Below are 57,671 nucleotides of genomic sequence, written 5' to 3' on the forward strand. Positions count from 1 at the left end.
CTTCCTGGGGCGAAGCCGCCGGCGACATGCTGGTCAATGTCGAGCGCATGATCGGCGGCACCTACAACGACCAGATCCAGGGCGGCAGCGGCAACGACTTCCTGGATGGCGGTGCCAGCAACGACCGGATGGAGGGCTTCAACGGCGACGACACCTATGTCGTCGACAATGTGAACGACTTCATCAACGAATATGCCAATTACGGCACCGACACGGTGCAGGCATCGGTCAGCTGGACGCTGATCGCCAACCTGGAGAACCTGACGCTGACGGGGACGTCGGCGATCAACGGGACCGGCAACTCGGTCGATAACGTGATCACCGGCAACAGCGCGGCGAACACGCTGACCGGAGCGGCCGGCAACGATACGCTGGACGGCGGCGCCGGGAACGACACGCTGGTCGGCGGGACCGGCGACGACACCTACGTGGTGGACAATGCCGGCGACGTGGTGACGGAGAACGCCAGCGAGGGCACCGACCTGGTGAAAAGCTCGGTCACCTGGACCCTGAGCGCGAATCTGGAAAACCTCACGCTGACCGGGTCAAACGCGATCGACGGGACCGGCAACGGCGGTTCGAACACCCTGACCGGGAACGCGGCTGCCAATACCCTGGATGGCGGCGCCGGCAGCGACATCCTCGATGGGGGTGCGGGTGCCGACAAACTGATCGGCGGCGACGGCAGCGACACCTACTACGTCGACGATGCGGGAGACGTCGTGGTTGAGACAGGCGCTGCCTCGACGCCCTATACGCCCCCCTCGGGCTTTACGGTGGTGGGGACGGCAGATCTCAACGGTGACGGTCAGACCGATGTCCTGCTCTGGAACGCGACCACCAACGTGACCCAGCTGCAGGTCGTCAAGGATGGCGTCGGCGAGACGCCGATCGCGGTTCCCTACTGGGCCAACTGGACGGTCATGGGCCTGGCCGATCTCGACGCCGATGGCGACAAGGACATCCTCTACAAATACAACACCTCGAACGAGCAAGAAGCCGTCTACCTGAACGGCACGACCGTCGGGTCGCAAGCTTATCTCGGCGTCGCCGGCAAGACCGTCGATTCGATCGTCCCGGTCAACGGGATCGGCAAGGACCCGGTGGTCGCTTCGATCGACTATACGCTCGGAGCCAATCTCGAGAACCTGACCTTGACCGGGACCGGGTCGATCAACGGCACCGGCAACACCCTGGACAATGTCCTGACCGGGAACAGCGCCTCGAACACGTTGTCCGGCGGTGCCGGCAACGACACGCTGGACGGCGGGCTCGGCGCCGACACGCTGGCCGGTGGGGCGGACAACGACACCTATCTCGTGGACCGCACCGACGATGTCATCGTCGAGAATGTCGGCGAAGGCACGGACCTGGTGCAGAGCGCCGCGAGCTACGCGCTCTCCGCCAATATCGAGAACCTGACCTTGACCGGAACGGCCGCGATCAACGGCACCGGCAACGCATCGGACAACACCATCACCGGCAACAGCGCGGATAACGTCCTCGATGGCGGTGCGGGTAACGATAAGCTGATCGGCGGTGGCGGCAACGACACCGCTTCCTACGCGACCTCGACATTGGGTGTAGTGGCCAGTCTATCGACGCCGGCATCGAACACCGGTGACGCGGCGGGCGACACATATTCTTCGATCGAGAATCTGACGGGCTCTGCCGCCAAGGATACGCTGACCGGCGACGGCAGCGCCAACATCCTGATCGGCGGCGGCGGTGCGGATGTGCTGGACGGCGGCGCCGGCACGGACACGGCCTCATATGCGACGGCCGGTGCCGGCGTGACGGCGTTCCTCGGGGCGCCGGGTTCCAACACCGGGGATGCGTCGGGCGACACCTATACGTCGATTGAGAACCTGACGGGCTCGGCGTTCAACGACGTGCTCTACGGCAACAACGTCGCGAACGTGCTCAATGGCGGCGACGGCATCGATACCGCGGACTATTCCGCGGCGACCGCAGCGGTCTGGCTGCGGCCCATCGAGGATGCCGCCTGTTCGGGTGCTGAGGCTGCGGGTGACTCGTTGATCAGCATCGAGCGGCTGATCGGCAGCGCCTTCAACGACACGCTGTATGGTTCCTACAAGGGTGGGATGAGCGATCCCACCGACAACTACATCGACGGCGGTGCTGGCGCCGACTACATGGCGGCGTGGAACGGAAACGACACCTATATCGTCGATAACACGGGCGACGTCGTCAACGAGTACAGCGGCGGGGGCATCGACACGGTCTATGCGTCGGTGACCTACAGCATCACGATATACACCGACAACCTGACGCTCACCGGTGCCGCCGCGATCAACGCGACCGGGAACTCCGGCGATAACGTGCTGATCGGCAACAGCGCGGCGAACACGCTGACCGGAGCGGCCGGGAACGACACGCTGGACGGCGGCGCCGGAAACGACGCGCTGGTCGGCGGTGCCGGCGACGATATCTACGTGGTGGACAACGCCGGCGATGTGGTGACGGAGAGCACGAGCGAGGGCACGGACCTGGTACGGGCTTCGGTGAGCTATACCCTCGGATCGAACGTCGAGAACCTGACTCTGACCGGCACCGCGGCGATCAACGGAACCGGCAATACGCTGGACAACGTACTCACCGGCAACGATGCGGCGAACACGCTGACCGGCGGCGCCGGAAATGACACCCTGAACGGCGGCACTGGGAACGATACGCTGGTCGGGGGCGCGGGCAATGACACCTACGTGGTGGACAGCGCCGGGGATGTGATCACCGAGGGCGCCGGCGACGTCGCCGACCTGGTCCAGAGTTCGGCGAGCAACTACACGCTCGGGGCCAATGTCGAGAACCTGACCTTGACCGGGACCGGGTCGATCAGCGGCACCGGCAACACCCTGGACAACGTGCTGACCGGGAACAGCGCCTCGAACACGCTGAGCGGCGGCGGGGGCAACGACACACTGGACGGGGGGCTTGGCGCCGACACGCTGGCGGGCGGCACGGGGAACGACACCTATCTCGTGGACCGGAATGACGATCTCATCATCGAGAATGCCGGCGAGGGCACGGACCTGGTGCAGAGCGCTGCGAACTATGCACTCTCCGCCAATATCGAGAGCCTGACCCTGACCGGAACGGCCGCGATCAACGGCACCGGCAACGCATCGGACAACACCATCACCGGGAACAGCGCGGATAACGTCCTGGATGGCGGTGCGGGCAACGATACGCTGATCGGCGGCGGCGGCAATGATACCTACCTGGTGGATAACGCAAGCGATGTCGTGACGGAAGGCGCCGGCGCCGGCACGGACTTGGTGCGAAGCAGTGCCAGCCATACGCTCGGCGTCAATGTTGAGAATCTCGAACTCTTGGGCACGGCGGCTTCTGGTACGGGAAACGCACTGGCCAATACCATCACCGGCAATGTTTCGGCCAACACGCTCGCGGGCGGCGACGGAAACGACATCCTGATCGGCGGCGGCGGTGCGGATGTGCTGGATGGTGGCGCCGGCACGGACACGGCCTCGTATGCGACGGCGGGCGCTGGAGTGACGGCGCTTCTCGGGGCGCCGGGTTCCAATACCGGTGACGCGGCGGGCGACACCTATACGTCGATTGAGAACCTGACGGGCTCGGCGTTCAACGACGTGCTCTACGGCAACAACGTCGCGAACGTGCTCAATGGCGGCGACGGCATCGATACCGCGGACTATTCCGCGGCGACCGCAGCGGTCTGGCTGCGGCCCATCGAGGATGCCGCCTGTTCGGGTGCTGAGGCTGCGGGTGACTCGTTGATCAGCATCGAGCGGCTGATCGGCAGCGCCTTCAACGACACGCTGTATGGTTCCTACAAGGGTGGGATGAGCGATCCCACCGACAACTACATCGACGGCGGTGCTGGCGCCGACTACATGGCGGCGTGGAACGGAAACGACACCTATATCGTCGATAACACGGGCGACGTCGTCAACGAGTACAGCGGCGGGGGCATCGACACGGTCTATGCGTCGGTGACCTACAGCATCACGATATACACCGACAACCTGACGCTCACCGGTGCCGCCGCGATCAACGCGACCGGGAACTCCGGCGATAACGTGCTGATCGGCAACAGCGCGGCGAACACGCTGACCGGAGCGGCCGGGAACGACACGCTGGACGGCGGCGCCGGAAACGACGCGCTGGTCGGCGGTGCCGGCGACGATATCTACGTGGTGGACAACGCCGGCGATGTGGTGACGGAGAGCACGAGCGAGGGCACGGACCTGGTACGGGCTTCGGTGAGCTATACCCTCGGATCGAACGTCGAGAACCTGACTCTGACCGGCACCGCGGCGATCAACGGAACCGGCAATACGCTGGACAACGTACTCACCGGCAACGATGCGGCGAACACGCTGACCGGCGGCGCCGGAAATGACACCCTGAACGGCGGCACTGGGAACGACCTCATCCAGGGCGGCGATGGCGTCGACATCTATCGCTTCGATCGGGGCGGAGAAACCGACACACTCACCGTCTATGACACCGACGGCAGCGCCGACAAGCTGGTGTTCGGTGCCAACATTGCGACGGACCAGCTCTGGTTCAGGAATGCCGACCAAGATGGCGATGGGACGTTCGACGACCTGGAGATCGACGTTATCGGCACCACGGACAAGGTCTATATCGACGGCTGGAACAGCAGCTCGGCCCATAAGCTCGATCGGGTGACCGTATCCAACGGCACCTATGCGGCTGTCGGCGACATCGCCAATCTGGTCTCTGCGATGGCGAGCTTCAGCCCGCCGCCCCTTGGTCAGACGCAGCTTGATCCAACCGTCGCCCAGGCTCTGGCGCCGACTCTTGCTGCGAGTTGGCACGCCTGAGGCAGCCAGCGTGAGGAAGGCTCCCTCCGCCGGTTGAGGCGGAGGGAGCAAGTCTAGCGCAATTGGCAGCAACGGGATCATTGCGGAGATGCCGCTTCGGGGCGGCGCGCAGGTGGCGCGCCAAATCTCTAAACCTCTGATTTTACGAAGATAACCAAGGGGATCATAATCCCTTGGTCGGCGGTTCAAATCCGTCCGGTGCTACCAATTTTCTCCGCGAAAATTATTGGCGATAGAGATCCCGGTTGATCGAGAAGACCAGGATCTTGTTGACCGTCCGGTCGTCGTCGGAGAGCGGCAGGAACAGGTTGGCTTCGGAGACGTAGCGATCCAGCACCTGGAAATTGTCCTCGTCGTAGTAGGGCGCCCGGGTGTCGCAGACCGTCACGTAGCGAAATTCGGCCGCCTCGGGGGTCGCCGCGAAATAGCCGTCCCGCACCGACTTGCCGGTGGGATCATGGCCGCGCAGCTGGACCTCGCCGGTTCCCACCAGGCGATAGACGAAGCGCCGCTCGTCATCGACCACGTCGACGATCATGACGTTGGGCAGCAACCCGACCATCTCGGCCGGATCGATGTCGCTGCGCGGCGGCATGGTTCGGCCATTCCGCTTGCTCTCCCAGTAGGTGAGCATCTTCAGAATGTCCGGATGACATTTCGCCTTCCAGTCCTGCATACACCCGTACTCAAGCCGCCAGAAGGGACATGCCGAAACGATCGGCAACATATTCCTATGTCGCGCCGACATACTACAGTACTCGCGTGGAAATATCAAAACGCCGCTCACAGACGATAGAAGGCCGCGGCGTTGTCGTGGAAGAGATCGCGCTGCAGTGTATTCGGAAGCGCGGCGACGATTGTCCGGAAGGCATTGAAATGTGCCGCGAAATCGCCGTGCAGGCCGGCCACCGGGAAGTCGCTGCCGAACATGCAGCGCTTGGCGCCGAACGCCTCGATCACCGCCGTCACGATCGGCCGATAGCTCTCGACCGTCCAGTCGTGATCATAGGCGGCGAGATCGGAGATCTTGATCCAGACATTCGGCGCCGCCGCGGCGCGCGCGAGGCCGTCGCGCCATTTCCGGAGACCGGCCGGATCACGATCGACCGGGCTGCCGGCGTGATTGACGACGATGCGCAAGGCCGGATGGTCCGAGGCCAGCCGCGCTACATCACCGAGCTGCGGCGCATTGACCATGAGGTCGAGCGAGAGGTCGCGCTCGGCCAGCAGGGCGAGGCCGCGCCGCCAGGGGGGATCGTCCATCAGGTCCGGCCGCGCCGCGAAGCGCAGCTGCGGCTTCTCGTGCCAGCTGGCGATGGCGCGGATGCCGCGCAGGTTCGGCGCGCGCGCGTGGCGCTTGAGGATGGCGGCAAGATCGGGATCGGCCAATGGCGCCGCGGCGACGATGCCTTGCGGAAAGCCGTGCCGGTCGGCGATCGCTTGCACCCAGGCGGTCTCTTCCCAGGGCGCGCCGCCGAAGCCCGCCTCGATATGCACCGACTTGACGACATTCTCGCCGGCGATGTCGCGGAGGTAATCTTCGATCAGGTAGTTGTGGGCGAGCTTTTCGCTCGGCCCGAACACCATCTCCGACCGGCGCGCCGATCCCAGCCAGGGATAGCGGTCGTCGGCGAGGTCCCAGAGATGGTGATGCGCATCGATGATCGGGCCGCGATAGAGCCCCATCGTCAGCGCCGCAGCATGGCGAGCGCGATGTCGCGGTAGAGTTCCGTCGCCTGGACCAGCTCGGCCTTCGGCACGAACTCATCCGGCTTGTGCGCCTGGTCGAGCGAGCCCGGGCCGAGGATGATGCCGTCGCTGCCGATCGCGCGGAAATGCACCAAGTCGCAGCCGCCGGTGAAGCCCTCGGGGGCCGCCTGCGCATTGGCCGCGAGACTGAAGCGCACGATCGGCGAGGAGGCCGCGGTCTCCGCCGCCCCGGCAACCGTGCGCACATCCACGACCTCGGCGGAGATGTCGTGCTCCTCCCTGGCATGGACCAGCAGCTCCTGCAGCTCAGCGAGCGCCGCATCGGAGTCTTCACCGGGCAGCAGGCGGCGGTCGACCACGATCTCGCAGGAACCCGGGACCACGTTGTCGGCGATGCCGCCGAAGATCCGGGTCACCGTGAGGGTGGCCGGTCCGACCAGGTCATGGTGGCGGTGGCGCAGCCGCTTGTCCTCGGCGTCGAGCAGCGAGAGCAGCAGGCCCGCCTTCTGGATCGCATTGATGCCGAGCTCCGGCCGGCTGGAATGCGCGGTCTGGCCGTTGACGCGCAACAGCGGCCGCAGCACGCCCTTATGCGCGGAATGCACCTGGTTGCTGGTCGGCTCGCCGATGATGACGGCGTCGATCGGCGCCTGCTTGGCCTTGGCTTCGGTGGTGACCTGCTTCGAGCCGGTGCCGTCGATCTCCTCGTCGGCCACGAAGGTCAGCAGCAATGTGCCACTCCACTCGTCCTTGCGCGCCGCGAGCAGGCGCGCCGCTTCCGTCATGCTGGCGATCGAGCCCTTGGCGTCGCAGGAGCCGCGGCCATAGAGGCGGCCATCGCGTTCGACCAGGCGCAGCGGGTCGCTGCTCCAGCCGGTGCCGACCGGCACGGTGTCGATATGCGAATTGAAGGCGAGGGTGGAGCCCGGCCCGTTATCGAGCCGCGCCACCAGGTTCGCCCGTCCTTCGGCGACTTCCTGCAGCGTGGCGTTGAAGCCGAAGCCGGCGACGACCGTCGCCAGGAAGCGCGCGGCTTCCGTCTCCTGGCCTGGTGGATTTTGAGTGTCGAAGGCGACCAGGCGGTCGAGCAGGGCGAGGATTTTTGCCGCATCAGCCATGGCGCATCACCGCATCGCTGGCCGCGCGCACCCAATCGAGGCGCGCGGCGGGCACCAGTCCATAGTTGTAGTAGTCGATTTCCGTGGCGCCCGCGCGCATCGCGGCCAGCGACCGCGCGGCGATATCGTCGGCCGACCGCATCTCCGGATGGAACAGCCGCATGCCGACCCCGAGCTTCACGCCGTCACCAAGCTGCGCGCGCACTTTGGCCGTATCCGCTTCGAGCGCTTCCGGCTGCCGGTCATAGGCGCAGAACACCACACCCTCGCAGATCTTGCCCAGCGCGGCGAGATCGCTGCCCGAGCGCCAGCCATCGTTGATGTCGATGACATCGATCCGCACCCGGGGGTCGGCCGCGTCGCGGATCGCGGCGACGAGGCTGGTGACCGGCTCGAACCGCCAGCGCACCAAGGCCTCGATCTCCGGGTGCTCGCGGAACACGTCCGGCCCGCGGGTGATGAAATCCGGCCAGCGGGGCGCCGGCACCGCGCGTTCGGCGGCCTCGACGATCAAGCGCCGCACGGTCTTGCGCGCGGCTTCCACATCGACGCCGGATTTTCCGGCGCGTGCGATGCAGGCGTCGCAGAAGCAGAGCGACATCAGGAAATCGTCTTCCGCGGCCAGGCCGACGCCGTCCTTCTCGTGGTGGAACTCATGCGCATAGCCCATGAAGCCCGGCGTCTCGAGCTGCACGATGTCCGGCCGGTAGCCGGTGGTGAGATTCTTGATCAGCGTGGTGATATAGCCGCGCACATCCGGGTGGCTGGGGCAGAGGCTGTAATAGTTGGGGTCGCCGAAGGCGTTGCGGGTGCAGGCCTCAGGATGCAGCAGACCGAGGCGCATGTTGTGCAGGCAGACCGTCCAGCAGGCGACCGAGAGCCCGCCGCGATCCCGCGCCGCGGTCAGGTCCTTCAGCACGTCCTGCTCGGCCACGACGTCCGCGACCTTCGGCTGGATGCGCTGTCCCGCCCAGAGCTTGGGATCGGGCTGGAAGTAGATCGTGCCGTCCTCGGGGAAGTAGGCTTTGCGCTTTGGGCTGCGCGGCTGGAAGAAGCGGCCGGCGTGATAGGCGGTCGCAATGTTGATGCCGTTCACCCCGGCGCGGTCCTGGAGATCGCGCGACACCGTCTCCAGCCCCAGGTCGATCACGTCCCAGGGATAGGTCCACATCGCCAGACGTGGATTGCCGGTGTCGCCCGCCATCTTACTTGAACTCGACGATGGCTTCGATCTCGACCGTGATGTCGTCGGGGAGGCTGCCCATGCCGACGGCGGAGCGGGCATGTTTACCTTTGGCCTCGAACACCTCGACCAGGAGATCGGAGCAGCCGTTGATCACCTTCGGGTGCTGCTTGAAATCCGGCACGCCGTTGACCATGCCGAGCAGCTTCACGATCCTTGTCACGCGATCGAGATCGCCGACCGCGTCGCGCAGCGCCGAGAGCAGCTGGATGCCGACGATCCGCGCATGCTGGTAGGCCTCATCGACGGTGACGCCGCCGCCGACCTTGCCGCTATGCATGCCGCCTTCGGCCTTGCGCGGGCCCTGGCCGGAGAGGAAGACCAGCGAGCCGGTGATGACGAACGGCACATAATTGGCGACGGGGGTCGGCACCGGCGGCAGCACGATGCCCAGGGACTTCAACCGCGCTTCGATCGCGCCACTCATTCGGTTCTCCTTTTCAGCGAGTCTGGTCGCGCCCGGACAAAGGCAGCATTCCGAGGATTAGGCAACCCAAAATGATGCTGCGCCATCCCGCCGAGGCGTTCACCACGGTGATCAGCGCCGTCATGGTCACCAGCAGGATGGCGCCGGCGATCGTACCGGCATAGGTGCCGCGCCCGCCGAGGATCGAGGTCCCGCCCAAGACCACGGCGGCGATCGAGGACAGGAGATAGGGATCGCCGATCCCGACATAGCCCTGGCCATTCATCGCCAGCAGCAGCAGGCCGGCGCAGCCTGCGGTCGATCCGGACACGGTGTAGAGCAGCAGGGTGACGCGGCGCTCGGCGACGCCGGAGAGCCGGCTGGCCAGCGGATTGGTGCCGAGCGCGAAGACCGTGGCCCCGGTCCGCGTCCCATGCAGCCAGGCGAGGCAGAGTGCGGCGATCGCCGCCCAGACCAGGATATCGACCGGGATGCCGGCGATCCGCGTCGCGCCGAGCCAGACCAGCAGCGGATTGTTGACCGTGACCGCGCTGCCGCCGGCGATGATCACCAGCAGGCCTTGCAGGGTCGTCGCCGTCGCCAGGGTCATGATCAGCGGCGGCAGGCCGAGATAGCCGATGCCGATCCCGTTGATCGCGCCGATCCCGCCCGCCACGGCGAGGGTGAGCAGGATCGCGCCGAAGCCGGTGGTGTCCGGGGCGAAGGAGACCAGCGGCATCACGATCGCCGCGACCGTGATCGTGGCCGCAACCGAAAGATCGATGCCGCCGCCGATGACGACCAGGGTCTGGCCGATGCCGACCAGGCCGATCACCGCGGCCAGCTCGACCATGTAGCGGATATGTCCCGGCTTGGCGAAGCCCGGCAGAATCGCCCCGGCGACCAGCCAAAGCAGGACGATCAGCGCATAGGGCAGGGCGGCCCGCGTCGCGTCGTTCATGACGAAGCGGAAGCCGGTCACGCGATCCTCCGCACCAATTGCTTGAGCCGCGGCAGGGCGACGGTGATGACGATGATCAGCCCCTGCACGACATATTGCGCGACCGGCGGCAGGTTCATGAAGAACATCACGTTGATGAGCACGCTCATCAGCAGGCTGCCGGCGAGCGCGCCGCGCATCGTGCCCTGGCCGCCGAGGAAGCCGACGCCGCCCAGCACCGCCGCCGCGATCGCCGCCAGGGTGAAGGGCCCGCCGATCACCGGGTCGCCGGATCCCGTCTGCGCCGCCACGTAGAGTCCGGCGCCCGCGGTCAGCAAGCCGCTCAGCGCATAGGCGAAGATGCGGGCCGTGCGGGTCGGGACACCCGAGCGATAGGCGCCGATCGGATTGTCGCCGCCCGCCACCAGGCCCATGCCCAGCGGCGTCGCCTGGTATAGCTTCCAGCCGAGGATCAGCAGGATCAGCAGCAGCACGGCGGTCGGATGATCGCCGGCCAGGAACTCGGAGAGCTCCGCCGGAATCGCGCCGCCCGGCCGCGGCAGGATCAGCAGCGCCGCGCCGCCGATGATGAAGGAGGTGGCAAGCGTCACGATGATCGCCGGATAGCGCCCGACCGAGACGATGACACCGACCAGGGTGCCGATCGCCGCACCCATGCCGAGCGTCGCCGCGGTACCGCCCGCAATACCGAAGGCGCCGCCCATGCTGGTCGCGGCGACCACGGAGCCCAGGCCCACCATGGCTCCGATCGAGAGATCGATGCCGCCGGCCAGCATGATCATCGCTTGCGCCACGGCCACCAGCGCCATCGGGAACCAGTTCTGCACGAAACGTCCCGCGCCGCCGATGCTCAGGATTCCCGGGAAGAGGATGGCGTAGAGAATGAGGAATCCGGCCAGCACCAGGAACAGGGCGCCGAGCCCTTCATTGCGGCGCCACTGGATCGCCCAATAGAGGCTCATGCCGCCACCCCAAGCGCGGCACCGACGATCGCTTCTTCGCTGGCGTCCGCATGGTCGAGCATCGCGGCGATGCGGCCTTTGTGGAAGACCGCGACCCGATCGCAGAGATGCACCAGCTCCGGCGTGTCGGAGCTGAGGAGAACCACCGCCTTGCCTTCGGCCGCCATCGCCTGCAGCGCCAGATAGATCTCGCGCTTGGTGGCGACATCGACGCCGCGGGTCGGGTCGTTGAGCAGCAGGATCGACGGACTCAGCGGCAGCCATTTCGCCAAGGCCACCTTCTGCTGGTTGCCGCCGGAAAGGGCCTGCACCGGCCGCTTGCGGTCGCCGCGGATAGAAAGCCGCGCCGCGAGGCTCTCGGTCAGCGTCCTTTCCTCGCCGCGATTCCGGAACAGACGCGCAGCGGACCGCGCCAGGCTCGGCAGCAGCAGGTTGAGATCGATGCTGTGCGGCAGCAGCAGGCCTTCCTTCTTGCGATCGGCCGGGACATAGGCGAGGCCGGCGCGGTTCGCCGCCATCACGTTCCGGAACGGCGCCTGGGCGTCGCCGGCCTGGAACCGGTCCGCCGCCGCTTCCGCGGCGCCGTAGAGGCCGAGCAGGAAATCCTCCTGCCCCTGGCCGACCAGCCCGCCGAGGCCGAGGATCTCGCCGCGCCGCAGCTCGAGGTCGATGCCGGAAACCGCGGCCGTGCGGAAATTCCTGAGCGCCAGCACGGTCTCGACGCCGGCGCTCGACCGGAACGGCGGGAAGAGATCGTTGGGATCGCGGCCGACCATCAGCCGCACCAGGCCTTGCGCATCCATGCCGGCCAAGGGCCGGTCGGCGGTGAGCGCGCCGTCCTTCAGCACGGTGACATGGTCGCAGAAATCGAGGATCTCGTTGAGGCGATGCGAGATGTAAAGGATCGCGAGGCCCTGGGCCTTGAGCTTGCGGATCAGGCCGACCAGGATGCCGACGTCGTGGGCTGAGAGCGAAGAAGTCGGCTCGTCGAGGATCAGCAGCTTGGGCTTGCGGAACAGGGCCTTGGCGATCTCCACCATCTGCCGCCGGCCGAGCGCCAGCTTGTTCACCGGGAGATCGAGCGGCTCGTGGATGCCGGTCTCGCGGGCGATCGCGGCGGCCCGTTCCTTGATCGCGCCGTAGTCGATCAGGCCGAAGCGCCTGGGTGCCGCGCCCAACGCGATATTCTCCGCGATCGAGAGATGCGGCATCAGGCTCAATTCCTGCTGCACCACGGCGATGCCGAGGCCGCGCGCGCTGCGCGGCGTCAATGCGGAGAGCGTCTGCCCGGCGATCGTGATGGTTCCCGCATTCGGCGGCAGCGCGCCGGAGAGAATGTTGATCAGCGTGCTCTTGCCGGCGCCGTTTTCGCCCAGCAAGGCATGGATGCGCCCCGGCAGGAGCGCGATCGAGACGTCGCGCAGCACCGTGTTGCCGAAGAAGGATTTGGAAACACCTGCTGCGGCGAGCAGGACCTGATCTTCTGCCATCACACCAAAGCCGACCCAAAAGATCCGAGGTTCCGCCGCGAGGGAGGCAGCGGCGGAACCCCAGGATAGTCCAGTTGTCGGTTACTTGCTGCCGGCAATCAGCTGGTCGAACAGCTTGGTGTCATAGGGCGAGTAGATATAGCCGTCGGCCGGGAACTCGTCCTTGCGGGCGAGATAGGAGTCGAGGTTCTCATTGGTGATGATCGGCAGCGGCACCTTGATATAGGCAGGGATGTCCTCGCCCTGCTTGGCCTTGACGCCGGCATAAGTGGCGAGTGCGGCCAGCCAGTTGGGTTGCTGGGCCGCCCAGGCGTTGAGCTTCTTCTCCTTCCACATCTCCAGGAACTGGCGATAGTTCTCGCCGGTGATGGGGACGAGGTCGCGGCCCTGCTTGTCGAAGGCCATGATCGCACCGGCCGAGAGCGCGCCGCCCAGCGACAGCACGCCGTCGATCTCCGGATGGCTGAACAGCAGGTTGGTCACCGCCTCTTGCGCCGGGGCCGCGTTATAGTCGGTGTTGGTCTCGGCCAGGATCTCGATCCCCGGATTCTCCTTCAGCACCGGCTCCGCACCCTGGCGCCGGGCGTCGGAGACGGAGATGCCCGCGGGGCCGTTCAGCACCAGGATCTTGCCCTTGCCGCCGAGCTGCTTCACCAGCCAGGTCGCGGCCTCCTTGCCCCATTCGAGCTGGTCGGTGTTGACCTTGGCGGTCAGCTCGTTGGTATCGACCATGGAGTCGAAGTTCATGACCGCGATGCCCTTGGCGCAGGCATCGGCGATCACCCGGTCGAGCGCGGTCGCGGAGCCGGCGATCACCACGATCACGTCGAGCTTGGCGTCGATCATCGACTGGATCTGCTGGATCTGCGTGTTCGCATTGCCCTGGGCGTCGGTGATCATCAGCTTGCTCACCAGACCCTGCCTCTTGAGGTCCTCGGACATCGCCTCGATCGTGCCGGTGGTCTCCTTCATCCAGGTCGGCACCGAGTAGATGTTGGCCCAGCCGATCGAATAGGGCGGCTTCTGCTCGGCGGTGATGCATTTTGAAGCCGCAAAGGCCGAGGACGCACCCGCGGCGGCGAGCCCAAGGGCCAGCACCGCGGCGGAAAGGTGACGCAAGGTATGCCGTTTCATGTCTCAGAGCCTCCTGTCGGGTTGCGATCGCCGGGGCTCTGCTCTTCTGGGCAGACGCTTCCCCAAACGTCGTGTGAAATTCTCTTACAAGATTTTTGTCTTCGCAAGTCGATTCTGGGAGATGGTCGGCGTGTCTTTGGTAGAATATTCCCGAGAACCGCGAAAATCCTGCCTGGATGATCTGTAAATAAGTTACAAGACCAGGGTGATAGAAATTAAGTTACAAAGCGATATTCTGCCGCTGCGCCTGAAGGGATCGTCGCGCAAGGCCGATTTGAGAAAGACGGGGATGAGCACGGTCGTCGATATCATTTCCAGGCTGCGCGCCATGGAGGGGCAGTTCCGCCCGGCCGAGGCCGAGGTGGCGAAGGTGGTGCTCGAGGATCCGTTCTTCGCCGGCCGCGCCAGCATCGCCGAACTGGCCGATCGCGCCGGCGTCAGCCAGCCCAGCGTCACCCGCTTCTGCCGCGCGCTCGGCTGCGAGAGCCTGCGCGACTTCAAGTTCAAGCTGGCGCAGAATCTTGCGGTCGGCACCAATTACCTGAAGCAGCCGGAGCGGCTGGACGACGACGTCGCGCATCTGGCGCAACGGGTGATGAACGTGATCCTGGACGGAATCGCGCTGGCCCGCGACCAGCTCGACCACCAGGCGGTGCGCCAGGCGATCGAGATCATCGCCGAGACCCGGCGGCTCGACATCTACGGCGTCGGCGGCGCCAGCCACGGCGTCGCCATGGATGCCTATTACCGCTTCTTCCGCCTGGACATTCCCTGCGCCTGCTACGGCGACAACCATCTGCAGCGGATGTCGGCCTCCACCCTCGGACCCGGCGACACGGTGCTCGCGATCTGCAACAGCGGTCACATCCGCGAAGTGCTGGAGAGCGCCGAGATCGCGCAGCAATACGGCGCCAGGCTGATCGCGGTCACCAAGCCGGAGACGCCGCTGGCCCGTCTCGCCGATGTCAAGGTGCTGGTCGATGTCCCGGAGGATCCGGACATCTTCAAGCCGACCGCCTCCAGGCTGGCGCAGATCGCCGTCATCGACGTGCTGGCGACCGGCGTCGCGGTGCGGCGCGGCGCCGTCGTGCATGAAAAGCTGCGGCGGATCCGGCATAATCTCATCCCCGTCCACGCGATCACGCCGCAGCCGCGATCGACGGAGCCGGGCCCATCCAGCAAATCCCAGCGTCGGAAACGATCCCGCCCATGAATGCCCCCGACTTGAACGCAGAGAACCAGGCGCCGCTTTACGACCTCCTCTTCAAGGGGGCGCGGCTGATCGACGGCAGCGGCGGGCCTTCGCGCAAGGGCGATCTTGCGGTCAGCGGCGATCGCATCGCGCGGATCGACGACACCGGTTCGATTGATCCGATTGCCGCCCGCCAGGTGATCGACGCCACCGGCCTGGTGCTGGCGCCCGGCTTCGTCGACAGCCATACCCATGACGATTTCGCCGTGATCGGCGAGCCGGCGATGCGGCCGAAGGTGACCCAGGGCGTCACCACCGTCGTGGTCGGCAACTGCGGGATCAGCGGCGCGCCGATCCGGATCCAAGGCGACCTGCCGCCGCCGCCGCTCAACCTGCTCGGCGAATCCAAGACCTTCGCCTATCCGAGCTTCGCCGAGTATGCCGCCAAGGTCGATGCGACCAGGCCCGCGGTCAATGTCGCGGCGCTGATCGGCCATGGCACCCTGCGCGTCGCCACCATGGCGGACATCTCCGGTCGCGCCACGCCCGGCGAGATCGAGCGGATGCGCAAGCTCCTGGCCGACAGCCTCGATGCCGGTGCCGCGGGCTTCTCGACCGGTCTTTTCTATCCGATCAACAGCGGCGCCGATGCCGACGAGGTGGTGGCGCTGGCGGAGATCGTCTCGGAGAAGGGCGGCGTCTACACCACCCATATGCGCGACGAATACGACCGGGTGATGGAATCCCTCGAGGAAACCTTCGACACCGCTGAGCGCGCCAAGGTGCCGGTGGTGATCTCGCATCACAAATGCGCGCTTCCCGAGAATTACGGCCGCAGCCGTCAGACCTTGCGCCGCATCACCGAGGCCGCGCAGCGCCAGACCGTCGGGCTGGACGCCTATCCCTATGACGCCGGCTCGACCGTGCTCTATCCCGAGGAAGCGCGCGACGACGTGCGCATCATGGTCACCTGGTCGACGCCGCATCCGGAGATGTCCGGCCGCGACCTCTCCGCTATCGCGAAGGAATGGGGCTGCTCGCAGCGCGAGGCGGGCGAGCGCCTGCTGCCGGCCGGCGCCATCTATTTCCAGATGGACGAGGCCGACGTGCGCGCGATCCTCGCCTTTCCGCTGACCATGATCGGCTCGGATGGCCTGCCGCACGACAAGCATCCGCACCCGCGGCTCTGGGGCACTTTCCCGCGCATCCTCGGCCATTATGTGCGCGAGGTCCGGCTGTTCAGTTTGGAGAACGCGATCCACAAGATGACCGGGATGACCGCCGCGCGCTTCGGTCTCAAGGATCGCGGCCTGCTGCGCGAAGGCTATGCCGCCGACCTGGTGCTGTTCGACGCGGCCAAGGTGAAGGATACCGCCACCTACGAGATCCCAATCCGCGCCGCGGAAGGAATCAACGCGGTCTATGTGAACGGCCAGCCGGCGCTGGAAGGTGCGCGCGCCGGTCGCCTCCTGCGCAAGGCCCACTAAAGGCCTGACCGGGCTCGCTACGAACGGCTGAAAAGCTCCCCTGATTCGCCGGCAAGCAGCGTCTGCCCTTAGCTTGATATAAATCAAGCTGCTACAGAAAGATGTTGAACTTGCCAAATTGGTGTTGGATGCGCCGTCCTACCCGCGGCGCGGCGCAAGCCTTGTTTGTGCAAAGATAATTGCACCGATACAATCGCTTGGCTGGTCATGGCCGGACGTGATGCCCGTCACTCACTTTTTTGTGACTTTATGCAGAAACTGAGGTAAGTCACACATCCTCAGTTGTCGCGACAGACACAACCAAGGCGATAGACCATGCACCATCCCCCGAGCCGACCGCATCGTGCCTCCCGGCGCCTGCCGCCGCAGGCCCTGCTCGCCATAGTGCCGCCGGCGCCGGTCCTGCCGGCGCCCGTCGCCTTGCCCGCGGGTGCGGCGGACATGGTCGAGGCTTCGCCGCGGCTGGTGCACTGGCTGCGCGCCCGCAAGCTCTGCCTTGCGCTCTCGACCGGCGAGAGCGGCAAGCTCCTCACCCTCGGCGCCGGCCCGGCGGGCCTCACTGTGTTCGACGTGAGCTGCGAGATACCGGGTGCTCTCTTGCTGACCGAGAAGGGGCTGCATGTCGCCGCGCATCGCCGGCTCTGGCGCTTCGACGATGCCTTGGGCGACGGCGAACGCTATCGCGGCACCGATCGCTTGTGCCTGCCGAGCCAATGCCGGCCGACCGGCGCCATCGGCATCCAGGATCTTGCGGTCCTGGAATCGGGGAAGCTGCTGGCGGCGGCTTCCGCTTTCAACAGCGTCGTTCGGATCAACAGCCGCGGCGACTTGAAGCCGGTCTGGCGCCCGGCCTTCATCGACAAGGTGGTGCGCGAGGACCGCTGCCACCTGACCGGCTTCTGCCTGCGCGACGACGCGGTTGCCTATGTCACCGTCACCGCGGCGAGCAATGTGAAGGACGGCTGGCAGCAGGCGCAGAACGGCGGCCAGGTGATCGACGCGGTCACGCAGCGCGCCGTGGCCGAGGGCCTCGACCGGCCGACCGCGCCGCGCCTCACCCGCAACCGGCTCTGGGTGCTGGAGAGCGGCAGCGGCTGGCTCGGCCGGGTCGACCTGGAGAAGCGCGCTTTCGAGCGTTTCGTGCAATTGCCCGGCACGCCGCGCGGTCTGCGCTTCGTCGGCAACCATGCCCTGGTGATGACCTCGGGCGAGGGCGCCGGCATCCACTGGGTCAACCTGAAGACCGGCAAGACCGACCACCGGCTTTCGCTGCGCGGTTCGATCGCCGACGCGATCGATGTCGCGTTCATCCCCGGCGAGACGGTGCCGCGGCTGGCGGGGTTGAGCTTCGCCGATTCAGGGCTGGAGGAGCCGCAGCGGATCGCGGGCTAACGCGATCTCACTGGCGGTGGCTGTCGACCAGCGTCTCGATCAGCCGCACCAGGCGCGAGGCGGGGCCTTCGACGCCGAGGCTCTGGATGTTGATCCGGGCGCCCTCGATCAGCAGGAAGACCTCGTCGGCGAGGCCTTCGGGATCGCGCAGCTTCGCGTCGCCGAACAGCTTCACCAGCCGCAGGCGGTGGCCCTTCTTGAATTCCTCGATGACGGCGCGGGCGGGGTGGTCCTTCTCCGGCAGCTCGACCGCGGCATTGGCCAGCGCGCAGCCGCGCTCGCCGTCGTGCGTGACGCATTCCGATACCTGGGCGAGCCAGGTGCGGATCTCCGTCTGTGGATCGCCGGCGCATTGCTTGGCGATCTCGTCCCAGTGGGCATCCGCCTCCTGGGCGAGCTTGCGCAGGTACTCGGCCACCAGAACGTCCTTGGAGGGGAAGTGGCGGTAGACGGTCATCTTGTTGGTGGCGGCCGCCTCGGCAATGGCGTCCATGCTCACCGAATGAATGCCGTGGTGATAGAAGAGGTCGCAGGCCGCGCTCAGTATCCGAATCCGCGGCGGGACGGCACGCGGTCCCGGGGTCTGCGGCACGTCCCCATGAGACCCGTGAGTTTCATTTTCGACCGGCTGTTTGAGTGCTATTTCAAGCTCCGTCTTCGCAACTGCACGCAATTCACTTGACGCGGTACTTACTGATCAGTACCGTCGCTTGGTACTGAGTAGTACCACCGTTCATACTCCTTGTCACGCAAGATGTGACGGTCATCACACTTCAAGCGGAACAAGGGATTAGCCTACTGACATCTTTGGGTCGTCGTTTCGGCCATAGTCGCCGGCCCGGTTTGGCCCTTCGTCCTAGCCTCCAGCATATAGAGTCCTAAGTGGTTGGTTTTTTCATTAATCGCCCCGTCTTCGCATCTGCAATAGCCGGCATCATGGTGCTGGCCGGTCTCATTTGTTACCAGCTGCTGCCGGTGGCCCAGTTCCCCGACATCACGCCGCCGCAGGTGGTGGTGACCGCCGCCTATCCGGGCGCCAGTTCCAAAGTCGTCGCCGACACCGTGACCACGCCGCTGGAGCAGCAGATCAACGGCGTGCCGGGCATGGCCTATATGTCGTCGATCAGCGCCAATGACGGCACCTCCACCATCACCGTGACCTTCGACGTTGGCTATCCGATCGACGTCGCCGCGGTCGACGTGCAGAACCGCATCACCGCCGCCAGCGGCCAGCTGCCGGCGATCGTGAACCAGGGCGGCGTCACCATCGCCAAGCAGAACCCGAACTTCGCGCTGGCGGTGAACCTTTCCTCGCCGGACGGCTCGGTCGATCTCACCACCCTGAGCAACTTCGCCTATCTGCAGCTCGCCGATCCCCTGAAGCGGGTGCAGGGTGTTGGCAACGTCATCATCTTCGGTGAGCGCCGCTATTCGATGCGGGTCTGGCTCGATCCCGACAAGCTCGCCAATCTTGGACTGACCGCGCTCGACATCCGCGACGCGATCGCCAATCAGAACATCCAGGTCGCTGCCGGCAAGCTCGGCCAGTCGCCGGCGCCCGACGGCACCGCCTTCGAAGTCCAGGTGAACGCGCTGGGGCGCTTGAGCGATCCGGCGCAATTCGGCGAGATCATCGTCCGCGCCGGCACCGGCAGCGAGGCGACCCTGAAGCTGAAGGACGTGGCGCGGATCGAGCTCGGCGCCCAGACCTATTCCTCCAGCGCGCATCTCAACGAGAAGCCCTCGGTCTTCCTCGGCATCTTCCAGGCGCCGAACTCGAACGCCCTCGCCATGTCCGCCGGCATCCGCAAGACCATGGACGAGCTGAAGGCACGATTCCCGAAGGGCGTCGAATACGGCATCGTCTACGACACCACGATGTTCGTCTCGGCCTCGATGGAGGACGTGATGAAGACCCTGGGCGAGGCGATGATCCTCGTGATCCTGGTGGTCTTCGTCTTCCTGCAGAGCTGGCGCGCGACCCTCATTCCCGCGATTGCGATCCCGGTCTCGCTGATCGGCACGCTCTGCATCATGTATGCCTTCGGCTTCTCGCTGAACACGGTCTCGATGCTCGGCATGGTGCTGGCGATCGGCCTGGTGGTCGATGACGCGATCGTCGTCGTCGAGAACGTCGAGCGGCAGCTGCATCTCGGGCTGAAGCCGATCGACGCCGCCAAGGCCGCCATGGCCGAGGTGACCGGGCCGATCATCGCCACCACCGCCGTGCTGATGGCGGTGTTCGTGCCGGTCGCCTTCCTGCCCGGCGTCACCGGCCAGCTCTATAACCAGTTCGCGCTCACCATCGCCATCTCGGTGGCGATCTCGGCCTTCAACTCGCTGACCCTGAGCCCGGCCTTGAGCGCCGTGTTCCTGCGCAACCAGCCGCCGTCGAAGTTCCTGCCGTTCCGCCTGTTCAACGCCGGCTTCACCCGCTCGGCCAACGGCTATGCCTGGTCGATCCGGCATCTGATCGGCATGCGCTGGATCGTGATGGCCTTCTTCGCCTTCGGCCTGCTGCTGACCTATGGGATCTACAGCCGGCTCTCGACCACCTTCCTGCCGGTCGAGGACCAGGGCTATTTCTTCGCGGTCATCCAGCTGCCCGACGGCGCTTCGGTCGAACGCACCGAGGAAGTGGCGACCCAGGTCCGCGAGATCCTGAAGGCGACCCCCGGCGTCTCCGACGTGGTCTCGGTCGCCGGCTTCAACTTCCTGACCGGTGCGGCGCAGTCCAACACCGGCGTCGAGTTCGCGGTGCTGAAGCCCTGGGCCGAGCGCGGGCCCGGCGAGAAGGCTTCCGACATCGTCAACCAGGTCCGCGGCAAGCTGCTGAGCCTGCCGGCCGGCATCGCCTTGAGCTTCGACCCGCCCTCGATCCCGGGCGTCGGCGCCACCGGCGGCTTCGAGTTCCAGCTCGAGGATCTGACCGGCCGCACCAGCGCCGAGCTCGACCAGGTGACCCAGGCGGTGCTGGGCGAGGCGCGCAAGCAGCCGGAGCTCAACCCGCACGCCTTGTTCTCGACCTTCTCGACCGCGACGCCGCAATACGACTACGAGCTCGACCGCACCAAGGCGAAACTCCTGGGGCTCGACCTGCCGGACGTGTTCAGCACCCTGCAGATCTTCTTCGGCTCGCTCTATGTGAACGACTTCAACCAGTTCGGCCGCACCTTCCGTGTCACCATGCAGGCCGAGCAGAGCGCGCGCGCCCAGGCCGGCGACATCTCGCGGCTCTACGTGCGGAACAACGAGGGCCGGATGGTGCCGCTGAGCACGCTCGGCGAGCTGAAGCCCACCGTCGGGCCGGAATTCATCTCGCATTACAACGCCTATTCTTCGGCGCTGATCAACGGCGGCCCGGCCCCGGGCTACAGCTCCAGCCAGGCGATCGCGGCGATGGAGCGGGTGGCGAAGTCGGTGCTGCCGGGGGACTACAGCTTCGAATGGACCGGCATCACCTATCAGGAGCTCAAAGCGGGCGACATCGCGATCCTGGTCTTCGCGGGTGCCTTGATCTTCGTCTTCCTGTTCCTGGCGGCGCAGTATGAGAGCTTCTCCATGCCCTTCATGGTGATCCTCGCCGTGCCGCTGGCGCTGTTCGGCGCGGTGCTGGCGCTCTGGGCGGCCGGGATGCAGATCGACGTCTATTCCCAGGTCGGCTTCGTCATGCTGATCGGCCTGTCGGCGAAGAACGCGATTCTGATCGTGGAATTCGCCAAGCGCCGGCGCTTGGAAGGCCACACCATCGTCGATTCCGCCATGGAAGCCGGCCGCCTGCGCCTGCGCCCGATCCTGATGACCGCCTTCGCCTTCATCCTCGGCGTGGTGCCGCTGATGACCGCGAACGGCGCGGGTGCGGCCAGCCGCCAGTCGATCGGCACCACGGTGTTCGGCGGCATGCTGGCGGCGACGCTGCTGAGCCTGGCCTTCGTGCCGGTGTTCTATGCGCTGATCGAGCGCTGGCGCGAGGGTCGTGCCGGGGCTGAGGAAGAGCAACACAAGACCCCGGCACCCGTTGCGGGCGAGTGATTGGTCGCGGGCGAATGAGATTGGAACCGGGCCGATCTGACCCATCGGCCCGATCGAGGACATTGGAGGACTAGGTCATGCGTATTTGGACCGCTGCTCTCGGACTGGCCGTCGTCGCCGCTGCCGGCTACGGCACCGTGACGTTCGTCTTTCCCGAGTATTTCCGTGACGTCGTCGCCGCCGATGCGGCGCAGCAGGAGCAGGCACCGGAAGGTGGCGCGCCGCAGGCTTTCCCGGTTCCGGTCGCGGTCGTCTCCAAGACCACGGTCCCGGTCTACCTGGAATATGTCGGCAGCACCGAGGCGATCCGCGAGGTGACCCTGCAGGCCAAGGTCGGCGGCTATCTGCAGGAGACCGGCGTCACCGATGGCGCCGACGTGAACGAGGGCGATCTCCTCTATCGGATCGATCCCGACGATTACCAGGCGGTGCTGGACCAGGCCAAGGCGCGGCTGCAGAGCAACCAGGCCGCGCTCGAATACGCGACCTCGAGCCAGAAGCGTAACGCCGCGCTCACTGCGACCGGTGCCGTGGCCAAGGATACCAACGAGGAGAAGACCAGCCTGATGCACCAGGCGCAGGCCGCGATCATGGCGGACAAGGCCGCGATCCGCACCGCGCAGCTGAACCTCGGTTACACCCAGATCAGCGCTCCCTTCAGCGGCCGGCTCGGCAAGAGTCTGGTGCATGAAGGTGCGCTGGTGACGCCGCAGCAGACCAACATCAACACCCTGGTCCAGCTCTCGCCGATCTACGCGACCTTCAACCCGAGCGAAAGCGATCTCGCGCTGATCCAGAAGTATCGCGCCGCGGGCGAGCTCATGGTGGACATCACCCTGGCCGGCGAGGACACGCCGCGGGTTTCCGGCAAGCTCACCTTCCTGGACAACACGGTCGATCGCAGCACCGGCACGATCACCGCGCGCGCGACCCTGGAGAATGCCGACAAGGCGCTGCTGCCGGGCCAGTATGTGAAGGTGCGCCTGCACCTGACCGACAAGCCGGACGCGCTGCTGGTGCCGCAGATCGCGCTGGGTTCGAGCCAGATGGGCCGCTTCGTCTACGTGATCGGCGCCCAGGGCACGGTGGAGCAGCGCTTCATCGAGACCGGCGCGCTGATGGGCGATAAGGTGGTGATCAACAAGGGCTTGCAGCCCGGCGACAAGGTGATCACCGGCAACCTGCAGAAGATCGGCCCCGGCATGCCGGTGCAGCCGCTGCCGGAGCAGGCCAGCGCCTCCTAAAGATGGCTCTCGACGATCTGAAGGCGTGAGCGGAGGCGCTCGTCCTCGATGCCGGCGGCGAGGCGCTTCTGCAGCAGGTCCTTGATCTCGCCGCGCACCTTGACGAAGCCCGGCGTCCACCGCATGGCTTCGACGTAATCCGCCAGCAACAGGTCGGGGACGTCCGGCGCGCGCCGGGCAAGCTCCGCGATCTGGGTCTCGGACCAGAAGTTGATCAGCGGCGGCTCGATCACGACCTGGTTCCGATCGTGATCGCCCATCGAGGCCACGGCCCGTTGGAAGTCCTCCTGGGGTAGACCGAGAATCAGAGCGGCGGTTTCGCTGCGCTCAGCCGCCCCGCCATGCCCGAGCACGCCCAGCAGGGCCAGCAGTTCGTCGGCATGCTTCACACCCGGCCGAAGCAGTGCCGCGCGCGCGGCTTGGCGCTGCGGCTCCGGGAACGCGCCCCGCACCTCCTGCAGCAGCGACGGCAGGTTGCTGGGCTTCTCGGTGAGGCCATGCAATCGGTCGCTGGTCACCAGCGAAGCCAGCGCCTGCTTGACGAAGGCGGGATCGCCGGCGCGGAACGAGAATAGAGATTGTAGCCCGAACCGCGTGCGCGCGGGATTCTCGGAGAGCAGCTGATCGAGGATCGTCGCCTTGACCGCTTCGGTCGCCGCGGGCTCTTTGGCGGCGGCGAGGAAGCCGACCCAGGAATTGTGGAAACCGCCATCGAGCTTTTCGGTCCACAATTCGAGATAGACCGCGATTGCCGCCTGGGCCTGCGCCACGGTGATCGGCGGCGGGGTCGGCCCCGGCAGGTTCAGGGCCGCGGCATAGAAGCCCTTCTCATCCAGCGCGTAGGACAACCGCTCGCCCTTCTGGTCGGAGAAGAGCGGCGGCTGGACGCCGCCCCAGACGATGCGGCCAAGCAACTCGTCCTTGCCGTCGATCCGTTCCAGGAACTCGAAGGCCGAGCCGCGGAAGCCCTTAGGGAAGAGGCGCGTGACCGCCGCGTCGGACGATTGATTCTCCCGGATGATCAGCGCATCGGCTCGCGGCGGCTCCTCGCTCGGGACCACGCAGGCATCGGCTTCGCCGGCAGCGAGGAAATCCAGCATGCTCGCCCGGTTCGCCTCGGCGCGGCAGGTCGCCCGGTCGTGCACCAGGCGCAGCACCGACCAGACCTGCTTCTCCTTGCGCTCGACGGCGACGGCGTAGGGAGAGCCGAGCAGCACCAGCCGGCAGCGTTCGGAACACCCGGCATGATCCATCTGGCCGAGATAGGTATCGACCAGCGCGACGATGTCATGTGTCTGTCGGGCGGGCTTGAAGGGATAGATGTTCAGCGTCTCGGCTTGCGCGACCGCGACCTTGGCGCGTTGCGAGGCCTGATGGAGGTTGTAGGAGCGATAGCCGGAGAGACCGAGCGCCAGGATGACGGCGCCCAGCGAATAGCCGATCCGGCCGCGCAGGATTCCATAAATGAAGACCAGAATCGGTCCGCCGAAGAGGAGCAACATCACCAGCGGCAAGAGGAACGCGGCGGTAAGCAGGGGGATCTTGTTGACCAGCAGGTAGCCCACGCCCATGAGTGCGAGGCTCACGGCCAGCCCGATCGGCGTTTGGACCAGCAGATGCTTACGCCAGGCACCGTCGCGCGGCGGAACGGGTATCGCATCGGCGCGCTGATCGGCGACGGCGAGCCGCGCCGAGTGCAGCGATGCCAGGAACGTCAATCCGAGATAGGCCAAGGCGGCCGCGCCGTAGCCGAGCGCCGTCGGCCCCATGTCGCCGACGATCCGCCAGATCCCGAACACGCGCGTGAATCCGAGAAAGAACAGCAGCCCCGCGCTGCAAAGATAGACCGCCTCCGGTGCCGCGACCGGCTGCGCCTGCAGCGTGCCGCGCCGACGCGCAATGAACAAACCGGTCCAGGCGGCGGCGCAGGCGAAGGCGATGCCGAAGCTCTCGCTCCCCAGCCGCGACAGTATCGAACTGTCCCGATTGCGTTCCGCCAGCACCAGTACGGCGAAGTCCAGATCCAGCACGCGCAGCAGGGACCAGGCCAGGTCATAGAGCGACAAGGCCGCGAAGATGTATCCGAGCCACCGCTCATAGGGTCGTCGCTCCCGGGCGAAGAGCAGCCGGGCGCAGATGAGCGCGCCGCAGATGACCCGGATCACGTTCGACCCGTAGGCCACCCATTGCCAAAGCCCGCCGCGCCGCTCGAGCCCGGAAGGCGCGACCAGGTCCAGCAGGATGAAAACCAGGCCGATCCCGGTGCTTCCGAGCAAGACAGCCCAGATCCAGGTCCGCCAATAGACGCGGATCGACGCCGCCGACCGGATCGAGGCCGCCCAGGCACCGCGCGGCACGGCCGCAACGCCGAGGCAGACGAGGCCCGCCGCAGCCATGCCGAACTTGATCAGTTCAGCGAGCAGCCATTGCCCGGGCGCGTTCTTGTACCCGGGGCTGAAGAAGACCGAGATCGCTGCGGCCCATTCGCTGCGCGACGGGCTGAAGCGATACATGACGTGAGAGATGACAAGATAGGCCAGCAGCAGGGTCAGGCCCGCCGCCAGAAAGAACAGGGAAGCTCCGCGCTTCTCGATCATGCCATCCACCCACCGGCACATTGCGCCGGCCATTCACCCTCGCCGGATCAAGCCCGCTTTCGCGGTATCTGTCCACGAAAATCGCGTCTTGCGTGCAGCGACGAATCGCGGCATGGCGGCGGAAAAGGGTGAAGCGGCGGGGCCGCATCTGCTAGAACGATTCTCCGGCCCACCGAAGCGGAGCTCTGGCAACGATGGACCATCATACTCCCCTGATCGCGGCGATCGTCGGCGCCATCGTGCTCGCCTTCATCCTGGGCGCGCTGGCGCAGCGGCTCAGGATCTCGCCGCTGGTCGGCTATCTGCTGGCCGGCGTCTGCGTCGGCCCGTTCACGCCGGGCTTTGTCGCCGACCAGGGCCTGATCACCGAGCTGGCCGAGATCGGCGTCATTCTGCTGATGTTCGGGGTCGGGCTGCATTTCTCGCTCAAGGACCTGCTGGCGGTGAAGTCGATCGCCGTGCCGGGCGCCATCGGCCAGATCGCGGTCGCGACCCTGCTCGGCTGGGGCCTGGCCTGGATCATGGGCTGGCCGACCTCGAACGGCATCGTCTTCGGCCTGGCGCTCTCGGTCGCCAGCACCGTGGTGCTGCTGCGCGCCCTTCAGGAGCGGCGCCTGATCGAGAGCACCGAAGGCCGCATCGCCGTCGGCTGGCTGATCGTCGAGGACCTGTTCATGGTCCTCACCCTGGTCCTCTTGCCGCCCTTGGCCGGCATCGCCGCCAGCCTCGACACCGCAGGCGCCGGTCCCAGCCTCGGTGATGTGGGCATGACCCTCGGCATCACCTTGGGCAAGGTCGCGGCTTTCGTCGCGGTGATGCTGCTGCTGGGGCGCAAGGCCGTGCCCTGGGTGCTGCATTACATCGCCCATACCGGCTCGCGCGAGCTGTTCCGCCTCGCGGTGCTGGCGATCGCGCTCGGTATCGCCTTCGGCGCCGCGGCCCTGTTCGGCGTCTCCTTTGCCTTGGGTGCCTTCTTCGCCGGCATGGTGTTGAGCGAATCCGAATTGAGCCACCGCGCCGCCGAGGAGACCCTGCCGCTGCGCGATGCCTTCGCCGTCCTGTTCTTCGTCTCGGTCGGCATGCTGCTCAACCCGGCCGTGCTGTTGGACAGCCTCTGGCCGCTGCTCGGCGCGCTGGCGATCGTGCTGATCGGCAAGTCGCTGGCCGCCTTCTTCATCGTGCGCGCCTTCGGCCATCCGCCGCAGGTCGCCCTGGTGATCTCGGCCAGCCTGGCGCAGATCGGCGAGTTCTCCTTCATCCTGGCCAGCCTCGGCGTGGCGCTCGGCGTGCTCACCGAAGCGGCGCAGGACCTCGTGCTCGCGGCGGCGATCATCTCGATCCTGTTCAACCCGACCGCCTTCGTGCTGCTGGATCGCTTTCGCGCCAAACGCGGCGCCGCCGCGCCGGGCGAGGAGAAAGCCGCGCGCGAGATTGCGCCGACCCAGCTCAGCGATCACATCATCCTGGTCGGTTACGGCCGGGTCGGCTCGGTGATCGGCGAGGCCTTGCGCAAGGCAGCCTCGCCCTTCCTGGTGATCGACACCCGCAACAAGGCGCTGGAGGCGCTCAGCGCTTCAGGGATCGCGACCATCGACGGCAACGCCGCCGACCACGCGGTCTTCGCCGCCGCCAGGCCCGAGGTCGCGCGCTGCCTGTTCGTCGCCGTGCCGGATGCCTTCGAGGCGGGTGCCATCGTCGAGCAGGCGCGTGCCGCCAATCCGACCTTGCCGATCATCGCCCGGGCCCATTCCGATGCCGAGGCCCAGCATCTGATGAGCCATGGCGCAACCGCGACCGTGATCGGCGAGACCGAGCTCGCTTTGGAAATGCTGCGCCGCGCGCCGTCGCAGACTTAGTCGGCGGCGGAGACGAGCGGGGCGCCGCTGTCTTCGAGGATGCGCAAAGCGGTGGCCGGCAGGTGCACCGCGACCTCGGTGCCTTCGCGGTAGGGGATCTCCTCGCCGTTGTTCTGCATCAGCGCCTGGATCTTGGCGCCGGTCGCGAGCCCGACGATGAGCTGCACCGAGTTTCCCAGATAGACCCAGCGCTGCACGGTGCCCGGGATGCGGTTCTCGCCGCCCGAGCCTTTCGCCTCTAGCCGCACGCGTTCGGGGCGGATCGTCACCTTGGTGGCGCCGGTCGCATGGGCGCTGCCGCGGCCGGCATAGCAGTCGAAGCCGCCGACCTTCACCTTGCAGCGCCCGGTCGCATCCGCGCCCGATGCCGTCGCGTCCATCAGGTTGGAGACGCCGAGGAAGTCGGCGACGAAGACCGTGGCCGGCGATTCGTAGATCTCGGTCGGCGGCGCCACCTGCTCGATCCGGCCGTTGGACATGACCGCGATCCGGTCGCTCATGGTGAGCGCCTCCTCCTGGTCATGGGTCACGTAGACGAAGGTGATGCCGACCTGCTGCTGCAGGCTTTTGAGCTCGACCTGCAGCTGCTTCCTGAGCCGCGCATCGAGCGCCCCCAAGGGCTCGTCCAGCAGCAGCACCGCGGGTTTGAGCACCAGCGCCCGCGCCAGGGCGACGCGCTGCTGCTGGCCGCCCGACATCTGCGCCGGCTTCCGCTTCTCGAAGCTGGTGAGCTGCACCAGCTCCAGCGCCTCGCCGACCCGGCGTTTCACCTGCGTCTCCTCGACCTTCTGCCGCCGCAGGCCGAAGGCCACGTTGTCGAACACGTTGAGATGCGGGAACAGCGCGTAGCTCTGGAACACCGTGTTGACGTGCCGTTTGTGCGGCGGCGTCTCGGTCATGTCGAGGCCGTCGAGCACGATCTGGCCGCTGGTCGGCCGCTCGAAGCCGGCGATCATCCGCAAGGTCGTGGTCTTGCCGCAGCCCGAGGATCCCAGCAGCGAGAAGAACTCGCCGCCCGGGATCTTCAGGTTGATGTTGTCCACGGCCCGGTGCGGACCGAAATGCTTGTTGAGGTTGATGATCTCGATTTCGCCGCCGCTCACCGTGTCCTCACTTCATCAAAGATCAAAACCGCCGCCCATGGCCTTGCCCATGCCGCCGCCGGCCCCCGAACGTCCATTGGTGCGCTCGCCCCGCGTCAGATACCGATGCACGACCCAGGCGATGCCGATGGCGGTCAAGGTCATCGCCACCATGACCGTGGCCAGCGCGTTGATCGACGGCAAGGGCGCGCCGCGGGTCGAGCTGTAGACCCGGATCGGCACGGTGTCGCAGCTGGAGCCGCAGGAGAGCCAGGCGCTGATCACGAAATCGTCGATCGAGATCGCGAACACCATCATCAGGCTGGAGAAGATCGCCGGGAGCAGCAGCGGCAGCACCACCAGCCGCAGGGTCTCCCAGGGTGTGGCGCCGAGATCCGCCGCCGCCTCCTCGTATTGCCGGCCGATCGAGAACAGCCGGCCGCGCACGATCACCACCACATAGGAGAGCGAGAAGGTGACATGGCCCAGCACCTGCGCCGTGGTCCCCAGCGGTATGAAGTCGAAGAGCTTGGTGAAGACCAGGAACAGCGAGACGCCCATCACCAGCTCCGGCGTCACCAGCGGGAACAGCATGATGAAGTTCGAGGCCGAGGCGAGGCGGCCGCGCCAGCGCGCGAGGCCGAGCGCCAGCATCACGCCCAAGGGGGTCGCGATCAGCATGGTGAGGCCGGCCAGCTTCAGGCTTTGCAGCAAGGCATGCTGCAGCCGCGGATCGCCGATCACCGAGGACCGGGGGTCGTCGAGATACCAGCGGGTGAGGGAGAAGCCCTGCCAGGTCGTCACCGACCGCCCGGCATTGAACGAGAACAGGATCGCGACGATCACCGGCACGATCGAGACGGCCACGTAGATCCAGGTGACCACCACCATGCCGCGGGGCTCGCCCCAGGGATTGAGGATCCAGCTGCGGATCCGCTTCGCAACGGTGGGCTCAGCGATCGGGCGAGACTCGGTGACGGCGGTCATGCGGCCACCTCCTTCTGCGCTTTGGCAATCGTGATCATGTAGTAGGCCATGAGCACCGCCAGGAAGGCCGAAAGGATCATGGTGAGCGAGGCGCCGACCGAGGGCTGCGGCCCGCCGTGGAAATAGATGTCGATCTGGTTGCCGAGCATGGTCGTGCGCGGCGAGCCGGAGACAATGGTCGGCGTGTAATAGTCGCCGAACATCGGCAGGGCGATGATGACGCTGGCGCCCAGAATGCCGGGCTTGGAGAGCGGCAGGGTCACATGAAAGAAAGCGGAGGCAGGGCTGGCGCCGAGATCCCGCGCCGCTTCCAGCACGCTGCGGTCGATGCGATCCAGCGCGGCCAGCAGCGGCAGGATGAGATAGGGGATGTAACCGTAGATGAGGCCGAGGATCACCGAGGCATGGTTGCCGCCGAGCCAGTCCGGCGGGGTCTGCACCAGGTTGGTCCAGAGCAGGAACTTGTTCACGAAGCCGTTCGGCGAGAACAGGTTCACCCAGGCCAGCATGCGCATCATGTAAGAGACCCAGAAGGGCAGCACGATCAGCGCGATCAGCAGCATCTTGGTGCGCTTGGCATGCCGCGAGATGTAGTAGGCGACCGGATAGCCGAGCAGCAGCGATCCGGTCAGCGCCAAGGCGACATAGACCACGGTCCGGAGGAAGACACCCCAATACTGATTGCCGGGCAGAAAACCGGCCAGCGTCTTCAGCAGCGCGTCAAAATTCCAGTCCAGCGGATTCCAGGTCGGCACGGCATTCAGGAAGATGGGATCGACGCCGCCGAAGGCGACGCCGATCACCGCATAGAACGGAACCAGGAACAGCAGGATCAACCAGACCACGCCGGGAACGGCGAAGACCGGCCAGAGCCATTTCGGATACACGACTGGAAGATTCCCGGACTGGCCGCTTATTCCGAACCGGAGTTGAACTGCGCGTAAGCGTCCTGCCACTTCTTCTGGCCTTCCGAGGTCAGGGCGCAGTATTGCAGCGAGCCGGCGCCGACGTCCTCTTCGGTCAGGATGATGTTTTTCAGCTGCTCGGGCAGGATCTCCGCCTTGATCAGCTCGTCGGCGTTGAACGACTTCTGCGCCGGCTGGTAGCCGGTGTAGTTGACGGTGTTGTTGTAGGCGACCTCGGCATCGCAGATGTGGTTGAGCCAGAGGTGTGCCAGCACCGGGTTCTTCGCCTTGGCGAGCACCGCCCAGCAATCGTTCTGGGTGACGCCCTTGCCCTTGCCCGGCCACCAGTACTTGATGATCGACTTGTCCTGGCCCTCGGGCCAGTAGCTGATGACGGCGCCGAGCATGTCGCCCGACCAGGCCTGATGGATCCAGGAGCTGCCGTCGGCCAGCGTCTGGTACTGCGTGATGTTGACCTTGGGGTTGGAGATCGGCACCGTCGCCTTCAAGTCAGCCAGGGCCTTCTCGAGCTCGGCCGCGTCTTCGGTATTCACGTCGTACTGGCCGCGATAGAGCATCGCCATGCCGAGCGATTCACGCGCATCGTCCATGATGCCGGTATAGCCGCTGTACTCGCTGGATTTTGCATCCCAGAAGATCGACCACGGATTGTCGAGCGCGCCGATATCGGTCTTCACCTTGTCGGTGCGCCAGCCGATGCCGGTCGAGTAGAGGTTGTACGGCACCGCATATTGCGAACCCTGGTCGTAGAACGGATTGGTCAGCGACTTGAAGATGTTCTTCTCCAGGTTCGGCACGTAGCTGTGGTTGATCGGCTGCAGCAGCTTGCCGGCGACGCCCTGCGCCAGGCGGTCCGGCGTGATGTTGGTGGCATCGCACTCGACCGTGCCGCTGGCCAGCCGCGTGATCGCCTGGTCCATGCTGTCGAAGGTGGTCAGCACCACCTCGACGCCGTATTTCTTCGAGAAGGTGTCGATCACCGAAACCTGGTCGATATAGTCCTGGTAGTTGAAGATGTGGAACGGGCCCTTCTCCGGCTCTAGCCCGCTCTTGATCGGGTCCTGGGTCAGCGGCAGCGTCACCGGCTTGTCGGGGCGGGAGAGGGCGATGCCGCCCGGTCCCGCCTGCTTGCCGGCTTCATCGGCGAGCGCGGCGAAGTCGAGCAGCGGCGCGGCGCCGGCAGCCAGGCCGACGGCGCCCAGCGCGCGCAAAGCTTCGCGGCGCGAAAGGAAACCGCGCCGATAGCCGGTCATGATGGTTTGGATCTTGGAATCCCGGTCCTTCATCGTCTTCTCCCTGTTTCTTCATTCGCGTCGGTGCCGGTGGATACCTGCGCCGCGCTGGATTTATTCCGTCCAGTATCGGAGATTCTGAATGTTCATTCAACTTCCGAACATGCTCGCTCTTTCGGGAGCGTCGATAGATGACGCTTGGCGACAGGTTATGCCGGCTGGCGACACGGCCAGCCGATTGCCGGCCGTCTCGAAAAGCCTAGCCAGGGGCGGAATCGAGGACAAGGCCCAATCCGCGACAAGACAAATGACTTCAGCGACTTAACCCGTGTCGGCTAAGTCGCCCAAGCGGCAGGACAATTGTGGAAACCGCTGCGGCCGGGCCGGCCGCAGCGGTGCGGCGGCGTTGCGGTCAGGCCGCCTTCAGCAGCGCGAGGGCGATATAGCCATCGACCTTTCCGCTCTTCACATGCGCCCATTTGCCGTCCGGGGTCTTGGCGATGACGTCGACTTTCGCGCCCTTCTTCAAGGTGGCCAGCACCGGGCTCTTGGTGTTGGGGTCCTTCCGGACATGGGCGCTGCTGTGCGAGACCACCATGGCGACCTCGGCGGTATCGACGGCGACGGCGTTGCTGCCGGTTGCATCCGGTGCCTGCGGCGAGGCGGCCTGCGCCGCGGAGGTCAGCAATGCCGCAAGGATCGCGGCGGCGGAGAGCGAGATGATCTTCTTCATGGGCGTGTTCTCCTCGGTTGAACCCGATTCAAACACTCCGCCCGTGCCGCGATTCCGTCCAGCATGCCGGCGCTTGCTTAGCTGACTTTCGTGTAACCGACGGTGACACGCATGACCCGCGCAACGCGCCGTTACAAACGCGTCAGGTAGCGAACGGCCGTTAGGTTGCTGCGCGCCGCCATTCCGACCTTGTCACCCCTCCAGCAGCTTCTTGATCTTCGCGACGAAGCGCTCATGCTCCTCGGTGTAGGAGATCACGTCGGCGAACTTGCCGTCGCGATCCATCAGGTAGAGCACGGCGGTGTGGTCCATGGTGTAGCCGCCGTCGGAGGTCGGCACCTTCTTGTAGTAGACGCGAAAGGCCTTGGCGACCTCGGCCACCTGTTCCGGCGTGCCGGACAGCGCCACCGTGTTGCCGTTGAAGTTGGAGATGTATTCCTTCAGCGCCGCCGGCGTGTCGCGCTCCGGATCGACGGTGATGAACAGGGTGGTCAGCTCCTTGGCCGGCGCGCCGACCTCATCCTCGGTCCTGGCGATCTCCGACAAGGTGGTCGGGCATGCATCGGGGCAGTGGGTGAAGCCGAAGAACACCGCATAGGGCTTGCCGGCGAGGCTCGCGGAATCGAACGGCTTGCCGTCCTGGTCGGTCAGGCGGATCGGCCCGCCGATCGGCACCGCCGCCGGCCCGCCGGCGCCCAGGTTGAAGCCCTGGTTGATGTAGAGATAGCCGAGCGCCGCAGCCGAAATCGCGACGACGACGATCAGGATCGGGATGATGCGGCGCGTCATCGCTGGGCCTCCCGCTCACATATTGTCCATGGAATGGCCGGTGCCGGCCGGCTCGATCATGAACTCGATCTTCACCTTGCCGGCCTTCTCGAAGGTGAGCTCGCCGTCCATCATCGTATCGGGCAGCAGCTCCTGGTTCACGCCGACGAACATCAGATGCAGCGACTTCGGCTTCAGCTCGACGGTGGCGCCGGCGGGAATCTCCAGGCCCTCGGTCAGTTCCTGCATCTTCATCACGTCGCCGTCCATCTTCATGGTGTGGATCTGGCCGGCCTTGGCGAACTCGACGCTGACCGCTATCAGTTTATCCGGCGTGCTGCCGTGGTTGATGATCTTCACGAAGCCGTCGGCGACGTCGCTGCCCTTCAGGGTCGCGCGCGCCCAGGGATGGACGATCTCGAGATCGCCGGCCTTGAACTCATGGGCCCAGGCGGAAACCGCGCCGAAGCCGATGCAGGAGAGAATGAGGAGATTGCGCAAGACACGCATGTTCATGACTTTCAATGATGGGCGCCGAGCCGGATTCGTGCGCCGGTGAACCGGAAAACGCGAATGAAGGACGCTCAGCCGATCGCCGGCGGCGCCTGAGCATCGGTGTCGGAGAGATAGATGCTCGGCGGATTGAGGCCCGTGCTGCGGTGCGCGCCGATCCGCAGGATGAAAGCGGCGAGCGGGGCGGTGGCGTCGACAACATCGTCGCCGAGCGCCTGCACCATGCCGCCCATCGGGCAGGCGGAACTGCAGAGCGTGCAGTCGGGCTGATGCTGGCTCTGATGCCGGACCGGACCGCCGGAAGGCTCCGAGCCGGAGGTATCGCAGGTGGCGGCGACCGTCAGCGGATCGAGCGCCGCTGCCACCGCCTGGACATTGAAGGCGGCCGCGGCGAAGGCATTGAGCAATAAGGCATAAGCGAGAACGGCGCCAAGCACCGCCCCGCGCCGCCTCAATCCCTGAAAGCAGCCGCGCCGGACCATGCCAACTCTATGACATGCAAAGAAAAGCGCGGCAAGCTGACGCTTTGCCGCGCTTTATCAAGCGTTTGAGAGCGGTGTCCAGGCGATCAGAACGCCTTGCACTTGCCGCTGCCGTGCTTGTAGGTGCCGATCAGCGCGTCGCCGAAGTAATCCTTCTTGGCGGCGCAGGTGCTGCGGCAGACCGTCAGCCCGCAGACGCTGAATTGGTCGCCCGTGGTCTTGCCGGGCGAGCCGTCGGTGTTGGTGATGTGGCACTGGCATTCGCCGTTGCGGTCGCCCGCCTGGTTGTCCTCCGAGCCCCAGACCAGCGCCTGGTTGGGATCGGAGCGGCTGGAGCCGCTGTAGAGCTCGACCCGGCCCTTCTTGCCAAGCGTCAGGAAGTAGCTGCCGACACCTTTGCCTTTCGCCGGAGCACGCCACATCTCGGTGCCGCTGGGGCTCAGCACGACGAAGCTGCCGTCGTTCTTCAGGACCGCCGTGCTGCCCGGCTGCGGCTGCGGGATATTCGCCTCCCAGAGCACCGGCTTGCCGGGATAGCGCTCGTCCCGGAGGTCGAGCGTGCCGTCCTTATGCATGAACAGGATGTATCGCGTGTCGGTCGTCCAAAGGCAGTCTTCAGCCTTGAAGACGTGTTCAGCTCGGCTGGACGTCACGAACTCCGAACTGGTGCAGGCGGCCGAAGCCATGCCGGCAAAGCCGAAGACGAAGAAAGCTGCGATCGCGAACAGGAATGCGCGCATGGGATCCCCTGCAAGTTACGCCATTAGCGGCAAGAGCGATTGCCCAGCCCTTAATGCGTCACTAGGGGCCTGCCAAATCACTGCGGAAACGGCATAGCGTCCCAAGGGGTCGGAGTCCACGCATTTGGCGGGCCTCACCCGCTTTTGAGCGCGTCCGGGGCCCGAGTTATCCACAGCACCGCACCCTTGATTTGACATCCTCCCTTCGACAGACTCGGGAGCCAAGGACCTGCCCCAGCCTTAGAAAAACGGTTTCTGGAAAAGTCACCGGACGGCAGGCCGCGACGGGACGGGAATGCTGTTTTCTTATGATCCGATGATGGTGGTGGCCTCGGTCTTGGTTGCCATCATGGCGTCCTTCACCGGCCTGCGCCTCGCCGGCGACTTGAGCGCGCTGCCGGTGCCGGCCCGCCGCCTGCGAATCGCGGAAGCCGCCTGCGCGCTCGGCGGCGGCATCTGGTCGATGCATTTCGTCGGCATGCTGGCGCTGCGCTTGCCGGTCTCGATCAGCTACGACGCGCTCAATACCTTGAGCTCGGTCCTGGTCTCCATCCTGATCACCGGCCTCGGTCTCTCCTTCGTGCATATGGGCCAGTCTGATTCAAAGGCTGGCAAACTCTGGCGCACCGCCGTCTCCGGCACGCTGATCGGGTTGGGCATCGTCACCATGCATTACATCGGCATGCGGGCGATCGCCGGAAACTGTCTGGTCGAATACGGACCGACGGGAATCCTGCTCTCCTCCGGCATCGCGATCCTCTCCTCGATCGCCGTGGTGCAGATCGCCTATCGCCGCCGCACGCTGCTGCAGCTCAGCCTGGCGGCGGTGCTGCTCGGGATTACGATCTCCAGCATGCATTACACCGCGATGGCCTTCACCCGCATCGTGCCGGTCAGCGAATTGATCGCGCTGGCGCAGCCGATGATCCAGGACAGCTACCTCGCCCTCATCGTGGCGCTGGCCGCTTTCGTGGTCTGCGGCCTGTTCCTGCTGACCGCCTTGCCGCTGCCCGCCACCGGCTGGATCGCGGCGCCGGCCGGCGCGCCGATCGCTGCCGCCTTTGCGGCGCCGGAACCGCAGGCGCTGCCGCAGGTCGCGTCGCCACGCGCCGCATCCGAGACGACGGAGCGGCTGCGCCTGCCCTACGAACAGGGTGGCCTTACCTTCTTCGTCGACGCCACCCGCGTCACCGCGATCCAGGCCGAGGGCCATTACACGCGGCTCTATGAAGGGCAGGAGAGTCACTTCTGTCCCTGGTCGATCTCCCGGGTCGAGGAAGCCGTCGCCGGCCGGAACTTCCTGCGCACCCACCGCAGCTTCCTGGTGAACCTGGAACACGCGCGGGCTTTCCAGCGCAAGCACGACAAGGTGTTCCTGATGGTGCCCGGCCCCGAGGACAATCTCGTCCCGGTGAGCCGCGGCCACGTCCCCGAAGTGCGGAAGGCGCTGGGGATCTAGCGCGCTGCATCCATCCGCAACATCGCGGCTGCATCAACCCCCTTCCTAGCCTTCCCCCATCTTGGGGGAAGGAACTCTATGAAGGCGCTGTGGCAAGTGACGGCTCTATCCTTCTTCCCGCCCCCAAGATGGGGGCGGGTGCGGGTGGGGGTTGATGCAGCCGTGTCAGCTCTCTTGCGTCCTCGCTTGCAGATCCAGCGCGCCGAACCACGCCGTCACCGGAAATAGGCATCCCGATCGATGTCCGCGATCAGTCCCGGCCCGGTCGGCGCCCAGCCGGTGATCGCCCGCGTCTTCGCGCTGGAGGCGAGATTGTCCATCGCCGCGAAATGCGCGAACCAGGTGAAATGCGCCGGCGCTTCCTCTGGCGACTTGGAAACCACCGGCAGCCCGAGCCGGCGGCCGATCACCGCCGCGATCTCCTTGAACGGGACACCTTCCTCGGCGGTCGCGTGATAGCGCGCCGGGCCGCTGCGTCGCTCCAGCGCCAGGCGATAGAGCCGCGCGGCGTCCAGCCGGTGCACGGCGCCCCAGTGGTTGTTTCCCGCGCCGATGTAAGCGGAGACGCCCTTCTCGCGTGCCATCCCGATCAGCATCGGCACGAAGCCATGGTCGCCGTCGCCATGCACCGAAGGCGGCAGGCGCATCACCGACACGTTGACGCCGCGGACCCGAACTTCCGAGGCCGCTTCCTCGGTGGCGACGCGCGGCAGGCTTCCGCCCGGTGCATCATCCTCGGTCGAGCGCCGGCCCGCGGGCAGCAATCCCGTCCCGCTGGTGACGATCAGCGGCTTCGAAGAACCGGCGAGCGCCTCGCCCATGGCGATGATCGCACGCCGGTCGATCTCGCAGCTCTCCTTGAACTTCGAGAAGTCGTGGATGAAGGCGGTATGGATCACCGCATCGCAAGCGGCGGCGCCGCTCTGCAAACTGTCGCGATCCTGCACGTCGCCGCGATGCACCGCGGCGCCGGTCGTCGCGAGGGCCTTGGCGCCCGCATCCGACCGCACCAGGCCAAGCACCGGGTGCCCATGATCGAGCAGCTCCCGGACCACGGCCGAGCCGACGAAGCCGGTCGCGCCGGTGACAAAGACACGCATGGGGAAATCTCCGGTCAGAGGATGATGCCTGAGTGATATGGCGTTGCCTCCGGACGGTCCATGCGGTTAAGTCCGCAATATCTTCGCGATCGTCCGGAATGCCATGGATCCGCTGTCCGACGTCCTTTCCCTCCTGAAGCCGCAGAGCCACGTCTCGGCGGGCTTCGACGCCGGCGGCGACTGGGCCATCGCCTTTCCCGGCAACATCGGCATCAAGTGCTACGCGGTCGTTTCCGGCGCTTGCACTCTCGTCGTCGAAGGCGTCGCAGATCCGGTGCGCCTGGAAGGGGGTGATTGCTTCCTGCTGCCGAGCGGGCGCGCTTTCCGTCTCTGCAGCGATCCCGCCGTGGCGCCGGTGGAGGCGAGCACTGTCTTTCCGCCGCCGCGCGCCGGCGGCGTCGTCACCTATAACGGCGGCGGCGACGTCTTCCTGGTCGGCAGCCGCTTCACCTTGGGCGGTGCCCATGCCGAGATCCTGATGGGCATGATGCCGCCGATCGTCCACATCAAGAAGGAGTCCGACCAGGCGGCGCTGCGCTGGTCGGTCGAGCATATGATGCAGGAGCTGCGCGAGCCCAGGCCCGGCCACTATCTGGTGGCGCAGCACCTCGCGCACCTGATGCTGATTCAGGCGCTGCGCATGCATATGGCCGAAGGCCCGCGCGGCGGGGTGGGCTGGCTCTTCGCGCTGGCCGACCGGCAGATGGGCGCGGCGGTCGGCGCGATCCACGCCGATCCGTCACGCAAGTGGACCCTGGCGGAACTGGCATCGCAGGCCGGCATGTCGCGTTCGAGCTTCGCGCTCAAATTCAAGCTGACGGTGGGCGCCGCGCCGATGGATTATCTCACCCGCTGGCGGATGCTGCTGGCGGGCGACCGGCTGGCTCACAGCAACGAGGCCATTTCGCGAATTGCCCTGTCCCTCGGCTATGAATCGGAGAGCGCCTTCAGCACGGCCTTCAAGCGGGTGATGGGCTGCGCGCCGCGGCAGTATGGCCGCGCCGAGGTCCAAGCAGCCGAATAGACGGTCGCGGGCGGATTCCCCGGCGCTGCTCCTGAGGTCGTCAAGACCGTACACCCCGGTGTGCGTTTCGTCAAGGCCCAAGGCAACCTGATGTGCCGCCACGATTCTTGTCGATGCCCGGATGCAAGATTGTTACGCACTCGACAGGTTGGAGGCGGCGGCTGGCTTCCGGGCGCCGTCATTCGTGCAGCCCCAGCGCATTTCGTGCAGGCCCGGCGACCCTGGTCACTTCGGGCTCACGCCGTTTCTCCCCGGAGATCAAGGTCTTGGACAAAGACCAAGAAACATTATGGGAGGGAGACCCATGATACCTGCCAACTTCGACTATCACCGTCCGGCCAGCCTCGATGACGCCCTGAAGCTCCTCGCCCAGCATGGCGACGAGGCCCGGGTCGTCGCCGGCGGCCACAGCCTCATTCCGATGATGAAGCTGCGCCTGGCGCAACCCGGCCACTTGGTCGATCTCCAGGACATCGCCGCCCTGAAGGGCATCAAGGACAGCGGCGCCGCAATCGAGATCGGCGCCATGACCACCCAGCGCGAGGTCATCCAGTCCGCTGCGCTGGCGGCGGCGATCCCGCTCCTCAAGGAGACCGCCGAGCAGATCGCCGACCCGCAGGTCCGCTATTGCGGCACCTTGGGCGGCAATGTCGCCAACGGCGATCCCGGCAACGACATGCCGGCGGTCATGATCGCGCTCGACGCTGTCTACCTGGTGAAACGCCCCGGCGGCGCCCGCGAGATCAAGGCCCGCGCCTTCTACCACGGCGCCTACGCGACCGAGCTCAAGGACGGCGACATCCTGACCGCCATCCGCATCCCGAAGCCGCCGGTCGGGCACGGCAGCGCGTATATCAAACAGAAGCGCAAGATCGGCGACTACGCGACCGCCGCGGCGGCGGCGGTGCTCACCATTTCGGGCGGCAAATGCGCCAGTGCCGCCATCGCCCTCACCAATGTCGGCGACACCGCGCTCTTCGCAGAAGCCGCCGGCGCCGCCTTGGTCGGCTCGAGCCTCGACGCCGCCGCGATCGACAAGGCAGTCGCTGCCGCCGTCGGCATCGCGCAGCCCTCCAAGGATGCGCGCGGTCCGGTCGATTTCCGCAAATCCGTGGCCGGCGTGATGGTGCGGCGCGCGATCGAAGCCGCCGCCAAGCGCGCGCGCTAGAGGAGGGGATGATGGGAAAGATGCATGTGAAGATGACGGTCAACGGCGGCGAGGTCGAAGCCCTCGCCGAGCCGCGGACCCTGCTGATCCATTTCCTGCGCGAGCAGCTGTCGCTCACCGGCCCGCATGTCGGCTGCGACACCAGCCATTGCGGCGCCTGCACCGTCGATCTCAACGGCAGATCGGTGAAGTCCTGCACCGTCTTCGTGGCGCAGGCCAACGGCGCGAACGTGACCACGATCGAAGGCATCGCCAATGCCGACGGCACGCTGCATGTGCTGCAGGAGATGTTCCGCGAGCATCACGGTCTGCAATGCGGCTTCTGCACGCCGGGCATGATCACCCGCGCCTATCGGCTGCTGCAGGAAAATCCGAACCCGACCGAGGTCGCGATCCGCCACGGCATCGCCGGCAATCTCTGCCGCTGCACCGGGTACCAGAACATCGTGAAGGCGATCCGCGCCGCCGCGGACCAGCTTTCCGGCAAGAAGGAGGCCGCAGAATGAGCGCCGCCGATGGAACTTCCGTAGCCGAACGCACCGCCAAGCTCGAGGGCCTGGGCTGCAAAAGGAAGCGCGTCGAGGATGCCCGCTTCACCCAGGGCAAGGGCAAGTATGTCGACGACATGAAGCTGCCCGGCATGGTGTTCGGCGATTTCGTCCGCTCGCCCTACGGCCATGCGCGGATCAAGAAGATCGACAAGTCGAAGGCGCTGGCTTTGCCCGGCGTCAAGGCGGTGCTGACCGCCGACGACCTGAAACCGCTCAACCTCCATTACATGCCGACCCTGGCCGGCGACGTGCAGGCGGTGCTCGCGGTCGACAAGGTCCTCTTCCAGAACCAGGAAGTCGCCTTCGTCGTCGCCACCGACCGCTATGTCGCGGCCGACGCGGTCGAGCTGATCGAGGTCGAGTATGAAGAGCTGCCGGCGCTCACCGATCCTCTCAAGGCCATGGACGCGAATGCGCCCCTGCTCAGGGAGGATATCAAGGACAAAAAAGAAGGCGCCCACGGCGCACGCCGGCACCACAACCACATCTTCACCTGGGAGGTCGGCGATGCCGCGGCGACGGACAAGGCTCTGGCGGGGGCGGAGGTGGTGGCGAAGGAGTTCGTCTCCTATCAGCGCGTGCACCCCTGTCCGCTGGAGACCTGCGGCTGCGTCGCCTCGATGGACAAGATCAACAGCCACCTGACGGTCTGGGGCACCTTCCAGGCGCCCCATGCCGTGCGCACGGTGGCGTCGCTCATCTCCGGCATTCCGGAGCACAAGATCCGCATCGTCTCGCCCGATATCGGCGGCGGCTTCGGCAACAAGGTCGGGGTCTATCCCGGCTATATCTGCGCCATCGTCGCCTCGATCGTGCTCGGCGTGCCGGTGAAGTGGATCGAGGACCGGATCGAGAACCTCACGGCCACGGCCTTCGCCCGCGACTATCACATGACCGGCGAGATCGCCGCGACCAAGGACGGCCGCATCACGGGCCTGAAATGCCACGTGACCGCCGACCACGGCGCCTTCGACGCCTGCGCCGATCCCACCAAGTTCCCGGCCGGCTTCTTCAACATCTGCACCGGCTCCTACGACATCCCCACGGCATTCCTTTCGGTCGATGGCGTCTACACCAACAAGGCACCGGGCGGCGTCGCCTATCGCTGCTCCTTCCGCGTGACCGAGGCCAGCTACTTCATCGAGCGCATGATGGATGTGCTGGCGCGCAAGCTGAACATGGATCCCGCGGAGGTGCGGCGGAAGAACTTCATCAAGAAGGCGCAATTCCCCTACAAGTCGGCGCTCGGCTGGGAATATGACAGCGGCGATTACGAGACCGCGCTCGACAAGGCGCTGGCCGCCGTCGATTACAAGGGCCTGCGCGCCGAGCAGAAGCAGAACCGCGCCGACTTCGCCGCCGGCAAGACCCGGAGCCTGATGGGCATCGGCGTCGCCTTCTTCACCGAGATCGTCGGCGCCGGCCCGGTGAAGAATTGCGATATTCTTGGGCTCGGTATGTTCGATTCCTGCGAGATCCGCATCCACCCGACCGGCAGTGCCATCGCCCGGCTGGGCACGATCAGCCAGGGCCAGGGCCATGCCACGACCTTCGCCCAGATCCTGGCGACCGAGATCGGCCTGCCGGCCTCCGACATCACGGTGGAGGAGGGCGACACCGACACGGCCCCTTACGGCCTCGGCACCTACGGCTCGCGCTCGACGCCGGTCGCGGGTGCGGCGACCGCAATGGCGGGACGGAAGATCCGCGCCAAGGCGCAGATGATCGCCGCCTATCTGCTCGAGGTGCACGACAGCGATCTGGAATGGGACGTCGATCGCTTCCAGGTGAAGGGCGCGCCCGACCGGTTCAAGACCATGAAGGAGATCGCCTTCGCCGCCTATAACAAGGCGATCCCCGGCATCGAGCCGGGGCTCGAGGCGGTCAGCTATTACGATCCGCCGAACATGACCTATCCGTTCGGCGCCTATATCTGCGTCGCCGATGTCGATGTCGATACCGGCGTGACGTCGATCCGCCGCTTCTATGCGCTGGACGATTGTGGCACCCGGATCAACCCGATGATCATCGAGGGTCAGGTGCATGGCGGCCTGACCGAAGCGCTGGCCATCGCGATGGGCCAGGAGATCGCCTATGACGAGGTCGGCAACGTGACGGGGTCGAGCTTCCTCGACTACTTCCTGCCGACCGCCGTGGAGACTCCGCTCTGGGAGACCGACTTCACCGTGACCCCGTCGCCGCATCACCCGATCGGCGCCAAGGGTGTCGGCGAATCACCCAATGTCGGCGGCGTCTCCTGCTTCTCCAATGCGGTCTGCGACGCCTTCGCCCATCTCGGCCTCACGCATACCCAGATGCCGCACGACCACTGGCGGGTCTGGAAGACGGCGCAGAAGCTGGGGCTGGTGAAGTAGCGGCCGATGGCCTTCGACCACCGCGCCTTGCAGCAGCGGCTGGACGCGGCGGGGTATATCGCCGAGGACAGCCTGGCGATGGCGCTCACCCTCGCGATCGACCTCCAGCGGCCGCTGCTGCTGGAGGGCGAGGCCGGCGTCGGCAAGACCGAGGTCGGCAAGGCGCTGGCCCGCGTGCTCGGTGCCCGCCTGATCCGCCTGCAATGCTACGAGGGCCTCGACGCGGGGGCGGCGATCTACGAGTGGAACTATCAGCGCCAGCTGCTGGCGATCCGCGCGCACGAAGCCGAGGGGATGAAGGCGGACGCCATGGAGCGGCATGTCTTCACCGAGGAATACCTGCTGCGCCGGCCGTTGCTGGAGGCGATCTCTCAGGAGAAGCCGCCGGTCCTCTTGATCGACGAGATCGATCGCGCCGACGAGGAGTTCGAGGCCTATCTCCTCGAAGTGCTCTCGGATTTCCAGGTGACGATCCCGGAGCTCGGTACCATCGCCGCCAAGGCGGTGCCGCATGTGGTGCTGACCTCCAACGGCACCCGGGCGCTGTCCGATGCCCTGCGGCGGCGCTGCCTCTACGCCTATGTCGAGTTTCCCGACGAGGCGAAGGAGGTGCGGATCCTGCGCGCGCATCTGCCGGATGCCGACCAGCAGATCCTGCAGCAGATCGTCGGCTTCGTGCAGCGGCTGCGCCGCGAGGACCTGGAGAAGAAGCCCGGCGTCGCCGAGACCATCGACTGGGCCCGCGCGCTGATCGGCATCGGCCTCGACCGCCTGGACCGCGATCCCGCGACCCTGCAGGCGACCTTGATGTGCCTGCTGAAGACCGATGCGGACCTGAAGGCGGTGTCGCCCGAGGTGACCGCGCGGCTCATCGGCAAGGTGGCGTAAGATGTGCTGCTGCGGTAGCGGGTATTGGCTGGTCGTGATGGCGGAAGACAGGGTACGCCAAGAGCAACCCCAAACGCAGTCATGCCAAGGCCCCGTCCGCGAATGCGGACATTCGTCCGCGGGGGCCTTGGCATCCACGAGTTTGCCCGCCGCAGAGAAACTCGTGGATCCCAAGGCCAAGCCTTGGGATGACGACCGAGTTTTGGGCGTGCTTCTCAGGTTGTTCGGGCGCACCGCATGACTCCCATGCTGCCCTCCGAGCGTGTCGCCGGCTTCGTCGCGCACTTGCGGCGCAGCGGCTATCGCATCGGGCCGGCGGAGGCTGAGGCGACGCTGAGCTTCCTCGCCGATGGTGTCGACTCCACGGCGGCGCGGCTCGGGATGAAGGCCTTGCTCACCGGCAGCCGCGAGCAGTGGGAAGGCTTCGACGAACTCTACGACGCCTATTGGCATGGGCGCGGCCTGCGGCGCGCCGTGCCGGCCAACGACGCCTCGGCCGAGATGCGTGAGCTGAAGCCGCCGCCGGTCTGGGACAAGGTGCTGCCGTCGCCGCAGGACCGCACCGCGACCGTGCCGCAGGCGCAGCTCACCGACGGCGACGAACCGATCAGCCACCGCGACGGTGCCGGCCGCCTCATCGCCAGCCGGCGCGAGCAGCTGGCGCGCCGCGACATCGCGCGGATCGCCGACGCCGAGGAGCTGGCGGAAGCCGCGCGCATCGCCGAGGACCTCGCCCGCGCGATGCGCTATCGCCTCAGCCGGCGGCGCCGCGCGGCGCGCAAGGGGCGGGGCCTCGATCTCCGCCGCACGCTGCGCCGCAACCTCGCCCACGGCATGGAGCCGCTGGAGCTGTTGCGCAAGCGTCGGCCGGCGCGGCCGGTCAACATCATCCTGCTGCTCGACGTCTCCGGCTCGATGAAGCCCTATGCGCGGGCCTTCCTCGCCTTCGCGCGCGGCCTCGTGGGTTCGGAGATCGCGGTCGAGGTCTTTCTCTTCCACACCCGGCTGGCCCGGATCAGCGAGGCCTTGCGCGATTCCGACCCGGCGCGCGCGGTCGATCGGCTGATGCTGCTGAGCCAGGGCTTCGGCGGCGGCACCCGGATCGCGGAATCGCTCGCCGCCTTCAACGCGCGCTACGCCAAGGCGGTGATCGACTCCCGCAGCGTGGTCATCGTCATGAGCGACGGCTACGACACCGACCCGCCGGAGCGCCTGGCGCAAGAGCTCGAACGCCTGAAGCAGCGGGCGCCGCGTCTCATCTGGCTCAACCCGCTGCTCGGCTGGCGCGACTATGCACCGGTCGCGCGCGGCATGCAGGCCGGCCTGCCTTTCATCGACCTCTTCGCCGCCGCCGCCACGCTGAATGATCTTGCGGCGCTGGAAGCGGCGTTTGCACGGCTTTGATCCGGAGACTGTCATGACTCGTCCCGATCTCGATGTCATTCCCTTAATCGCCCGTCTCAAGGAAGCGGGGGAGAGCTTCTGCGTCGCGACCGTGGTGCGCACCGAACATGCGACCTCGGCCAAGGCCGGGGCGAAAGCCGTCGTGCTCAACGACGGCGCGATCAAGGGCTTCATGGGCGGCGCCTGCGTGCAGCGCTCGATCCGCGAGACCGCCGCGACGGTGCTGCGCGAAGGCAAGCCCCGGCTCATCCGCGTGAAGCCCAAGGACGAGGTGGTGAGCGCGGTCGATGTCGACGGCACCGAGCTCCACAAGAGCTCCTGCCCCAGCGGCGGCACGGTCGATATCTTCGTCGAGCCGATGCGCCCGAGCCCGCGCCTGGTGGTCTGCGGCGCCTCGCCGGTCGCCGTCGCGGTCGCCGATCTCGGGCGGCGGCTCGGCTATCGCATCGTCGGCGCGGCCCTGGCCGACGATGTCGCCGCCTTCGCCGCGGAGGACCAGAAGGTTGCCGGCTTCAACCTCGCCGAGGTCGGCGTTGAGGCGGAGGACTACGTCGTCGTCGCGACCCAAGGCAAGCGCGATCGCGAAGCGCTCGCCGCGTCGCTCGGCACCCCCGCGCGCTACGTCGCCTTCGTCGGCAGCCGCCGCAAGGCAGAGGTGCTGAAGGCACAGATCGCCGAGCAGGGCCTGGCGCCGGAGCGAATCGCGCGGCTGAAGGCTCCGGCCGGACTGGACATCCACGGCATCGAGCCGGAAGAGATCGCGCTCTCGATCCTCGCCGAGATCGTGGCCCGCCGCCGCGCGGCGGTGCAGCCCGAGGCTGCGACCGAAAGCAGCGAGGCCGCGCGGTCCTGTTGCGGTTGATTTGCATTGATACGCGCCGGGCGGTGCGGGCTGTGACCATCGTCTCCTTCCCGGCAGCCGGCCTTGGTGCGCTGCGGTAGCGTGCCTACATAGAAGGTATCGCCGCGCGCGACCCTGGGCGCGGCAAGCTGAGGTACCGATCTTCACCATGACAAACAGCATTGCTTCCCGCGGGCTTCGCACCGCGCTCATCGCCTTCTCTGGCGCTCTTCTACTCGGTCTTGCCGCCTGCGGCACCAATACCTATGGACCGCCGCCGGCGGGCGGCAAGCCGCAAAACTGGGGCCAGCAGCACTACCTCGACAACCAGCGCTATCAGCAGCTCAATCTCGATCGCCTCAACTGAGCGGCGTTTTCGTAAGAGCGATTCCAATCTCGTCCGGAACCTTCCGGCAATGCGCGGCTTTTTGCTGTAGCCAGCCGGATTGAACCAGGGCGCGTCGATGCCGACGCAGCCGGCGGCTTCCATTGTTCAGGGAGGATCGCATGGCGAAACCGGCGCGTGGCGGAAGCAACGGCGGCAAGGCGAAATCCGAGATCGCGACGGCGCCGCGCAAGAGCGGCGAGACGCATCAGGTCGCCGCGCGCGGGCCGGTGCTGACCACGAACCAGGGCACGCCGATTTCGGATAACCAGAACTCGCTGAAGGCCGGCGCGCGCGGGCCTACGTTGCTCGAGGATTTCATACTCCGGGAGAAGATCACCCATTTCGACCATGAGCGGATCCCGGAGCGGATCGTGCATGCGCGCGGCTCGGGCGCGCACGGCGTGTTCCAGCCGACCAAGTCGATGCGGCACCTGACCAAGGCGAAGTTCCTCAGCGACCCGAAGAAGAAGACCGAGGTCTTCGTGCGCTTCTCGACGGTGGCGGGCGGCGCGGGCTCGGTCGACCTGCCGCGCGACGTGCGTGGCTTCGCGGTGAAGTTCTATACCGAGGAAGGCAACTTCGACCTGGTCGGCAACAACATCCCGGTCTTCTTCATCCAGGACGCGATGAAGTTCCCCGACCTGGTGCATTCGGTGAAGATGGAGGCAGACCGCGGCTATCCACAGGCGGCTTCTGCGCATGACACCTTCTGGGATTTCATCTCGCTGATGCCGGAAAGCCTGCACATGGTCTGCTGGGCGATGTCGGACCGGGCGATTCCGCGGGCGTTGCGGTTCATGGAAGGCTTCGGCATCCATACCTTCCGCTTCGTGAACGAGGAGGGCAAGTCGACCTTCGTGAAGTTCCACTGGCGCCCGGTGCAGGGCTCGAGCTCGGTGGTCTGGGACGAGGCGATGAAGATCAGTGGCGCCGATCCAGACTTCCACCGCCGCGACCTGTTCGAGGCGATCGAGAAGGGCGACTTCCCGCAATGGGATTTCGCGATCCAGGCTTTCGACCAGCGCACCGCCGACAAGCTGCCCTTCGACATCCTCGACGCGACCAAGCTGATTCCGGAAGAGACCGTGCCGCTGGAGGTGATCGGGCGGCTGACGCTCAACCGCAACCCGGACAACTTCTTCGCCGAGACCGAGCAGGTGGCGTTCCATCCCGGCCATGTCGTTCCCGGCATCGATTTCACCGAGGACCCGCTGCTGCAGGGGCGGCTCTTCTCCTACACCGACACCCAGCTGCTGCGCCTGGGCGGCGCCAATTTCCACGAGATCCCGATCAACGCGCCGCGCTGCCCGATGCATAACTTCCAGCGCGACGGCGTGCGCCGCATGGAGGTGAACAAGGGCCGCGCCAACTACGAGCCCAACAGCATTGCGCCCGACAGCCCGCGAGAGAGTCCGGCCCAGGGCTTCGCCACCTTCCCGAAGGCGGACATTGGGGACAAGCTGCGGCAGCGCTCTGAGACCTTCGCCGACCATTACAGCCAGGCGCGGCTGTTCTTCCGCTCGCAGTCGGAGCCGGAGCAGAACCACATCATCGGCGCCTTCACCTTCGAGCTCGGCAAGGTCGAGATCGAGGCAATCCGCAAGCGGATGCTCGGCCACCTGATGCTGATCGACAAGGATCTCGGCAACGCGGTTGCGGAGAAGCTCGGCATGGTAGGCGAGGCCGATGCGATCACCCCGGCGCGGAAGCCGATCGACCTGCCGGCCTCGGATGCGCTCAGCATTCTGAAGAAGTGGAAGCCCACGCTCGCAGGGCGGAAGGTCGGCATCCTGGTGACCGACGGCGCCGACGGCGCGGTGGTCAGCCAGCTTCAGAAGGCGATCGAGAAGGAAGGCGCCACCGCGCAGATCATTGCGCCGAAGGCGGGCGGCGTCACCGTCAAGGGCGGCAAGACTCTCGCCGTCGATCAGGCGCTCCGCGGCGCGCCGTCGGTCGTGTTCGACCATGTCGCCATCGTCGCCTCGGCGGAGGGCGCCGCGACCTTGGCGAAGCAGGTTGACCCGGTAAACTGGGTGCGCGATGCCTTCGGACATCTCAAGGTGATCGGCCATACGGCGGAGGCGAAGCCGCTGCTGCAGAAGGCCGCGATCGAGATGGATGCCGGCGTCATCGACGTGACGGCCGATGCCGCCAAGTTCATCAAAGCGGCCAAGCAGGGTCGGATCTGGGACCGCGAACCGAAGATCCGGGACTGAGTTCATTCTGTCTGCGTCCGGTCTGCGTTGCAGCGCAAACACGGACGCGCGGCGCCGCGGTCCATCATGCTGAAATCGCGGGAGAAGTTGCGCGGTCTGCGTTCCGTCTGCGTGGCAGCTCGGACGCAGACGCGCGCCATCCGGTGCACGTGGGGCCGCGCCGTCGGGGCAGCTGGCGAGCGTATAAAGTCCCATTTCTGTCCGGGTCCTGTCCGGGTTTGGCGCCAGAGAAACCATGCAAATCCAATATGCTGTTCGGTCGGGGGCAACACGGCGACCGCATGAAAGCGTCTTTCCGTCCCGGGCGCGTCTGATCTGATTCCGCAAACGCCCGGTCAACGCTCAAAGCACACGGACACGGGCAACGGCAGATGTGCTGGCACGGGCACAAGATCCGCCGGGAGGTAGACCGAGGATGCCTGCGCCTGCGAGAAGCGCCAGCAGCTCAGCAGTATACTTCATCTGTCGATCCGAAGCCAGACAAGGTCCGGGCCGACGATCAACAGGGCGACCATGCGATGCCGGTTCCCAGCGCATCCGACAGGGCGTTGAGAATTCTGCTGATGACGCGCGCCTGGTTGAGGGCGATGTCCGCGAGCAGCAGGAAGACGAGGCCGAGGAAGCCGAGGTAGGACCAGCCGAAATAGTCCGAGGTGATGATGGTGAGGATCCAGTTCTGGCCGAAGATGTACCAATAGGTCATCAGCAGGGTCGCGCCGGTCAGCAGGATCGAGAGCGGCGCCAGGTGGCGCGCGGCGCGGCCGCGCACCAGGGCGAGGACGAGCGCCAGCGCCAGCACGATCAGGTTGGCGCCGAGGAAGATCCTGATGTCGCGCTTCAATGCGTCGAACGCGGCGTGATACTGCGCCGCGACCATGCCGCTCAGGGCGTCGAAGCCGGGCTTCAGGTCGGTCGGGATGCTTTCATAGGCCTTCAGAAGCTCGGTCTTGAGGAACTCTTGGGTGCGGCAGTCGGCGACGCAGAGCGTCTCGACGAAGAGCGCGATGAAGCTGCGTTGCGCGGCCAGGAAATTCTCCTGCAAGGCCGCCAGGCGATCCGCCGGCAGGGCGAGATCTCCGCCTATTCCCGCGAGCCGGCTCATGGCGCTGTCGGGCGACAGCGCGGCGTCGATCTCATCGACGATGAAGCTTTGCGCCCGGGCTTCGAAATCGCGCGGCGCGGCCTGCAGAGAGTAGAGCAGGCCGCCGAAGACGACCAGGCCGGCCAGGCAAAGGCCGATGTTGATCCCGCGCCAGATGGATGCCCTTCTATCGGCGCTTGTCGCGACAGTCACCAGCCGGCCCCCGAGCCCGCGTGAGTTGCAACCGCATCGATCACTTGGCGACCCGCGCGGGCGGATTCAAGGGGCGGGCGCGCTGCAGCTTCCCTCGACTCTGATCATGCCGGCTGCCTTCGGGTCGAGGTCATCGGGCAGCTTGGTCGCGCAATCGTATCTCGCGCCGGTCAGGTCGGAGTCCTGGAAGTAGGAACCGGTCAAGTCGGCGCCGCGGAAGCTGGCGTTGCGGAAGCTGCTGTAGCGGAAGGCGCATTGCGGCAACTCGGCGCGGTCGAAGATCGTGTCGTCAAAATTCGCCCGCTCGCTGTAGCAATGCGCGTGCTCTTGCTTCAAGTCGGACCAGTCCTTTCCGCCGGCGGTAAGCTGACCGGTGGCGAAAAAGCGCGTACGTGCGATCTTGCTGCGCCATTCATCGGTCTTGGGAGCCTTCAACTCGATCTCTGTCAGTGTCTCTTCGGGCTCGTAGCGAATGCCTTCTTCGGTTCGGACAATTGACAGGAAGAGCATCACATCGAGATCACCCGGATCCGCGCGCAGCAGGGCTTCGGCAACCTCGAATGCCTGGTTCGTTTCATGGTTTGCGCGCAGATACTTGGCGAACTCCAACCGAGACTCTCTGTTGTCGGCAGCCGCCTCCCGCGCTTCGGTCTCAGATTGGTAGGCATTCAAAAGACGATCGAGCTCGTTGTCCTGAAGCGGCATATCGAAACCCAAATATGTGAGGACACTCCGGTTCGTGTTGACGAACCAGCCAAGAGCAGGGTCGTGAGTAATCCCGCTGTAAATGTCCGCGCCGAATCGGACTCGCTTTCCCACCAGAGACTCAAGCACGCAGTAATTTCGCCCCCAAGTCGCCAAGGTCACCCTTGATGCCGCTTTACCCTTCCACACTCTGTCTACGCGCATGGTCGCAAAGGGCGGACCTTGCACGTCGGAGCTTGTGTCAGTTGGAGTGAATGACTCAATGACACCTTCGACGATGACTTCCGGCTGCGCGACGATCTGTTCGCGGGAGAGCTTCTTGAAGATCTGGTCGGGTTGGTAGGGCGGGGCATCGCAGGGCGGCGGCAGGACTTCTTGGGCCGGCGCACCGTGCGCCGCCATCCAAAGCGTCAGCACGACGCCCAATAAGCCAATCACACGGACCATTGCTCCCGCCTCGCCAACTTCCGATCGACCACGCCGGCAGTTTATCGCCTAGAGCGCGAGTGAGCCATCGCACATTTCTGTGACAGTAGCAGTGAAGCCTGAATGGTGAGACCGAGCGACCCCTCACCCAACTGCGCGTAGGCTCGGCTCTGCCTCGCCAACGCTGCGTAACCCTCTCCCGCAAGGGGAGAGGGGAAGAGGGCGCGGGCGAGGCTACTTGCCGAGGATGCCGTCGCGCATTTCGCTGACCGCGTTGGCGTGGCCGACGAAGCCCTCGTAGGTGGCGAGGATGCGGGCCTTTTGCGCCAGCGGCGGGTAGCCGGCGGCGGTGACGTAGCCGACGGAGCTGCGCTTCATGTAGTCGAAGACCGAAAGCGGCGAGGCGGTCTTGGCCTGGCCGTTGGTCGGCAGCACGGCGTTGGGGCCGAGCACGAAATTGCCGAGGGTGCAGGGCGTGTGGTTGCCCAAGAGGATCTCGCCGGCGTTGACGATCTTGCCGAGATGCTCGAAGGGCACGTCGGAGAGGATCTGCAAGTGCTCCGGCGCGAAGTCGTTCACGAAGGCGACCGCTTCGTCGAAGCTCTGCGTGAGAACCACGCCGCCGTTGGTGCCGCCGAGCACGGTCGAGGCGAAGCCGGCGCGCTGCTCGCCCATCTTGTCGAGGAAGCCGGGGATCGCCGCGATCGCGTCGGCCGCGACCTTCGGGCTGTTGGTGACGATGAAGGCCGAGGAATCCGGGCCGTGCTCGGATTCGATCAGGAGGTCGAGTGCGGCGAGGCGGCCGTCGGCGGTCTCGTCGCAGAGGATGATGGATTCACTGGGGCCGGCCGGCACGCCGGGGTCGATGACGTCGGCGAGGAGATGTTTCGCCGCCACGACCCAGGGGCTGCCGGGGCCGACGATCTTCACGCATTTCTGCACGGTCTGGGTGCCGTAGGCGACGGCGGCCACGGCCTGGGCGCCGCCGCATTTGTAGACGCGGTCGACGCCGATCAGCCGCGCCGCCACCAGGGTGGCGTCGTCGATCTTACCGTCGGGGCCGGGCGGGGTGACGATGCAGACTTCCTTCACGCCGGCGACGACCGCCGGGATCGCCGTCATCATCACCACGCTCGGGAACGAGCCCTTGCCGCGCGGGACATAGCAGGCGACTGAGGGGATCGCGATGAAGCGGTCGCCGGCGAAGGCGCCCGGTCGGATCTCGTGCAGCCACATCTCCTCGGGCTTCTGGTCCTGGTGGAACTTGCGGATGGATTCCACCGCGAATTCGAGGGCCTTCAGCACCTCCTGGTCCAGGTTCACCAGCGCCTTGTCGAAATCGCCCGGCGTCGCGGCGATGCTGTCGGGATTGACTGGCGACTTGTCGAACTCGCGGGCGAAGCGGGCGAGCGCGACGTCGCCTTCGTTCTTCACCGCCTCGATGATCGGTTTCACCTTGTCGAGGATCGGCGCGATGCTGGCCTCGCTGCGTTTCAGCAGCTGCGAGCGCTGCGCGGCGTCGAGCTTCGAGAGGTCATGCAGGCTGATCTTGCGGGTCGTGGTCATCCGAAAGTCCGATCCATCTAAAGAGAGGCGAGAGTGCCGCCGTCGATGCCGAGGCACTGGCCGGTTATATAGGCCGCGGCGTCCGAGGCAAGGAAGATCGCCGCGCCGGTGAGGTCGTCCAGCTGCCCGAACCGCCCCAGCGGGATCTTCCTTAGCATGGCCTCCTGCCAGGATGCGTCATGATAGAAGACCTCGGTCAATTCGGTCCGAAAATAGCCCGGCGCCACGGCATTGACCCGGATCTTCAAGGGCGCCCATTCGGCGGCCAGCGCCCGGGTCATACCCAAGAGGCCGGTCTTGGAGGAGCCATAGGGGACCGCGGTCGGGATGCCCCGATAGGTGGTGAGGGAACAGAGGTTGACGATGGCGCCGCCCTTCTGGGCGCGCTGCATCTCGGCGGCGGCGGCCTGGGCGCAGAAGAAGGCGCCTTTGAGATTGGTGTCGAGGATGCGGTCCCAGAGCGCCTCGTCAATCTCCAGCGAGGGCTTCACCTCTTCCATGCCCGCATTGTTGATGAGGATATCGAGCCCACCCAAGGCAGCGGCCGCCTGCATTACGCCGAGGCGGCAGTCCTCGGCCTTGGCGACGTCCTGCACCACCGGAACCGCGACGCCGCCGGCATCGGAGATTGCCGCGGCGACTTCGTCGAGCGCCGCTTTCTTGCGGCCGGAGACCGCGACCGCGGCGCCCGCCTGCGCCAGGCCCAGCGCGATTGCGCGGCCGATGCCGCGGCTGGCGCCGGTGACCAGGGCGCGCCGGCCGGCCAGGCTGAAGGCTGAAAGTGCCTGCGGTTGTATAGACAAGGAGCTCTCCGTATAAGGCTGCAACAAGCTAGCCGAGACGGACCGGATGAGCGAGAGCACAGAAGACGCAGCCCCAGGGGAATCCCCAACAGCGAAAGCGCGGGCGCTGATGCAGGGCGGGCGGGTGGCCGAGGCGGAGGCCGTGGTCGCGGCGCTGATCGCCGAGGAGTTCGGGCGGCCGGTGCACGAGCTCTTCATCAACCGCGACGCTTACAGCCTCAACTCGCTGAACGGCTTCGTCGAGACCGAGGCCGGCTCCTTCTTCTTCAAGTTCCACCAGGAGGAGGGCGAGGACCGGATGGCCGGCGAATATTACCGCGCCCGCATCCTGGCCGAGGCCGGTCTCCCCGTCGACCTGCCGGTCGAGACCAGCACCAAGCCGGGACGGCAGATCCTGCTCTATCGGCTGCGGAAGGACCGGCGGCTTGCCGACATGGCGCGGTACCTCGATGGGGAGAAGGATGCCGCATTGCTGGCGCAGGTGCTCGCGGCGCAGGAAGCGCTCGATCGTGCGGTCGCCGCGGTCTATGCGAAGACACTGCATCCGATTACGGAAGCGCAATCGCGAGCGGAGCCGATCCATCGGTTGTTTCACGAGCGGCTGCGGGACTTCGATCGGCCGGGACGGATAGGTGGACGCTTCCGGTCGTTCTACGCGGATCAGGATTTCGCGCTGCCGGGTCTGACCATCAATTGGCGCGAGCTGCGCGACCTCAAGGTCGCGTTCAATGGCGTGGTCTATTCGGAGAGTCTCGGCGCGCTGTTCGAGGCGGCCTTCACCGAGCTCGAGCCGCGCAACTTCGCGGGGCTCGGTGTCACCGCTCATGGCGATGCACACAATGCCAATGTCTGGTTCGAGGAGAGACAGCGCCCGCCACGTCTCACGCTGTTCGATCCCGCCTTCGCGGGGTCGCATGTGCCGGCTTTGCTGGCCGAGGTGAAGCCGACCTTCCACAACATTTTCGCGCATCCTTATTGGCTCTATGAGCCGCAGGTTGCAGCGACCCGCTTCCGGGCCGAGGTGATGCGGCGCGGCGACTTGCTGGAGATCAAGACCGATTGGGCGCTCTCGCCCTTGCGGACGGCATTCCTGGAACAGAAGGCGGAACTGCTGTGGCGGCCGCTGCTTGCCGAAATGCAGGCGCGTGGGGCTTTGCCGCAGGACTGGCGGCGGCTGCTGAAGCTGGCGTTGTTCTGCTGCCCGACCCTGGTGATGAATCTTCGGAGCGGTGCGGGGGCGCATAACCCGGTCTCCTCGGCGATCGGGCTCGGCATTGCCGTGATGATGGGCAGCGCGCCCAAGGAAGGGGCAGGGGACGCACTCTCCGCCTTCCTCGATGCCGTTGAACCAATTGGTTCCCGGTAAACCAGGGCCTAAAACGGTGACAGGTCGTTGACGGCAGCGGGTGCAATCACGACACTCGCCCCATCCTTTCCAACGAAACCGAGACAGAGGGGGCTTCCATGACTTTCAACACGACCCGACGCCAGATGATGGCCGGCGCCGCCGCTTTGGGCGTCGCTTCGACGTTCCGCAGCGCCTTCGCCCAGGACATTCCGGCGAAGCCCGAAGCCGGCGCGATCAAGATGGGCATCGAGCCCTGGCTCGGCTACGGGCAATGGCATGTCGCCGCCAAGAAGGGCCTGTTCAAGGAGCAGGGCCTGGACGAGGTCGAGATCGTGAACTTCACCACCGACGCCGATCTCAACGCGGCTTTGGCCAGCGGCCAGCTGGAATGCGGCAACATCGCCACCCATACCGCGATGGCTTTCGCCGCCGCCGGCCTGCCGCTGAAGATCGTGATGCTGCTCGACGTCTCGATGACCGCCGACGCGATGCTCTCCGACGGCTCGGTCACCGACATCAAGGGCTTGAAGGGCATGCAGGTCGCCTATGAGGAAGGGACGACCAGCGACCTCCTGCTGAACTACGCGCTGGCCGCGAACGGGATGAGCGTCGCCGACATCCAGAAGGTGCCGATGCCCGCCGCCGATGCCGGCAGCGCGCTCATCGCCGGCAAGGTGCCGGTGGCGGTGACCTATGAGCCGTATCTGACGCTCGCGCTCAATCAGAACAAGAAGACCAAGATGATCTACGAGGCCGGCGTGGCGCCGGGCCTGATCAGCGACGTGCTGGTGGTCAGCGACAAGTTCCTGGCCGAGAAGCCGGGCCAGATCCTGGCGCTGTTGAAGACCTGGGACGCGGCGCTCGCCGCCTACAAGATGGACACCGCGGGTGCCCGCGCGATCATCTCCGAAGCGGTCGGCGCCAAGCCGGAAGAGCTGGCCACGGCTTTCGACGGCGTCACCTATTACTCGATCGCCGAGAACAAGACCCAGCTCGGCGGCGACTACAAGAACAAGGTGATGCCCGCGGTGAAGGACGCCGCCACCAAGGCCGGCATCCTGACCAAGGACGTCGATGGCCCGGGGCTGATCGATCCGCGGTTTGTGGCGGCGGCTTGAGGCTGCGCGCGCTGGATCGACTGATGGACTGAACTCGGGAACATCACGGCTGCATGCCCCCCTCCCATCCTCCCCCCTGAAGGGGGGAGGGGCTCGATAGAGCGAGCGGCTCTATTGGACTCCTTCCCCCTTCAGGGGGAAGGTCGGGATGGGGGCATATGCAGCTGTGATGCTCAAGATCCAGTGTGACGTCGCTCAAAGTAAGACATGCCAAGCAAGCCCAACCATTCTCTCTTTCGCCTGACCGCGTCGATCACCCGGGTGCAGTTCGTCGGGATCTCGATCGTGGTCTTTGCGCTGCTGCTGGCGCTGTGGTGGATTGCGACGGCGAATGAATGGGTGAAGCCGCTGTTCCTGCCGAGCCCGCCCAAGGTGGTGGCGCGGCTGGGCGAACTCGCGGCTTCGGGGCAGCTCTGGCAGGATGCCGGCATCAGCATCTTCCGGATCAGCATCGGCTTCCTGATCTCCACGGCTTTCGCGCTGCCGATCGGCGTGCTGATCGGCTGCTACAAGGCCTGGGAGGCGATCGTCGAGCCGGTGGTCGATTTCATCCGCTACATGCCGGTGGTCGCCTTCGTGCCGCTGACCATTCTCTGGACCGGCACCGGCGACACGCAGAAGTATCTCATCATCTGGATCGGCACTTTCTTCCAGCAGGTGCTGCTGATCATGGACAACGTGAAGGGCGTGCCCTGGGACTTCATCAATCTCGGCCGCACCCTGCAGATGCCGGAGCGGCGCATCCTCACCCGCATCGTGCTGCCGAGCGCCATGCCGGGGATCTGGGATTCGCTGCGCATCAGCCTGGGTTGGGCCTGGACCTGGCTGGTGGTGGCCGAGCTGGTCGCTGCGACCTCGGGCATGGGCTATCGCATCACGACTGCCCAAAGGTTCTTTCAGACCGATCTCATCATCGGCTACATCCTGCTGCTGGGCTGCTTCGGCCTCGCCACCGACCAGGCGATGAAGGCGCTCGGCCGCCGCATGTTCCGCTACATGGCGCCGCGGTGAGATGATGCCGAAACTCACCATCACCAATCTCTCGAAGACCTTCGGCGAAGGGACGCGCGCCGTCACCGCCTTGCAGGGCGTCGATCTGGCGATCGGCGACAACGAGTTCCTGTCCCTGGTCGGCACCTCGGGCTGCGGCAAGAGCACCTTGCTCTCGATCGTCGCCGGCCTGGAATCCCATGACCAGGGCGAGGTGCTGGTGGACGGCGTGCCTGTGGACGGCCCCGGCCTCGACCGCGGCGTGGTGTTCCAGAGCTACACGCTCTTCCCCTGGCTGACCGCGCGGCAGAATGTCGAGTTCGCGCTGCGCGAGGCGGGGATGCGCGGCAAGGAAGCCGCGGATGCGGCGCTGGATCACCTCAAGCTGGTCGGGCTGGACGGTTTCGCCGATTCCTACCCGCGCGAGCTTTCGGGCGGCATGAAGCAGCGCGTCGCGATCGCCCGCGCGCTCAGCTATCGCCCGAAGATGCTGCTGATGGACGAGCCGTTCGGCGCATTGGACGCGTTGACCCGGCATCACATGCAGGAGCTCTTGACCCGGATCTGGGAGAGACACCGGCTGACCGTGCTCTTCATCACCCATGACGTGGAGGAGGCAGTCTATATGTCGGACCGCGTGGCCGTCATGAGCAACCGCCCCGGCCGGATCAAGGAGATCATCGACATCGATCTCGAACGGCCCCGCCACTACGACCTGGTGGCGAGCCCCCGGTTCCAGCAGCTGCACCGCGCGGTGCTGGATTCGATCCGCGCCGAATCCATCGCCGTCGCCCAGCTCGGGACCGCCTTAGCCTAAAAACCAGCCGCTTGCGCCCAGATACTGGATTTGCTAATTTCGGAATTAGC

46 protein-coding genes are annotated in these 57,671 nt (G+C 66.0%); 21 read left to right on the plus strand and 25 right to left on the minus strand.

Going from position 1 to position 57,671, the window contains the following annotated elements; genetic code table 11:
- A partial coding sequence (locus ACH2CY_RS22885; protein ID WP_395021980.1) for a beta strand repeat-containing protein occupies positions 1-4,853 on the plus strand: 4,853 nt, incomplete at its 5' end.
- A 223-nt stretch (positions 4,854-5,076) separates the two neighbouring features.
- Here the strand turns inward: ACH2CY_RS22885 and ACH2CY_RS22890 are convergent.
- From ACH2CY_RS22890 to ACH2CY_RS22930, 9 genes are all read right to left on the minus strand, one after another.
- Positions 5,077-5,601: a PAS domain-containing protein gene (locus ACH2CY_RS22890; RefSeq protein ID WP_395021982.1), complete on the minus strand. Its 525-nt coding sequence runs from the start codon at positions 5,599-5,601 to the stop codon at positions 5,077-5,079.
- A 35-nt stretch (positions 5,602-5,636) separates the two neighbouring features.
- The gene (locus tag ACH2CY_RS22895; protein ID WP_395021984.1) at positions 5,637-6,539 is read right to left on the minus strand and encodes an amidohydrolase family protein; all 903 of its coding nucleotides are present in this window, start codon (positions 6,537-6,539) and stop codon (positions 5,637-5,639) included.
- A gap of 2 nt (positions 6,540-6,541) precedes the next feature.
- On the minus strand, positions 6,542-7,681 hold the full coding sequence (locus ACH2CY_RS22900) for a M20 family metallopeptidase (protein ID WP_395021985.1): 1,140 nt from the start codon (positions 7,679-7,681) through the stop codon (positions 6,542-6,544).
- Positions 7,674-8,885: a hypothetical protein gene (locus tag ACH2CY_RS22905; protein WP_395021987.1), complete on the minus strand. Its 1,212-nt coding sequence runs from the start codon at positions 8,883-8,885 to the stop codon at positions 7,674-7,676. The genes ACH2CY_RS22900 and ACH2CY_RS22905 overlap by 8 nt, the downstream gene beginning before the upstream one ends.
- Position 8,886: 1 nt before the next feature.
- Entirely contained in the window at positions 8,887-9,351 is a 465-nt protein-coding gene (locus tag ACH2CY_RS22910) for a RidA family protein (protein ID WP_395021989.1), read from the minus strand.
- A gap of 13 nt (positions 9,352-9,364) precedes the next feature.
- Positions 9,365-10,312: an ABC transporter permease gene (locus tag ACH2CY_RS22915; RefSeq protein WP_395021991.1), complete on the minus strand. Its 948-nt coding sequence runs from the start codon at positions 10,310-10,312 to the stop codon at positions 9,365-9,367.
- Complete coding sequence (locus ACH2CY_RS22920) at positions 10,309-11,253, minus strand: ABC transporter permease (RefSeq protein WP_395021992.1); 945 nt, start codon at positions 11,251-11,253, stop codon at positions 10,309-10,311. The genes ACH2CY_RS22915 and ACH2CY_RS22920 overlap by 4 nt, the downstream gene beginning before the upstream one ends.
- The gene (locus tag ACH2CY_RS22925; protein ID WP_395021993.1) at positions 11,250-12,743 is read right to left on the minus strand and encodes a sugar ABC transporter ATP-binding protein; all 1,494 of its coding nucleotides are present in this window, start codon (positions 12,741-12,743) and stop codon (positions 11,250-11,252) included. Before ACH2CY_RS22925 ends, ACH2CY_RS22920 begins: the two co-directional genes overlap by 4 nt.
- 81 nt (positions 12,744-12,824) lie before the next feature.
- A complete protein-coding gene (locus tag ACH2CY_RS22930) occupies positions 12,825-13,877 on the minus strand; it encodes an ABC transporter substrate-binding protein (RefSeq protein ID WP_395021994.1) in 1,053 nt (350 codons plus the stop codon).
- A 289-nt stretch (positions 13,878-14,166) separates the two neighbouring features.
- Between ACH2CY_RS22930 and ACH2CY_RS22935 the strand changes: the two genes are divergently transcribed.
- The 3 genes from ACH2CY_RS22935 to ACH2CY_RS22945 all read left to right on the plus strand — a co-directional run bounded on the left by ACH2CY_RS22935 (position 14,167) and on the right by ACH2CY_RS22945 (position 17,948).
- The gene (locus ACH2CY_RS22935; protein WP_395021995.1) at positions 14,167-15,090 is read left to right on the plus strand and encodes a MurR/RpiR family transcriptional regulator; all 924 of its coding nucleotides are present in this window, start codon (positions 14,167-14,169) and stop codon (positions 15,088-15,090) included.
- Positions 15,087-16,556, plus strand: coding sequence for an amidohydrolase family protein (locus ACH2CY_RS22940; RefSeq protein WP_395021996.1), 1,470 nt, complete (start codon positions 15,087-15,089; stop codon positions 16,554-16,556). The genes ACH2CY_RS22935 and ACH2CY_RS22940 overlap by 4 nt, the downstream gene beginning before the upstream one ends.
- Positions 16,557-16,871: 315 nt before the next feature.
- Positions 16,872-17,948, plus strand: coding sequence for a DUF4915 domain-containing protein (locus ACH2CY_RS22945; protein WP_395021998.1), 1,077 nt, complete (start codon positions 16,872-16,874; stop codon positions 17,946-17,948).
- A gap of 7 nt (positions 17,949-17,955) precedes the next feature.
- Here the strand turns inward: ACH2CY_RS22945 and ACH2CY_RS22950 are convergent, their stop codons facing one another.
- Entirely contained in the window at positions 17,956-18,540 is a 585-nt protein-coding gene (locus ACH2CY_RS22950; protein WP_395022000.1) for a TetR/AcrR family transcriptional regulator, read from the minus strand.
- A 290-nt stretch (positions 18,541-18,830) separates the two neighbouring features.
- Here ACH2CY_RS22950 and ACH2CY_RS22955 point away from each other — a divergent pair, with 290 nt between their 5' ends.
- Together ACH2CY_RS22955 and ACH2CY_RS22960 are read left to right on the plus strand one after the other, a co-directional pair.
- Positions 18,831-21,980 (plus strand): efflux RND transporter permease subunit, encoded by a 3,150-nt coding sequence (locus ACH2CY_RS22955; RefSeq protein WP_395022002.1) that lies wholly within the window; start codon positions 18,831-18,833, stop codon positions 21,978-21,980.
- 77 nt (positions 21,981-22,057) lie between these two features.
- Complete coding sequence (locus tag ACH2CY_RS22960; protein WP_395022005.1) at positions 22,058-23,224, plus strand: efflux RND transporter periplasmic adaptor subunit; 1,167 nt, start codon at positions 22,058-22,060, stop codon at positions 23,222-23,224.
- Here ACH2CY_RS22960 and ACH2CY_RS22965 read toward each other — a convergent pair.
- Entirely contained in the window at positions 23,221-25,821 is a 2,601-nt protein-coding gene (locus ACH2CY_RS22965; protein ID WP_395022006.1) for a hypothetical protein, read from the minus strand. The genes ACH2CY_RS22960 and ACH2CY_RS22965 overlap by 4 nt on opposite strands.
- Before the next feature lie 194 nt (positions 25,822-26,015).
- Between ACH2CY_RS22965 and ybaL the strand changes: the two genes are divergently transcribed.
- The gene (ybaL, locus tag ACH2CY_RS22970) at positions 26,016-27,677 is read left to right on the plus strand and encodes a YbaL family putative K(+) efflux transporter (RefSeq protein WP_395022007.1); all 1,662 of its coding nucleotides are present in this window, start codon (positions 26,016-26,018) and stop codon (positions 27,675-27,677) included.
- Here the strand turns inward: ybaL and ACH2CY_RS22975 are convergent.
- From ACH2CY_RS22975 to ACH2CY_RS23015, 9 genes are all read right to left on the minus strand, one after another.
- A complete protein-coding gene (locus ACH2CY_RS22975; protein ID WP_395022008.1) occupies positions 27,674-28,780 on the minus strand; it encodes an ABC transporter ATP-binding protein in 1,107 nt (368 codons plus the stop codon). The genes ybaL and ACH2CY_RS22975 overlap by 4 nt on opposite strands.
- A gap of 15 nt (positions 28,781-28,795) precedes the next feature.
- Complete coding sequence (locus ACH2CY_RS22980) at positions 28,796-29,746, minus strand: ABC transporter permease (RefSeq protein WP_395022009.1); 951 nt, start codon at positions 29,744-29,746, stop codon at positions 28,796-28,798.
- On the minus strand, positions 29,743-30,633 hold the full coding sequence (locus tag ACH2CY_RS22985) for an ABC transporter permease (protein ID WP_395022010.1): 891 nt from the start codon (positions 30,631-30,633) through the stop codon (positions 29,743-29,745). Before ACH2CY_RS22985 ends, ACH2CY_RS22980 begins: the two co-directional genes overlap by 4 nt.
- Positions 30,634-30,659: 26 nt before the next feature.
- Complete coding sequence (locus ACH2CY_RS22990; RefSeq protein WP_395022011.1) at positions 30,660-31,958, minus strand: spermidine/putrescine ABC transporter substrate-binding protein; 1,299 nt, start codon at positions 31,956-31,958, stop codon at positions 30,660-30,662.
- 358 nt (positions 31,959-32,316) lie between these two features.
- Positions 32,317-32,637 carry an SH3 domain-containing protein gene (locus ACH2CY_RS22995; RefSeq protein WP_395022012.1) on the minus strand — a complete coding sequence of 107 codons (321 nt, stop codon included), beginning with the start codon at positions 32,635-32,637 and terminating at the stop codon, positions 32,317-32,319.
- A gap of 192 nt (positions 32,638-32,829) precedes the next feature.
- Positions 32,830-33,426, minus strand: a complete 597-nt coding sequence (locus ACH2CY_RS23000) for an SCO family protein (RefSeq protein WP_395022015.1) — start codon at positions 33,424-33,426, stop codon at positions 32,830-32,832.
- A 15-nt stretch (positions 33,427-33,441) separates the two neighbouring features.
- Complete coding sequence (locus tag ACH2CY_RS23005; protein WP_395022016.1) at positions 33,442-33,921, minus strand: copper chaperone PCu(A)C; 480 nt, start codon at positions 33,919-33,921, stop codon at positions 33,442-33,444.
- 68 nt (positions 33,922-33,989) lie between these two features.
- Positions 33,990-34,355, minus strand: a complete 366-nt coding sequence (locus ACH2CY_RS23010; RefSeq protein WP_395022017.1) for a hypothetical protein — start codon at positions 34,353-34,355, stop codon at positions 33,990-33,992.
- A gap of 131 nt (positions 34,356-34,486) precedes the next feature.
- A complete protein-coding gene (locus ACH2CY_RS23015) occupies positions 34,487-35,140 on the minus strand; it encodes a hypothetical protein (RefSeq protein WP_395022018.1) in 654 nt (217 codons plus the stop codon).
- A gap of 295 nt (positions 35,141-35,435) precedes the next feature.
- Between ACH2CY_RS23015 and ACH2CY_RS23020 the strand changes: the two genes are divergently transcribed.
- Entirely contained in the window at positions 35,436-36,599 is a 1,164-nt protein-coding gene (locus ACH2CY_RS23020; RefSeq protein WP_395022019.1) for an MHYT domain-containing protein, read from the plus strand.
- Between the two features lie 215 nt (positions 36,600-36,814).
- Here the strand turns inward: ACH2CY_RS23020 and ACH2CY_RS23025 are convergent, their stop codons facing one another.
- Positions 36,815-37,699, minus strand: a complete 885-nt coding sequence (locus ACH2CY_RS23025; RefSeq protein WP_395022020.1) for an SDR family oxidoreductase — start codon at positions 37,697-37,699, stop codon at positions 36,815-36,817.
- 103 nt (positions 37,700-37,802) lie between these two features.
- Here ACH2CY_RS23025 and ACH2CY_RS23030 point away from each other — a divergent pair, with 103 nt between their 5' ends.
- The 9 genes from ACH2CY_RS23030 (at position 37,803) to ACH2CY_RS23070 (ending at position 48,554) form a co-directional block, all read left to right on the plus strand.
- Positions 37,803-38,723 (plus strand): AraC family transcriptional regulator, encoded by a 921-nt coding sequence (locus ACH2CY_RS23030; RefSeq protein WP_395022021.1) that lies wholly within the window; start codon positions 37,803-37,805, stop codon positions 38,721-38,723.
- 304 nt (positions 38,724-39,027) lie between these two features.
- A complete protein-coding gene (locus tag ACH2CY_RS23035; RefSeq protein ID WP_395022022.1) occupies positions 39,028-39,891 on the plus strand; it encodes an FAD binding domain-containing protein in 864 nt (287 codons plus the stop codon).
- 8 nt (positions 39,892-39,899) lie between these two features.
- Entirely contained in the window at positions 39,900-40,397 is a 498-nt protein-coding gene (locus ACH2CY_RS23040) for a (2Fe-2S)-binding protein (protein WP_395022023.1), read from the plus strand.
- Positions 40,394-42,817, plus strand: coding sequence for an aerobic carbon-monoxide dehydrogenase large subunit (locus ACH2CY_RS23045; protein WP_395022025.1), 2,424 nt, complete (start codon positions 40,394-40,396; stop codon positions 42,815-42,817). The genes ACH2CY_RS23040 and ACH2CY_RS23045 overlap by 4 nt, the downstream gene beginning before the upstream one ends.
- Positions 42,818-42,823: 6 nt before the next feature.
- Positions 42,824-43,705, plus strand: a complete 882-nt coding sequence (locus ACH2CY_RS23050) for an AAA family ATPase (RefSeq protein WP_395022026.1) — start codon at positions 42,824-42,826, stop codon at positions 43,703-43,705.
- Positions 43,706-43,942: 237 nt separating this feature from the next.
- Complete coding sequence (locus tag ACH2CY_RS23055; RefSeq protein WP_395022027.1) at positions 43,943-45,109, plus strand: VWA domain-containing protein; 1,167 nt, start codon at positions 43,943-43,945, stop codon at positions 45,107-45,109.
- A 13-nt stretch (positions 45,110-45,122) separates the two neighbouring features.
- Complete coding sequence (locus ACH2CY_RS23060; protein ID WP_395022028.1) at positions 45,123-45,971, plus strand: XdhC family protein; 849 nt, start codon at positions 45,123-45,125, stop codon at positions 45,969-45,971.
- Between the two features lie 148 nt (positions 45,972-46,119).
- Positions 46,120-46,317 (plus strand): hypothetical protein, encoded by a 198-nt coding sequence (locus ACH2CY_RS23065; RefSeq protein WP_395022029.1) that lies wholly within the window; start codon positions 46,120-46,122, stop codon positions 46,315-46,317.
- A 140-nt stretch (positions 46,318-46,457) separates the two neighbouring features.
- The gene (locus tag ACH2CY_RS23070; RefSeq protein WP_395022030.1) at positions 46,458-48,554 is read left to right on the plus strand and encodes a catalase; all 2,097 of its coding nucleotides are present in this window, start codon (positions 46,458-46,460) and stop codon (positions 48,552-48,554) included.
- 499 nt (positions 48,555-49,053) lie between these two features.
- Here ACH2CY_RS23070 and ACH2CY_RS23075 read toward each other — a convergent pair whose 3' ends face one another.
- The 4 genes from ACH2CY_RS23075 to ACH2CY_RS23090 form a co-directional block, all read right to left on the minus strand.
- The gene (locus tag ACH2CY_RS23075) at positions 49,054-49,848 is read right to left on the minus strand and encodes a hypothetical protein (RefSeq protein ID WP_395022032.1); all 795 of its coding nucleotides are present in this window, start codon (positions 49,846-49,848) and stop codon (positions 49,054-49,056) included.
- 66 nt (positions 49,849-49,914) lie between these two features.
- Complete coding sequence (locus ACH2CY_RS23080) at positions 49,915-51,000, minus strand: pentapeptide repeat-containing protein (protein ID WP_395022033.1); 1,086 nt, start codon at positions 50,998-51,000, stop codon at positions 49,915-49,917.
- Positions 51,001-51,213: 213 nt separating this feature from the next.
- Positions 51,214-52,545 (minus strand): histidinol dehydrogenase, encoded by a 1,332-nt coding sequence (gene hisD, locus ACH2CY_RS23085; protein WP_395022035.1) that lies wholly within the window; start codon positions 52,543-52,545, stop codon positions 51,214-51,216.
- 17 nt (positions 52,546-52,562) lie between these two features.
- Entirely contained in the window at positions 52,563-53,348 is a 786-nt protein-coding gene (locus ACH2CY_RS23090) for an SDR family NAD(P)-dependent oxidoreductase (RefSeq protein WP_395022037.1), read from the minus strand.
- 46 nt (positions 53,349-53,394) lie between these two features.
- On the opposite strand from ACH2CY_RS23090, the gene ACH2CY_RS23095 reads away from it, so the two are divergent.
- From ACH2CY_RS23095 to ACH2CY_RS23110, 4 genes are all read left to right on the plus strand, one after another.
- Entirely contained in the window at positions 53,395-54,714 is a 1,320-nt protein-coding gene (locus tag ACH2CY_RS23095; RefSeq protein ID WP_395022039.1) for a hypothetical protein, read from the plus strand.
- A gap of 98 nt (positions 54,715-54,812) precedes the next feature.
- Positions 54,813-55,814, plus strand: a complete 1,002-nt coding sequence (locus tag ACH2CY_RS23100; RefSeq protein WP_395022040.1) for an ABC transporter substrate-binding protein — start codon at positions 54,813-54,815, stop codon at positions 55,812-55,814.
- A 207-nt stretch (positions 55,815-56,021) separates the two neighbouring features.
- Complete coding sequence (locus tag ACH2CY_RS23105; protein WP_395022042.1) at positions 56,022-56,825, plus strand: ABC transporter permease; 804 nt, start codon at positions 56,022-56,024, stop codon at positions 56,823-56,825.
- A gap of 1 nt (position 56,826) precedes the next feature.
- Positions 56,827-57,621, plus strand: a complete 795-nt coding sequence (locus ACH2CY_RS23110; protein ID WP_395022044.1) for an ABC transporter ATP-binding protein — start codon at positions 56,827-56,829, stop codon at positions 57,619-57,621.
- Positions 57,622-57,671 lie beyond the last annotated feature (50 nt).

This window comes from Dongia sp. (genome assembly GCF_041905885.1).
Taxonomy (GTDB): Bacteria; Pseudomonadota; Alphaproteobacteria; order Dongiales; family Dongiaceae; genus Dongia.

Coding starts and splice junctions, on each gene's coding strand:
- ACH2CY_RS22890 (WP_395021982.1), bottom strand. CDS start 5,601: ATGTCGGCGCGACATAGGAATATGTTGCCGATCGTTTCGGCATGTCCC.
- ACH2CY_RS22895 (WP_395021984.1), bottom strand. CDS start 6,539: ATGGGGCTCTATCGCGGCCCGATCATCGATGCGCATCACCATCTCTGG.
- ACH2CY_RS22900 (WP_395021985.1), bottom strand. CDS start 7,681: ATGGCTGATGCGGCAAAAATCCTCGCCCTGCTCGACCGCCTGGTCGCC.
- ACH2CY_RS22905 (WP_395021987.1), bottom strand. CDS start 8,885: ATGGCGGGCGACACCGGCAATCCACGTCTGGCGATGTGGACCTATCCC.
- ACH2CY_RS22910 (WP_395021989.1), bottom strand. CDS start 9,351: ATGAGTGGCGCGATCGAAGCGCGGTTGAAGTCCCTGGGCATCGTGCTG.
- ACH2CY_RS22920 (WP_395021992.1), bottom strand. CDS start 11,253: ATGAGCCTCTATTGGGCGATCCAGTGGCGCCGCAATGAAGGGCTCGGC.
- ACH2CY_RS22925 (WP_395021993.1), bottom strand. CDS start 12,743: ATGGCAGAAGATCAGGTCCTGCTCGCCGCAGCAGGTGTTTCCAAATCC.
- ACH2CY_RS22930 (WP_395021994.1), bottom strand. CDS start 13,877: ATGAAACGGCATACCTTGCGTCACCTTTCCGCCGCGGTGCTGGCCCTT.
- ACH2CY_RS22935 (WP_395021995.1), top strand. CDS start 14,167: ATGAGCACGGTCGTCGATATCATTTCCAGGCTGCGCGCCATGGAGGGG.
- ACH2CY_RS22940 (WP_395021996.1), top strand. CDS start 15,087: ATGAATGCCCCCGACTTGAACGCAGAGAACCAGGCGCCGCTTTACGAC.
- ACH2CY_RS22945 (WP_395021998.1), top strand. CDS start 16,872: ATGCACCATCCCCCGAGCCGACCGCATCGTGCCTCCCGGCGCCTGCCG.
- ACH2CY_RS22960 (WP_395022005.1), top strand. CDS start 22,058: ATGCGTATTTGGACCGCTGCTCTCGGACTGGCCGTCGTCGCCGCTGCC.
- ACH2CY_RS22965 (WP_395022006.1), bottom strand. CDS start 25,821: ATGATCGAGAAGCGCGGAGCTTCCCTGTTCTTTCTGGCGGCGGGCCTG.
- ybaL (WP_395022007.1), top strand. CDS start 26,016: ATGGACCATCATACTCCCCTGATCGCGGCGATCGTCGGCGCCATCGTG.
- ACH2CY_RS22980 (WP_395022009.1), bottom strand. CDS start 29,746: ATGACCGCCGTCACCGAGTCTCGCCCGATCGCTGAGCCCACCGTTGCG.
- ACH2CY_RS22990 (WP_395022011.1), bottom strand. CDS start 31,958: ATGAAGGACCGGGATTCCAAGATCCAAACCATCATGACCGGCTATCGG.
- ACH2CY_RS22995 (WP_395022012.1), bottom strand. CDS start 32,637: ATGAAGAAGATCATCTCGCTCTCCGCCGCCGCGATCCTTGCGGCATTG.
- ACH2CY_RS23000 (WP_395022015.1), bottom strand. CDS start 33,426: ATGACGCGCCGCATCATCCCGATCCTGATCGTCGTCGTCGCGATTTCG.
- ACH2CY_RS23005 (WP_395022016.1), bottom strand. CDS start 33,921: ATGAACATGCGTGTCTTGCGCAATCTCCTCATTCTCTCCTGCATCGGC.
- ACH2CY_RS23015 (WP_395022018.1), bottom strand. CDS start 35,140: ATGCGCGCATTCCTGTTCGCGATCGCAGCTTTCTTCGTCTTCGGCTTT.
- ACH2CY_RS23020 (WP_395022019.1), top strand. CDS start 35,436: ATGCTGTTTTCTTATGATCCGATGATGGTGGTGGCCTCGGTCTTGGTT.
- ACH2CY_RS23025 (WP_395022020.1), bottom strand. CDS start 37,699: ATGCGTGTCTTTGTCACCGGCGCGACCGGCTTCGTCGGCTCGGCCGTG.
- ACH2CY_RS23030 (WP_395022021.1), top strand. CDS start 37,803: ATGGATCCGCTGTCCGACGTCCTTTCCCTCCTGAAGCCGCAGAGCCAC.
- ACH2CY_RS23035 (WP_395022022.1), top strand. CDS start 39,028: ATGATACCTGCCAACTTCGACTATCACCGTCCGGCCAGCCTCGATGAC.
- ACH2CY_RS23040 (WP_395022023.1), top strand. CDS start 39,900: ATGATGGGAAAGATGCATGTGAAGATGACGGTCAACGGCGGCGAGGTC.
- ACH2CY_RS23045 (WP_395022025.1), top strand. CDS start 40,394: ATGAGCGCCGCCGATGGAACTTCCGTAGCCGAACGCACCGCCAAGCTC.
- ACH2CY_RS23050 (WP_395022026.1), top strand. CDS start 42,824: ATGGCCTTCGACCACCGCGCCTTGCAGCAGCGGCTGGACGCGGCGGGG.
- ACH2CY_RS23055 (WP_395022027.1), top strand. CDS start 43,943: ATGACTCCCATGCTGCCCTCCGAGCGTGTCGCCGGCTTCGTCGCGCAC.
- ACH2CY_RS23060 (WP_395022028.1), top strand. CDS start 45,123: ATGACTCGTCCCGATCTCGATGTCATTCCCTTAATCGCCCGTCTCAAG.
- ACH2CY_RS23065 (WP_395022029.1), top strand. CDS start 46,120: ATGACAAACAGCATTGCTTCCCGCGGGCTTCGCACCGCGCTCATCGCC.
- ACH2CY_RS23070 (WP_395022030.1), top strand. CDS start 46,458: ATGGCGAAACCGGCGCGTGGCGGAAGCAACGGCGGCAAGGCGAAATCC.
- ACH2CY_RS23080 (WP_395022033.1), bottom strand. CDS start 51,000: ATGGTCCGTGTGATTGGCTTATTGGGCGTCGTGCTGACGCTTTGGATG.
- hisD (WP_395022035.1), bottom strand. CDS start 52,545: ATGACCACGACCCGCAAGATCAGCCTGCATGACCTCTCGAAGCTCGAC.
- ACH2CY_RS23095 (WP_395022039.1), top strand. CDS start 53,395: ATGAGCGAGAGCACAGAAGACGCAGCCCCAGGGGAATCCCCAACAGCG.
- ACH2CY_RS23100 (WP_395022040.1), top strand. CDS start 54,813: ATGACTTTCAACACGACCCGACGCCAGATGATGGCCGGCGCCGCCGCT.
- ACH2CY_RS23105 (WP_395022042.1), top strand. CDS start 56,022: ATGCCAAGCAAGCCCAACCATTCTCTCTTTCGCCTGACCGCGTCGATC.
- ACH2CY_RS23110 (WP_395022044.1), top strand. CDS start 56,827: ATGATGCCGAAACTCACCATCACCAATCTCTCGAAGACCTTCGGCGAA.